At 66.7% G+C, this 56,277-nt stretch carries 53 protein-coding genes (1 of these 53 only partly in view); 42 read left to right on the top strand and 11 right to left on the bottom strand.

Features of this window, described 5'->3' with window-relative positions; translation table 11 throughout:
- From ACTJKF_RS25840 to ACTJKF_RS25800, 9 genes are all read left to right on the top strand, one after another.
- Nucleotides 1–1,737: the 3' portion of a 3-hydroxyacyl-CoA dehydrogenase NAD-binding domain-containing protein gene (locus ACTJKF_RS25840; protein ID WP_440627275.1), read on the top strand. Its footprint begins 399 nt before the window's first position; only the last 1,737 of its 2,136 coding nucleotides appear in the window; its start codon lies beyond the left edge, outside the window; its stop codon occupies nt 1,735–1,737.
- Nucleotides 1,738–1,767: 30 nt separating this feature from the next.
- Nucleotides 1,768–2,964: an acyl-CoA dehydrogenase family protein gene (locus ACTJKF_RS25835; protein ID WP_440627273.1), complete on the top strand. Its 1,197-nt coding sequence runs from the start codon at nt 1,768–1,770 to the stop codon at nt 2,962–2,964.
- A 14-nt stretch (nt 2,965–2,978) separates the two neighbouring features.
- Nucleotides 2,979–4,127, top strand: coding sequence for an acyl-CoA dehydrogenase family protein (locus tag ACTJKF_RS25830; RefSeq protein WP_440627271.1), 1,149 nt, complete (start codon nt 2,979–2,981; stop codon nt 4,125–4,127).
- 30 nt (nt 4,128–4,157) lie between these two features.
- Entirely contained in the window at nt 4,158–5,363 is a 1,206-nt protein-coding gene (locus tag ACTJKF_RS25825) for a CaiB/BaiF CoA transferase family protein (RefSeq protein ID WP_440627269.1), read from the top strand.
- Between the two features lie 223 nt (nt 5,364–5,586).
- Entirely contained in the window at nt 5,587–5,892 is a 306-nt protein-coding gene (locus ACTJKF_RS25820; RefSeq protein WP_059544695.1) for a DUF485 domain-containing protein, read from the top strand.
- A gap of 11 nt (nt 5,893–5,903) precedes the next feature.
- The gene (locus tag ACTJKF_RS25815; RefSeq protein ID WP_440627267.1) at nt 5,904–7,589 is read left to right on the top strand and encodes a cation acetate symporter; all 1,686 of its coding nucleotides are present in this window, start codon (nt 5,904–5,906) and stop codon (nt 7,587–7,589) included.
- A 354-nt stretch (nt 7,590–7,943) separates the two neighbouring features.
- On the top strand, nt 7,944–9,233 hold the full coding sequence (locus ACTJKF_RS25810) for a dicarboxylate/amino acid:cation symporter (RefSeq protein WP_440627265.1): 1,290 nt from the start codon (nt 7,944–7,946) through the stop codon (nt 9,231–9,233).
- A gap of 4 nt (nt 9,234–9,237) precedes the next feature.
- Complete coding sequence (locus tag ACTJKF_RS25805; RefSeq protein WP_440627263.1) at nt 9,238–11,265, top strand: sensor histidine kinase; 2,028 nt, start codon at nt 9,238–9,240, stop codon at nt 11,263–11,265.
- Between the two features lie 87 nt (nt 11,266–11,352).
- Entirely contained in the window at nt 11,353–12,708 is a 1,356-nt protein-coding gene (locus ACTJKF_RS25800) for a sigma-54-dependent transcriptional regulator (protein WP_440627297.1), read from the top strand.
- Nucleotides 12,709–12,789: 81 nt separating this feature from the next.
- On the opposite strand, the gene ACTJKF_RS25795 is transcribed toward ACTJKF_RS25800, so the two are convergent.
- Nucleotides 12,790–13,326 carry a peroxiredoxin family protein gene (locus tag ACTJKF_RS25795; RefSeq protein ID WP_440627261.1) on the bottom strand — a complete coding sequence of 179 codons (537 nt, stop codon included), beginning with the start codon at nt 13,324–13,326 and terminating at the stop codon, nt 12,790–12,792.
- Nucleotides 13,327–13,489: 163 nt separating this feature from the next.
- On the opposite strand from ACTJKF_RS25795, the gene ACTJKF_RS25790 reads away from it, so the two are divergent.
- On the top strand, nt 13,490–14,062 hold the full coding sequence (locus ACTJKF_RS25790; RefSeq protein ID WP_440627259.1) for a hypothetical protein: 573 nt from the start codon (nt 13,490–13,492) through the stop codon (nt 14,060–14,062).
- 333 nt (nt 14,063–14,395) lie between these two features.
- Here ACTJKF_RS25790 and ACTJKF_RS25785 read toward each other — a convergent pair whose 3' ends face one another.
- Both ACTJKF_RS25785 and ACTJKF_RS25780 read right to left on the bottom strand, forming a co-directional pair.
- Nucleotides 14,396–16,042: a YifB family Mg chelatase-like AAA ATPase gene (locus tag ACTJKF_RS25785; RefSeq protein WP_440627257.1), complete on the bottom strand. Its 1,647-nt coding sequence runs from the start codon at nt 16,040–16,042 to the stop codon at nt 14,396–14,398.
- Nucleotides 16,043–16,283: 241 nt separating this feature from the next.
- The gene (locus tag ACTJKF_RS25780) at nt 16,284–16,535 is read right to left on the bottom strand and encodes an accessory factor UbiK family protein (protein WP_006489451.1); all 252 of its coding nucleotides are present in this window, start codon (nt 16,533–16,535) and stop codon (nt 16,284–16,286) included.
- A 357-nt stretch (nt 16,536–16,892) separates the two neighbouring features.
- Here ACTJKF_RS25780 and ACTJKF_RS25775 point away from each other — a divergent pair, with 357 nt between their 5' ends.
- The 7 genes from ACTJKF_RS25775 to ptsP all read left to right on the top strand — a co-directional run bounded on the left by ACTJKF_RS25775 (nt 16,893) and on the right by ptsP (nt 24,315).
- Entirely contained in the window at nt 16,893–17,231 is a 339-nt protein-coding gene (locus ACTJKF_RS25775; protein WP_006398175.1) for a P-II family nitrogen regulator, read from the top strand.
- 33 nt (nt 17,232–17,264) lie between these two features.
- Nucleotides 17,265–18,776: an ammonium transporter gene (locus ACTJKF_RS25770; RefSeq protein ID WP_440627254.1), complete on the top strand. Its 1,512-nt coding sequence runs from the start codon at nt 17,265–17,267 to the stop codon at nt 18,774–18,776.
- A 244-nt stretch (nt 18,777–19,020) separates the two neighbouring features.
- A complete protein-coding gene (gene gshA, locus ACTJKF_RS25765; RefSeq protein WP_440627252.1) occupies nt 19,021–20,310 on the top strand; it encodes a glutamate--cysteine ligase in 1,290 nt (429 codons plus the stop codon).
- A gap of 25 nt (nt 20,311–20,335) precedes the next feature.
- Nucleotides 20,336–21,292, top strand: coding sequence for a glutathione synthase (gene gshB / locus ACTJKF_RS25760; protein ID WP_440627250.1), 957 nt, complete (start codon nt 20,336–20,338; stop codon nt 21,290–21,292).
- Between the two features lie 231 nt (nt 21,293–21,523).
- Nucleotides 21,524–21,994 (top strand): PTS sugar transporter subunit IIA, encoded by a 471-nt coding sequence (locus ACTJKF_RS25755; RefSeq protein WP_440627248.1) that lies wholly within the window; start codon nt 21,524–21,526, stop codon nt 21,992–21,994.
- Between the two features lie 77 nt (nt 21,995–22,071).
- Nucleotides 22,072–22,341, top strand: a complete 270-nt coding sequence (locus tag ACTJKF_RS25750) for an HPr family phosphocarrier protein (RefSeq protein WP_006477716.1) — start codon at nt 22,072–22,074, stop codon at nt 22,339–22,341.
- A gap of 201 nt (nt 22,342–22,542) precedes the next feature.
- Nucleotides 22,543–24,315: a phosphoenolpyruvate--protein phosphotransferase gene (gene ptsP, locus ACTJKF_RS25745; protein ID WP_440627245.1), complete on the top strand. Its 1,773-nt coding sequence runs from the start codon at nt 22,543–22,545 to the stop codon at nt 24,313–24,315.
- Between the two features lie 83 nt (nt 24,316–24,398).
- Here ptsP and ACTJKF_RS25740 read toward each other — a convergent pair whose 3' ends face one another.
- From ACTJKF_RS25740 to gpmA, 3 genes are all read right to left on the bottom strand, one after another.
- On the bottom strand, nt 24,399–25,151 hold the full coding sequence (locus ACTJKF_RS25740; RefSeq protein WP_044848228.1) for a HesA/MoeB/ThiF family protein: 753 nt from the start codon (nt 25,149–25,151) through the stop codon (nt 24,399–24,401).
- 131 nt (nt 25,152–25,282) lie between these two features.
- Nucleotides 25,283–26,824, bottom strand: a complete 1,542-nt coding sequence (locus ACTJKF_RS25735) for a S41 family peptidase (RefSeq protein ID WP_440627244.1) — start codon at nt 26,822–26,824, stop codon at nt 25,283–25,285.
- A gap of 262 nt (nt 26,825–27,086) precedes the next feature.
- Complete coding sequence (gene gpmA, locus ACTJKF_RS25730) at nt 27,087–27,833, bottom strand: 2,3-diphosphoglycerate-dependent phosphoglycerate mutase (RefSeq protein WP_121861025.1); 747 nt, start codon at nt 27,831–27,833, stop codon at nt 27,087–27,089.
- A 137-nt stretch (nt 27,834–27,970) separates the two neighbouring features.
- On the opposite strand from gpmA, the gene ACTJKF_RS25725 reads away from it, so the two are divergent.
- The 5 genes from ACTJKF_RS25725 to ACTJKF_RS25705 all read left to right on the top strand — a co-directional run bounded on the left by ACTJKF_RS25725 (nt 27,971) and on the right by ACTJKF_RS25705 (nt 30,896).
- The gene (locus ACTJKF_RS25725) at nt 27,971–28,393 is read left to right on the top strand and encodes a rhodanese-like domain-containing protein (RefSeq protein WP_440627241.1); all 423 of its coding nucleotides are present in this window, start codon (nt 27,971–27,973) and stop codon (nt 28,391–28,393) included.
- Nucleotides 28,390–28,650 (top strand): glutaredoxin 3, encoded by a 261-nt coding sequence (gene grxC, locus ACTJKF_RS25720; protein WP_440627239.1) that lies wholly within the window; start codon nt 28,390–28,392, stop codon nt 28,648–28,650. Before ACTJKF_RS25725 ends, grxC begins: the two co-directional genes overlap by 4 nt.
- A gap of 107 nt (nt 28,651–28,757) precedes the next feature.
- Nucleotides 28,758–29,240: a protein-export chaperone SecB gene (gene secB / locus ACTJKF_RS25715; RefSeq protein ID WP_017334323.1), complete on the top strand. Its 483-nt coding sequence runs from the start codon at nt 28,758–28,760 to the stop codon at nt 29,238–29,240.
- Between the two features lie 26 nt (nt 29,241–29,266).
- Entirely contained in the window at nt 29,267–30,265 is a 999-nt protein-coding gene (locus ACTJKF_RS25710; protein ID WP_440627237.1) for an NAD(P)H-dependent glycerol-3-phosphate dehydrogenase, read from the top strand.
- 106 nt (nt 30,266–30,371) lie between these two features.
- Nucleotides 30,372–30,896, top strand: coding sequence for an O-acetyl-ADP-ribose deacetylase (locus ACTJKF_RS25705; protein ID WP_440627236.1), 525 nt, complete (start codon nt 30,372–30,374; stop codon nt 30,894–30,896).
- Nucleotides 30,897–30,939: 43 nt separating this feature from the next.
- Here ACTJKF_RS25705 and trmL read toward each other — a convergent pair whose 3' ends face one another.
- A complete protein-coding gene (gene trmL, locus ACTJKF_RS25700) occupies nt 30,940–31,410 on the bottom strand; it encodes a tRNA (uridine(34)/cytosine(34)/5-carboxymethylaminomethyluridine(34)-2'-O)-methyltransferase TrmL (protein WP_440627234.1) in 471 nt (156 codons plus the stop codon).
- A gap of 114 nt (nt 31,411–31,524) precedes the next feature.
- Nucleotides 31,525–32,337 (bottom strand): ComF family protein, encoded by an 813-nt coding sequence (locus ACTJKF_RS25695; RefSeq protein WP_440627233.1) that lies wholly within the window; start codon nt 32,335–32,337, stop codon nt 31,525–31,527.
- An 83-nt stretch (nt 32,338–32,420) separates the two neighbouring features.
- Between ACTJKF_RS25695 and ACTJKF_RS25690 the strand changes: the two genes are divergently transcribed.
- From ACTJKF_RS25690 to ACTJKF_RS25655, 8 genes are all read left to right on the top strand, one after another.
- Nucleotides 32,421–33,386 carry a methyltransferase domain-containing protein gene (locus ACTJKF_RS25690; RefSeq protein WP_440627231.1) on the top strand — a complete coding sequence of 322 codons (966 nt, stop codon included), beginning with the start codon at nt 32,421–32,423 and terminating at the stop codon, nt 33,384–33,386.
- Between the two features lie 195 nt (nt 33,387–33,581).
- On the top strand, nt 33,582–34,106 hold the full coding sequence (locus ACTJKF_RS25685) for a DUF2244 domain-containing protein (RefSeq protein ID WP_440627295.1): 525 nt from the start codon (nt 33,582–33,584) through the stop codon (nt 34,104–34,106).
- 56 nt (nt 34,107–34,162) lie between these two features.
- Nucleotides 34,163–35,758: a cytochrome c oxidase subunit II gene (coxB, locus tag ACTJKF_RS25680; protein WP_440627229.1), complete on the top strand. Its 1,596-nt coding sequence runs from the start codon at nt 34,163–34,165 to the stop codon at nt 35,756–35,758.
- A gap of 43 nt (nt 35,759–35,801) precedes the next feature.
- The gene (gene ctaD / locus ACTJKF_RS25675; RefSeq protein ID WP_440627227.1) at nt 35,802–37,409 is read left to right on the top strand and encodes a cytochrome c oxidase subunit I; all 1,608 of its coding nucleotides are present in this window, start codon (nt 35,802–35,804) and stop codon (nt 37,407–37,409) included.
- A 91-nt stretch (nt 37,410–37,500) separates the two neighbouring features.
- Nucleotides 37,501–37,641: a cytochrome oxidase small assembly protein gene (locus ACTJKF_RS25670; protein ID WP_006760728.1), complete on the top strand. Its 141-nt coding sequence runs from the start codon at nt 37,501–37,503 to the stop codon at nt 37,639–37,641.
- Nucleotides 37,642–37,676: 35 nt separating this feature from the next.
- Entirely contained in the window at nt 37,677–38,285 is a 609-nt protein-coding gene (locus tag ACTJKF_RS25665; RefSeq protein ID WP_440627226.1) for a cytochrome c oxidase assembly protein, read from the top strand.
- A gap of 16 nt (nt 38,286–38,301) precedes the next feature.
- The gene (locus ACTJKF_RS25660; protein ID WP_063550509.1) at nt 38,302–38,502 is read left to right on the top strand and encodes a DUF2970 domain-containing protein; all 201 of its coding nucleotides are present in this window, start codon (nt 38,302–38,304) and stop codon (nt 38,500–38,502) included.
- Between the two features lie 121 nt (nt 38,503–38,623).
- A complete protein-coding gene (locus tag ACTJKF_RS25655) occupies nt 38,624–39,481 on the top strand; it encodes a cytochrome c oxidase subunit 3 (RefSeq protein ID WP_440627224.1) in 858 nt (285 codons plus the stop codon).
- Nucleotides 39,482–39,667: 186 nt separating this feature from the next.
- On the opposite strand, the gene ACTJKF_RS25650 is transcribed toward ACTJKF_RS25655, so the two are convergent.
- On the bottom strand, nt 39,668–39,877 hold the full coding sequence (locus ACTJKF_RS25650; protein ID WP_440627223.1) for a twin transmembrane helix small protein: 210 nt from the start codon (nt 39,875–39,877) through the stop codon (nt 39,668–39,670).
- An 84-nt stretch (nt 39,878–39,961) separates the two neighbouring features.
- Between ACTJKF_RS25650 and ACTJKF_RS25645 the strand changes: the two genes are divergently transcribed.
- The 5 genes from ACTJKF_RS25645 to ACTJKF_RS25625 are packed head-to-tail and all read left to right on the top strand — an operon-like array spanning nt 39,962 to nt 44,044.
- Nucleotides 39,962–40,672: an SURF1 family protein gene (locus ACTJKF_RS25645; protein WP_440627221.1), complete on the top strand. Its 711-nt coding sequence runs from the start codon at nt 39,962–39,964 to the stop codon at nt 40,670–40,672.
- 60 nt (nt 40,673–40,732) lie between these two features.
- A complete protein-coding gene (locus tag ACTJKF_RS25640) occupies nt 40,733–41,359 on the top strand; it encodes an SCO family protein (RefSeq protein WP_440627220.1) in 627 nt (208 codons plus the stop codon).
- 25 nt (nt 41,360–41,384) lie between these two features.
- A complete protein-coding gene (locus ACTJKF_RS25635; protein WP_440627218.1) occupies nt 41,385–42,497 on the top strand; it encodes a COX15/CtaA family protein in 1,113 nt (370 codons plus the stop codon).
- Between the two features lie 8 nt (nt 42,498–42,505).
- Complete coding sequence (cyoE, locus tag ACTJKF_RS25630; protein WP_440627216.1) at nt 42,506–43,408, top strand: heme o synthase; 903 nt, start codon at nt 42,506–42,508, stop codon at nt 43,406–43,408.
- Nucleotides 43,409–43,426: 18 nt separating this feature from the next.
- On the top strand, nt 43,427–44,044 hold the full coding sequence (locus ACTJKF_RS25625; protein ID WP_440627214.1) for an SCO family protein: 618 nt from the start codon (nt 43,427–43,429) through the stop codon (nt 44,042–44,044).
- 121 nt (nt 44,045–44,165) lie between these two features.
- Here ACTJKF_RS25625 and ACTJKF_RS25620 read toward each other — a convergent pair whose 3' ends face one another.
- The gene (locus ACTJKF_RS25620) at nt 44,166–44,456 is read right to left on the bottom strand and encodes a YciI family protein (protein WP_440627213.1); all 291 of its coding nucleotides are present in this window, start codon (nt 44,454–44,456) and stop codon (nt 44,166–44,168) included.
- A gap of 212 nt (nt 44,457–44,668) precedes the next feature.
- Here ACTJKF_RS25620 and ACTJKF_RS25615 point away from each other — a divergent pair, with 212 nt between their 5' ends.
- Together ACTJKF_RS25615 and ACTJKF_RS25610 are read left to right on the top strand one after the other, a co-directional pair.
- Nucleotides 44,669–46,234, top strand: a complete 1,566-nt coding sequence (locus ACTJKF_RS25615) for a methyl-accepting chemotaxis protein (protein ID WP_440627211.1) — start codon at nt 44,669–44,671, stop codon at nt 46,232–46,234.
- Nucleotides 46,235–46,409: 175 nt separating this feature from the next.
- Nucleotides 46,410–47,225: a MetQ/NlpA family ABC transporter substrate-binding protein gene (locus tag ACTJKF_RS25610; RefSeq protein WP_440627209.1), complete on the top strand. Its 816-nt coding sequence runs from the start codon at nt 46,410–46,412 to the stop codon at nt 47,223–47,225.
- A 114-nt stretch (nt 47,226–47,339) separates the two neighbouring features.
- Here the strand turns inward: ACTJKF_RS25610 and ACTJKF_RS25605 are convergent, their stop codons facing one another.
- Nucleotides 47,340–47,648, bottom strand: coding sequence for a VF_A0006 family four-cysteine protein (locus tag ACTJKF_RS25605; protein WP_440627207.1), 309 nt, complete (start codon nt 47,646–47,648; stop codon nt 47,340–47,342).
- A gap of 555 nt (nt 47,649–48,203) precedes the next feature.
- On the opposite strand from ACTJKF_RS25605, the gene ACTJKF_RS25600 reads away from it, so the two are divergent.
- The 5 genes from ACTJKF_RS25600 (at nt 48,204) to ltrA (ending at nt 56,115) form a co-directional block, all read left to right on the top strand.
- Nucleotides 48,204–48,794 carry a fimbrial protein gene (locus ACTJKF_RS25600; RefSeq protein WP_124493756.1) on the top strand — a complete coding sequence of 197 codons (591 nt, stop codon included), beginning with the start codon at nt 48,204–48,206 and terminating at the stop codon, nt 48,792–48,794.
- Between the two features lie 112 nt (nt 48,795–48,906).
- Entirely contained in the window at nt 48,907–49,650 is a 744-nt protein-coding gene (locus ACTJKF_RS25595; RefSeq protein WP_440627205.1) for a fimbrial biogenesis chaperone, read from the top strand.
- A gap of 269 nt (nt 49,651–49,919) precedes the next feature.
- A complete protein-coding gene (locus tag ACTJKF_RS25590; RefSeq protein WP_440627203.1) occupies nt 49,920–52,502 on the top strand; it encodes a fimbria/pilus outer membrane usher protein in 2,583 nt (860 codons plus the stop codon).
- 388 nt (nt 52,503–52,890) lie between these two features.
- Nucleotides 52,891–53,712: a fimbrial protein gene (locus ACTJKF_RS25585; protein WP_440627201.1), complete on the top strand. Its 822-nt coding sequence runs from the start codon at nt 52,891–52,893 to the stop codon at nt 53,710–53,712.
- 879 nt (nt 53,713–54,591) lie between these two features.
- The gene (gene ltrA, locus ACTJKF_RS25580) at nt 54,592–56,115 is read left to right on the top strand and encodes a group II intron reverse transcriptase/maturase (protein WP_440621833.1); all 1,524 of its coding nucleotides are present in this window, start codon (nt 54,592–54,594) and stop codon (nt 56,113–56,115) included.
- Nucleotides 56,116–56,277 lie beyond the last annotated feature (162 nt).

Below are 56,277 nucleotides of genomic sequence, written 5' to 3'. Positions count from 1 at the left end.
CCCGAAGTCACGCTCGGCCTGCTGCCCGGCGCGGGCGGCACGCAGCGTGCGCCGCGCCTGATCGGCGCGAAGGCCGCGCTCGACCTGATGCTGACGGGACGTCACGCGAGCGCCGACGAAGCGCTTGCGCTCGGCCTCGTCGATCGCGTCGCGCATAGCGACGACACGCTCGCCGAAGGGCTGGCTTATGCGCAGGAGCTCGTGTCGCTCGGCGCACCGGCGCGCCGTACGCGCGATGCGCAGGGGCTGGCCGAGCGCGCGGCTGCGCAGGCCGCGATCGACGCCGCGCGTGCCGAGTTGCCGAAGAAGTCGCGCGGATTGTTCTCGCCGGCGAAGATCGTCGACGCGGTCGAGGCCGCGCTCACGCTGTCGTTCGACGCGGGGATGAAGCTCGAACGCAGCTTGTTCCTGCAATGCATCGACAGCCCGCAGCGCGCGGGTCTCGTGCACGCGTTCTTCGCCGAACGCGAAGCCGCGAAGGCGCCCGAGGCGCGCCGCGCGAGCGCGCGTCCGGTCGAGCGGATCGGCGTGGTCGGCGGCGGCACGATGGGGGCGGGGATCGCGGTCGCGGCGCTCGATGCCGGGCTGCCGGTGACGATGATCGAGTGCGACAAAGCGTCGCTCGCGCGCGGCCGCGCGCATGTGGAGAAGGTGTACGACGGGCTCGTCGCGAAAGGCCGGATGACGCCGGCCGCGCACGCGGCGCGGCTCGCGCGCTTCAAGGGCAGTACGTCGTACGATGCGCTCGCGCAGGCCGACGTCGTGATCGAGGCCGTGTTCGAGGACATGGCCGTGAAGAAGGCGGTGTTCGCCGAACTCGCGCGCGTGTGCAAGCCGGGCGCGGTGCTCGCGACCAACACGTCGTATCTCGACATCGACGAGCTGGCGGCGAGCATCGACCGGCCGGCCGACGTGATCGGCCTGCACTTCTTCTCGCCGGCCAACGTGATGAAGCTGCTCGAGATCGTCGTGCCGGCGCGCGTCGCCGCGGACGTCGTCGCGACCGCGTTCGCGCTCGCGAAGCAACTGAAGAAGACGCCGGTGCGCGCCGGCGTGTGCGACGGCTTCATCGGCAACCGGATTCTCGCGGTCTACCGCACCGCGGCCGACTACCTGATGGAAGACGGCGCGTCGCCGTACCAGATCGATCGCGCGGTGCGCGAATTCGGTTTCCCGATGGGGCCGTTCCAGGTCGTCGACCTCGCTGGCGGCGACATCGGCTGGGCGACCCGCAAGCGCCGCGCGGCGACGCGCGATCCGCGCGCGCGCTATGTGGAGATTTCCGACCGGCTGTGCGAGCGCGGCTGGTTCGGGCAGAAGACCGCGCGCGGCTACTACCTGTATCCGGACGGCGCGCGCGTCGGCTCGCCGGACCCGGACGTCGAGGCGATCGTTGCAGATGAGCGAGCGAAGAAGGGCGTCACGCCGCGCGCGTTCACCGACGACGAAATCCTGCGCCGCTACCTCGCCGCGATGATCAACGAAGGCGCGAACGTCGTGCACGAGAAGATCGCGCTGCGCCCGCTCGACGTCGATGCGGTGTTCCTGTACGGCTACGGCTTCCCGCGCTATCGCGGCGGCCCGATGCATTACGCGGACACGGTCGGCCTCGCGAACCTGCTGGCCGACATCCGCGCGTTCGCGCAGGAGGATCCGCTGTTCTGGAAACCGTCGCCGCTGCTCGTCGAGCTGGTCGAGCGCGGCGCGGATTTCGCGAGCCTGAACCGCGCCGACTGAGCGCCTACCCGCATTGGCAACGGATATACGATGGACCTCGATTTCACGCCCGAAGAGGAAGCGTTTCGCGCCGAAGTGCAGCGCTTCCTGGCCGCCGAACTGCCCGAGCGCACCGCGCGCAAGGTGCGAGGCGGCCTGCACCTGACGCGCGACGACATGCGCGAATGGCACGCCATCCTGAATGCGCGCGGCTGGCTCGCGAGCCACTGGCCGCGCGAGTACGGCGGCCCCGGCTGGAGCGTCGCGCAGAAGTTCCTGTTCGACAACGAATGCGCGCTCGCCGGTGCGCCGCGCATCGTGCCGTTCGGCCTGAACATGCTGGGCCCCGTGCTGATCAAGTACGGCAGCGAAGCGCAGAAGCGTCACTGGCTGCCGCGCATTCTCGACGGCACCGACTGGTGGTGCCAGGGCTATTCGGAGCCGGGCGCCGGGTCCGATCTCGCGTCGGTGAAGACGAGCGCGGTGCGCGATGGCGATCACTACATCGTGAACGGCCAGAAGACGTGGACCACGCTCGGCCACTACGCGAACATGATCTTCTGTCTCGTGCGCACCGCGACCGATGTGCGCAAGCAGGAGGGCATCAGCTTCCTGCTGGTCGACATGAACACGCCGGGCGTTGAAGTGCGCCCGATCATCACGCTCGACGGCGAGCACGAGGTGAACGAGGTGTTCTTCACCGACGTGCGCGTGCCGGTGGAGAACCGGGTTGGCGACGAGAACCGCGGCTGGACCTACGCGAAATACCTGCTCACGTACGAGCGCACGAACATCGCCGGGATCGGCTTTTCGACCGCCGCGCTCGACCGGCTGCGCGCGGTCGCCGCGAAGGTCAGGAAGAACGGCCGGCCGCTCGCGGACGATCCGTTTTTCGCGGCACGCGTCGCGCGCGTCGAGATCGAGCTCGAGAACATGCGCACGACCAACCTGCGCGTGCTGGCCGCGGTCGCGGGCGGCGGCGTGCCGGGCGCGGAAAGCTCGATGCTGAAGATTCGCGGCACGCAGATCCGCCAGGAGATCACCGCGCTGATGCGTCGCGCGATGGGCCCATATGCACTGCCGTTCGTCGACGACGCGCTCGACGCCGGCTACGACGGCGGGCCGGTCGGCCCGGAAGAAGCCGCGAGCGCCGCGCAGCAGTACTTCAACAATCGCAAGCTGTCGATCTTCGGCGGCTCGAACGAGATCCAGAAGAACATCATCGCGAAGATGATGCTCGGGCTGTAAAGAGGGACGCGACGATGGATTTCCAGCACACAGAAGACCGCCGGATGCTGGCGGACACGTTGAACCGCTTCATCGCCGAACAGTACGCGTTCCCGGTGCGCGACCGCATCGCGCAGTCGGCCGAAGGCTTCGATCGCACGATGTGGCAGCGCTTCGCCGAACTCGGTGCGGTGGGCGCGCTGTTTCCCGAAGCCGACGGCGGCTTCGGCGGCGCGGGTTTCGACATTGCGGTGGTGTTCGAATGTCTCGGTCGCGGGCTCGTCGTCGAGCCGTTCCTCGGCGCGCTGCTCGCGGGCCGCGCGCTGTCGCTCGGCGGCGGCGCCGCGCATCGCGACAAGCTCGCCGCGCTGATCGACGGCAGCGCGAGCGCCGCGTTCGCGCACGACGAGCCGGGCTCGCATTACGAGCTGACGACAGTGCGCACGCGCGCCGAGCGTTCCGGCGGCGGCTGGGTGCTCACGGGCGAGAAAGGCGTCGTCGACCAGGCCGCGCAGGCGGCGTTCTTCGTCGTCAGCGCGCGCGTGTCCGGCCATGACGACGACGCGGCCGGCATCGGCCTGTTCGTCGTGCCGTCCGATGCGCCGGGCGTGTCGCTGCGCGATTACCGGAAGATCGACGGCGGCCGCGCGGCCGAAGTGCGCTTCGCACGCGTCACGCTGCCGGCCGATGCCGCGCTCGGCGCGCCGGATGGCGCGCAAGACGGCGAAGCGGGCGCGGCACTGCTCGAACGCGTGCTCGGCTACGGGCTGCTCGCGCTGTCGGCGGAAGCACTCGGCGCAATGGACGTCGCGAAGGCGGCGACGCTCGACTACCTGCGCACGCGCAAGCAGTTCGGGCTGCCGATCGGCAGCTTCCAGGCGCTGCAGCACCGGATGGCCGACCTGCTGCTCGAAGTCGAGCAGGCGCGCTCGGCGGTGATCAACGCGGCCGCGCAGCTCGAGGCACCGCGCGTGGTGCGCGAGCGCGCGCTCGCGGCAGCCAAATTCAGTATCGGCCGGATCGGCACGCTGGTCGCCGAAGAGAGCATCCAGCTGCACGGCGGGATCGGGATGACGTGGGAGCTGCCGCTGTCGCATTACGCGAAGCGGCTCGTGATGATCGATCACCAGCTCGGCGACGAGGATCACCATCTCGCGCGCTATATCGCGCTGTCGAAACAGTAAGGGCGCACGACGCGAATGGAGGAGACAACGATGACGAACGAGGCGCGCGCGCTGCCGCTGGCCGGCGTGAAGGTACTCGATTTCTCGCGCGTGCTCGCGGGCCCGTGGAGCGCGATGGTGCTCGCCGATTTCGGCGCGGAAGTGATCAAGGTCGAGCATCCGGCGCGCGGCGACGACACGCGCGACTGGGGGCTGCGGATCGGCAACACCGAGACGACCTACTTCAACAGCGTGAACCGCAGCAAGCGGTCGATCTGCGTCGACCTGCAGACGGAAGCCGGGCAGCGCATCGCGCGCGAGCTGGCCGCGCAGGCCGACGTGCTGATCCACAACTTCAAGTGCGGCGGCGCGGAACGGCTCGGGCTCGGCTACGACGCGCTGGCCGAGCTGAATCCGCGGCTCGTGCATTGCGCGATCTCGGGCTACGACCGCTCGGGGCCGGAGGCCGCGCGGCCCGGCTACGACCTCGTCGTGCAGGGCGAGGCCGGCCTGATGGCGCTGAACGGCGAGGCCGGCCAGCCGCCGCTGAAATTTGGCGTCGCGGCGGTCGACCTGTTCACCGGCATGTATTCGGCGCAGGCGATCCTCGCCGCGCTATACGAGCGCCACGCGACCGGGCGCGGCCGGCGCATCGAGATGGCGCTGTTCGACTGCGGGCTGATGATCACCGCTTACTACGGGCTCGACGCGCTGCTGACGGGCGAGGATCCGCCGCGCTACGGCAACGCGCATCCGTCGATCGTGCCGTACGGCGTGTTCGATGCGGCCGATGGCCCGATCGTGATCACGGTCGGCAACAACACGCAGTTCGCGCGCTTCTGCGACGCGATCGAGCGGCCCGATCTCGCCGCGGACGAACGCTACAAGACCAACCTCGGCCGCTCGGAGCATCGCGCCGCGTTGCTGCCCGAGCTGCGCGGCGAACTCGCGCGCCGGCCGCGCGCGATGCTGCTCGCGGCACTCGCCGAGGCGGGCATTCCGTGCGGCGAAGTGCTCGGCCTGCATGACGCGCTGACCTCCGAGCGCGCGACTCGCGCGGGACTCGTCACGCGGCAGCGGCATCCGGTCGCCGGCGGCGTCGACGTGCTTGCGCCGCCGTATCGCTTCGACGGCGCGCGCCTGCCGGTGCGCGGTGCGCCGCCGGTGCTCGGCGCCGATACGGACGACGTGCTCGGCGGCTGGCTCGGGTTGTCGGCGGACGAGCTGGCGCGGCTGCGTGCGGACCGCATCGTGTAACGCGTTTCATGACTTGCCGCCGCGGCGCGGGCGGTGCCGCTCACGCGCCGATCATCCACCAGACCCCCCTCGCAAAGACGAGGTGGTTGCCCTGCGGGGCCGGAGTAAGTGCTGAAGCACTAACACCGGCCGACATAAGCGCTAAAGCGCCAACTCTGGTCGACCGCGAAGCATGGGACCAGAGTAAGCGCTAAAGCGCCAACTCTGGTCGACAGGAGACACCATGGAGCTTTCCGTCATCGAATCGGTCACGGCGCGCCGTGACTACCAGCAACTCGTGCGGGCGCGGCGCCGCTTCAGCTTCACGCTGACGGCGCTGATGATCGCCACCTACTACGGCTTCATCCTGCTCGTCGCGCTCGCACCGCACGTGCTGGCCGCGCCGCTGTACCGCGGCGCGACGACCACGGTCGGGATCGTCGCGGGCGTCGCGATCATCCTGGTCGCGATCGGCCTGACCGCGTGCTACGTGCTGCGCGCGAACCGTGCGTTCGACCGCCGCGTCGACGCGATCCTGCAGCGTTCGTGACGGAGGCCGACATGCGACGCATTTCGAGCGCGCTCGGCGCGCTGGCCGTTCTCGTTGCTTCCGCCGCCCATGCGACCGGCGTCGCGGGCCCGATGCCCGACAAGGTCGAGCTGAACCCGGTGGCGATCGCGATGTTCTTCGCGTTCGTGTTCGCGACGCTCGCGCTCACGCGCTGGGCCGCGCGCCGCACGCGTTCGACGCGCGACTTCTACACGGCGGGCGGTGGCATCACCGGGCTGCAGAACGGGCTCGCGATCGCGGGCGACTACATGTCGGCCGCGTCGTTCCTCGGGCTGTCGGGGATGGTGTTCATGTTCGGCTTCGACGGGCTGATCTACTCGATCGGCTTCCTGGTCGGCTGGCCGTTCGTGATGTTCCTGATCGCCGAGCCGCTGCGCAACCTTGGCAAGTTCACGTTCGTCGACGTCGTCGCGTACCGCTTCGCGCAGCGGCCGATCCGGCTCCTGACGTCCGCGAACGCGCTGACGATCGTCGTGCTGTATCTGGTCGTGCAGATGGTCGGCGCGGGCAAGCTGATCCAGCTGCTGTTCGGGCTGTCGTACGGCACGGCCGAGCTGATCGTCGGCGTGCTGATGGTCGTCTACGTATTTTTCGGCGGGATGACCGCGACCACCTGGGTGCAGGTGATCAAGGCCGTGCTGCTGCTGTGCGGCGCGACGGTGCTCGCGTTGCTTGCGCTCGGCGAATTCGGCTTCAGCGTCGACGCAATGTTCCGCCGCGCGGTGGCCGTGCATCCGGGCGCGTTGTCGATCATGGGGCCCGGCAAGCTGATCCGCGATCCGGCCAATGCGCTGTCGCTCGGCATCGCGCTGATGTTCGGCACGGCCGGCTTCCCGCACATCCTGATGCGCTTCTTCACGGTGCCGAACGCCAAGGAGGCGCGCAAGTCGGTGCTCTATGCGACCGGCTTCATTGGCTACTTCTATTTGCTGACCTTCGTGATCGGCTTCTCGGCGATCGTGCTGCTCGCGCAGCATCCGGAGTTCTTCCGGCTCGACGCGAACGGCACCTTCAACCTGACGCACGACCTGCTCGGCGGCTCGAACATGGTCGCGGTGAAGCTCGCGCAGGCGGTCGGCGGAAACTGGTTCTACGGGTTCATCGCGGCCGTCACGTTCGCGACGATCCTCGCGGTGGTCGCCGGGCTCACGCTCGCCGGCGCGACCACGATCTCGCACGACCTGTACGCGCAGATGTGGGCGCGCGGCAAGCCCGACGAGCGGCTGGAAATGCGCATCTCGCGCGCGTCGACGATCGGGCTGTCGGCCATCGCGATCGCGCTGTCGATCCTGTTCGAGCACGTGAACGTCGCGTTCATGGTCGGGCTCGTCGCGGCGGTGGCCGCCAGCGCGAATTTCCCGGTGCTCGCGATGTCGATCTTCTGGCGCGGGATGACGACGCGCGGCGCGGTGCTCGGCGGCGGCCTCGGCCTCGCGTCGGCGGTCGCGCTCACGGTGCTGTCGAAGTCGGTGTGGGTCGACGTGCTGCACCACGCGCATGCGCCGGTGTTCCTCGACAATCCGGCGCTCGTGTCGGTGCCGCTCGCGTTCGTCGGGATCGTCGTCGGCTCGCTCGCGGATCGTAGCGAGCGCGCGCGGCGCGAGCGCGACGCGTTCGCTCACCAGGAGTTCTACGCGCAGACGGGCGTGCGGGCCAGCGGCGCCGTGCAGCATTGATTCATCGGATGAAAGCGCCCATCCGTCCGGATCGCCGGACGGATATTTTCCGGAAATCCGGAATCCCGGATTTTCTTGCCTGCCGCATTGTGAGAAATGCAATAAAAACAATGACTTGAGGCGTTTCGGAACGCTGGCATCGACCTTGCAATATAAAAGGCACGGCCATCCCCCGGCCCGACTATTAAATCAAGGAGACAATCGATGACCACTGCCTTCCATCCCCTCCGGACGTCTTGAGGCATCGCTTGTTGCGGCACGGCAGCCGCGCGGGCGAGTGAATCTTCCCCTGTGACATTCGTCCGCGCGCGTGACGCCGTTTCCACCGGCTCATCTACTTCAGCAGGAACCATCGTGAAGAAGAAACCCTTCTACAAAGTGCTCTATGTGCAGGTGATCTTCGCCATCATCGTCGGCGTGATCCTCGGCCACCTCTATCCGGCGCTCGCCACCGACATGAAGCCGCTCGGCGACGGCTTCATCAAATTGATCAAGATGGTGATCGGCCCGATCATCTTCTGTACGGTCGTCACCGGCATCGCCGGCATGGAGGACATGAAGAAGGTCGGCCGCGTCGGCGGCAAGGCGCTGCTGTACTTCGAGATCGTGTCGACCTTCGCGCTGCTGCTGGGCCTCGCGGCCACGCACATCCTGCGTCCGGGCGTCGGCTTCAACATCGATCCGGCAACGCTCGACGGCAAGGCCGTCGCGTCGTACGCGGCGAAGGCGCACGGGCAGTCGACGGTCGACTTCCTGATGCACATCATCCCGAACACGATGGTCGATGCGTTCGCGCAGGGCGAAATCCTGCAGATCCTGCTGGTCGCGATGCTGTTCGGCAGCGTGCTCGCGCACCTCGGCGAGCGCGGCAAGGTCGTCACCGATTTCATCGACGGCCTCACGCGCGTGCTGTTCGGCATCGTGCACATCGTCACGAAGCTGGCGCCGATCGGCGCGTTCGGCGCGATGGCGTTCACGATCGGCAAGTACGGCGTCGGCTCGCTCGTGCCTTTGCTGAAGCTGATCGGCACGTTCTACCTGACGTCGGTCGTGTTCGTGCTGGTCGTGCTCGGCACGATCGCGCGCGCCACGGGCTTCTCGATCATCCGCTTCGTGTCGTACATCAAGGAAGAGATGCTGATCGTGCTCGGCACGAGCTCGTCGGAAGCCGCGCTGCCGCAGCTGATGGAAAAGCTCGAGAAGGCCGGCTGCTCGCGTTCGGTCGTCGGCCTCGTGGTGCCGACCGGGTACTCGTTCAACCTCGACGGCACCAACATCTACATGACGATGGCCGTACTGTTCATCGCGCAGGCGACCAACATCGAACTGACGTGGATGCAGCAGCTCACGCTGCTCGCGGTCGCGATGCTGACCTCGAAGGGCGCGAGCGGTGTCACGGGCGCGGGCTTCATCACGCTCGCCGCGACGCTCGCCGTCGTGCCGACGATCCCGCTGTCGGGCATGGTGCTGATCCTCGGCATCGACCGCTTCATGAGCGAATGCCGTGCGCTGACCAACATCGTCGGCAACGGCGTCGCCACCGTTGTCGTGTCGGCGTGGGAGAAGGAGCTCGACCGCAACAAGCTGCGCCAGGCGCTGACGGGCGGTGGCGAGGTCAAGACGACCGAGACGGCCGGCGTCTGATGCCATGAACGAGCAGGCGGCGGCACCGCCCGCAGGCGGCGCGCCGCGCGATGGCCAGGACGGCCGAGGCGGCCTGGGTGGCGATGCGGAGCCCTATGACACAATAGGTGATCCGCATCGCCAGGAAGTCACGTCCGTGAAGCGCCGCCTGTTCATCCTCGTCATGCTTGCCGCCGCGCTCGCGGCGGCGTGCGCGCTGACGTGGACCATCACGTGGCAGCGCGGCGTCGCCGAGCTGCAGCGCAACGCCGCGGTACGCGTCGACCGCACCACCAACGCGCTCAAGAGCACGCTCGACCGCTACGAATCGCTGCCTTATCTGCTCGGCAGCCATCCGTACGTACAGGACCTGCTCGCCGAGCCGAAGCGCGCCGATTTCACCGCGCGCGCGAACCGCTATCTCGAAGACCTCAACGAACACGCGCACGCGACCGTCACCTACGTGATCGACGCGGACGGCCTGTGCGTCGCCGCCAGCAACTGGCGCGCGCCCGACAGCTTCGTCGGGATCGGATACCAGTTCCGTCCGTATTTCATCGACGCGATGAACGGCCGGGTCGGCCGCTTCTTCGGAATCGGCACGATCTCGCGCGATCCTGGCTACTACATCTCGCAACCGGTGTGGCGCGACGGCAAGATCGCGGGTGTCGTCGTCGTGAAGCTCAATCTCGAATGGTTCCAGGGCGCCGATGCGTCCGAGCCGCTCGTCGTCGCGGACGATCACGGCGTCGTGTTCCTGTCGTCCGTGCCCGCGTGGAAATATCACACGCTGCATCCGTTGACGGGGCCCGTCGCCGCGTCGATCTACGAGACGCGCCAGTACGCGCAGCAGCCGGTCACGCCGCTGCCGCTGCGCGTCGAGCAGGTGCTCGGCGCCGACGCGGAAATCGTGCGCCTTGGTCCCGGTCGGCGCGCGCCGCGCTTTCTCGCCAGCAAGCGGCGGATCGGCGAACCCGACTGGCTGCTCGTCACGCTCGCGCCGATCGCACCGATCGACGCCGACGCGCGCAACGCGACGATCGTCACCGGTTTCGGCTTCGTGTCGGTGGCCCTGCTCGCGTTCTACTGGCGGATGCGCCGTGCGCGCGTGCGCGAGATGATCCGCGGCCGCGCGCTGCTGCAGCAGGCGTATGCGGAGTTGAACCGGCGCGTCGAGGAACGCACGGCCGACCTGTCGGAAGCGAACGCGCAGTTGCAGAAGGAGGTTGGCGACCGGATCCATGCGGAACAGGAATTGCGCGCCGCGCACGACGAACTGATCCAGGCGAGCAAGCTCGCCGCGCTGGGCCAGATGGCGGCCGGCATCACGCATGAACTGAACCAGCCGCTCGCGGCGTTGCGCAGCTTTTCGGACAACACGCGCGTGCTGCTCGATCGCGGCGAGCAGGCGGCCGCGCGCGAGAACCTGGAAGCGATCGCCGCGCTGACCGAGCGGATGGGCAAGATCACCAACCAGCTGAAACTGTTCGTCGGCCGCGCGAAGCCGCGCAACGAACAGGCGCTCGTCGTGCGCGCGCTGCGCAGCGTGCTGTCGCTGCTCGGCGACCGGCTGCGCGGCGTGGCGCTCACGCTGACGCTGCAGGACGCGACCGTGTCGCCCGCGCGCGATGTGCCGCTCGACCTCGCACGCGACTATCCGGAACTCGTCGCCCGCTGCGAGGACCTGCGCCTCGAACAGGTGCTGATCAACCTGCTCGGCAACGCGCTCGACGCGGTCGCGGGTGTCGCGGCGCCGGCGATCGAAGTGACGATCGCGGTGTCGGTCGCGACGCTCGCGGTCGAGGTGCGCGACAACGGGTCCGGCATCGCGCCCGACCTGCTGCCGCGGCTGTTCGAACCGTTCTTCACGACCAAGGAAATGGGGCGCGGGCTCGGGCTCGGTCTCGCGATCTCGTCGTCGATCGCGAGCGACGCGGGCGGCGCGCTGACCGCGCGCAATGCACCGTCAGGCGGCGCGCTGTTCGTCTTGACGCTGCGGCGCGCGCGCACGCATCATCCGGACTCCGTGTCCGAGCAGGCGGGCTCGCGCTAGGGCGCGCCAGCCGTTCGCCGCACGGCCGGCATCAACGAGAGCCGCGCGCATCCGCGCCGCGCGGCCTGTCAGGAGCAAGTGACTACGATGGCCAACCGGCTGCAAGTGATCTATATCGAAGACGATGCGCTCGTTCGCCGGGCGGGCGTGCAGAGCCTCCAGCTCGCGGGGTTCGACGTCGTCGGGTTCGAATCGGCCGAAGCGGCCGACAAGGCGATCGTCGCGGAAAACGCCGGCGTGATCGTCAGCGACATCCGGCTGCCCGGCGCGAGCGGCCTCGACCTGCTCGCGCAGTGTCGCGAGCGCGTGCCCGACGTGCCGGTGATCCTCGTCACCGGCCACGGCGACATCTCGATGGCCGTGCAGGCGATGCGCGACGGCGCGTACGACTTCATCGAAAAGCCGTTCGCGGCCGAGCGGCTGATCGAGACGGTGCGCCGCGCGCTCGAGCGGCGCGAGCTCGTGCTCGAGAACCATGCGCTGCGGCGCGAGCTGGCCGGGCAGAACATCGTCGCGCCGCGCATCATCGGCCGCAGCCCGGCGATCGAACAGGTGCGCAAGCTGATCGCGAACGTGGCGCCCACCGACGCGTCGGTGCTGATCAACGGCGACACGGGTGCCGGCAAGGAGCTGATCGCGCGCAGCCTGCACGAGTTGTCGCCGCGTCGCGACAAGCCGTTCATCGCGGTGAACTGCGGGGCGCTGCCCGAGCCGATGTTCGAGTCGGAGATGTTCGGCTACGAACCCGGCGCGTTCACCGGTGCCGCGAAGCGCCGCGTCGGCAAGCTCGAATATGCGTCGGGCGGCACGCTGTTCCTCGACGAAATCGAAAGCATGCCGCTCGCGCTGCAGGTGAAGCTGTTGCGCGTGCTGCAGGACGGCGTGCTCGAGCGGCTCGGCTCGAACCAGCCGATCCGCGTGAATTGCCGCGTCGTCGCGGCCGCGAAGGGCGACATGAGCGAGCTCGTCGCGGCCGGCACGTTCCGGCGCGACCTGCTGTACCGGCTCAACGTCGTGACGATCGCGCTGCCGCCGCTCGCCGAGCGCCGCGAGGACATCGTGCCGCTGTTCGAGCACTTCATGCTCGACGCGGCCGTGCGCTATGGGCGCCCAGCCCCCGTGCTGACCGACCGGCAGCGTGCGAGCCTGATGCAGCGCGACTGGCCCGGCAACGTGCGCGAGCTGCGCAACGCGGCCGACCGCTTCGTGCTCGGCGTCGCCGACATGCCGCAGGAAGGCGTGGCGAGCGGCGACGAGGCGGAAAACGACCAGACGCTGAAGGAGCGCATCGAGCAGTTCGAGCGCGCGGTGATTGCCGAGGCGTTGAACCAGACGGGCGGCGCGGTTGCCGCGACCGCCGACCGGCTGCACGTCGGCAAGGCGACGCTGTACGAGAAGATGAAGCGCTACGGGCTGTCGGCGAAAGGCGAAACCGAGCGCTGAAAAACGAACGGACCGCAGGGCGGTCCGTTTTGCCGGGAAGGGCGGCGTGCGCCCATCGAGCGGGGTATCGCGCGGCGGCGCTCAGGCCGCGTTGCTGTCGAGCGCCTTCTTGAGCAGCGCGTCGAGTTCCGCGAATTGCGGTGCGCCGACGTAGCGCTTCAGGATCTTGCCGTCCTTGCCGACGACGAAGGTCGTCGGCGTCAGCTGCACGTTGCCGAACTGCTTCGCGACGCTGCCGTCGTCGAGCGCGACCTTGAACGGCAGCTGGCGCGTCTGCGTGTAGTTCGCGACGTACATCGGCGAATCGTAGTTCATCGCGACCGCGACGAATTCCAGCCCCTGGCCCTTGAAGCGGTTATAGGTATCGACCATCTGCGGCATTTCCTGCATGCAGGTCGCGCAGCTGGTTGCCCAGAAGTTCACGAGATAGACCTTGCCCTTCAGGTCGCCGGCCGTCGACACCTTCTGGCCCGACAGCAGCGTGAACGTGGCGTCCGGCACGGTGGACTTGCCGTTGAACGCGAAGAAGCCGGCAACGGCGATGGCCGCGACGATGACGGCCGCGACGATATAGCGGGCGGGGCCGGTGCGGCGCTGGGCGGGAGGCGTGGTGTTCATCTGCGGGGCTCTCGGAGTCGGTCGATGACGCGGGTCGATGCAAGGGACGTCGAAATTCGGCAGTCATTTTAGCGCGAATGCGACGCGCGCACCGGCCGCCGCCACGCATCCCGACTGCCAGCTTCGGCGGATAATGGGCGTTTTGCCTGTCCCCATCACTGCCATGCCGAAGGAAGTCATCGATTCGTTGCGTCCCCTTTTCCGCTCGCTGCGACACTTCGCCGCGCTCGCGTGCATGAGCGCGGCGCTGGCTGCGTGCTCGCCGTCCTATGACTGGCGTACGCTGCACAACGACGCCGGCTACACGATCGACCTGCCGGCGAAGCCGACGGTCGAGAATCAGCCGGTGGCGGTCGGTGGTGCGTCGATGCCGATGCGGATGCAGGCCGCACACGTCGATGGCGCGGTGTTCGCGGTCGGCACGCTGACGCTGCCCGACGACCGCGACGATACGCGTCGTGTCGCGCTCGAGTTTCTCCGCTCCGGGCTGTCGCGCAATCTCGAAGGCGCGCCGCAGACGGCGTCGGTGCCGGTGCCGCTCGCGGCCGGCGGCGCGGTGAACGGGCTCGAGCTGCGCGTCGCGGGCGCGGCCAGCGGTGGCGACCATGCGCACAAGACGATCGTCGCGCGGCTCGTGGCGCGCGGCCGCCACGCATACCAGGCCGTCGTGATCGCCGACGGACCGCTCGCGCAGGAACAGCTCGATCAGTTTTTCGGCTCGTTCAAACTCGACTGACCTCGGCCGGCGAGGGCGCTCAGACACTCTGTGACAACTGAAAGTTCATTCGCAGCTTTCGGCGCTAATCGCCGGATTTTGCGGGAGTTTTTCGGCTATCCACAGCGCATGTGGATAACTTTGTTGAAAAGTAGCCCGAATCTCCCGCAAAGCCGCGCCGGACGGCCTTCCGGTACATTTGACAGCTCCCGCTCTCCTTGCTAAAGATCAATAAAAACAAGGGGATACCGATTTTGCGATAAAAGGGCGCGCGAGCGCGATGAGCGGGGGGCGGATTCGCGAAATTGTGCATAAGTCAAGTCTTGACAGTCGGATTTTGTCCTTCTGGAGCGCTCACAGCATCGTGAGCGCGCGCCGGTAGCGGATCGCCTCGGCGATCTGCGCGGCCGTCGGCAACGGGTCGCCGGCCAGGTCGGCGATCGTCCGCGCGACCTTCAGCACGCGGAAATACGCGCGCGCCGACCAGCCGAAGCGCTCGCCGGCCTCGCGCAGCAGCCGCTCGCCGTCGTCGGTCGGCCGGCACAGGTCGTCGGTCTCCCGGCCGCTCAGCATGTGATTCGTCTTGCCCTGCCGGTGGAGCTGCAGCGCGCGCGCCTGCGCGACCCGCGCGGCGACCGCGGCGCTCGGCTCGCCGGGCGCCGTCGCGCGCGACGCGAGTTCGGCCGGCGACAGCGCGGGCAGGTCGATCTGGATGTCGATACGGTCGAGCAGCGGCCCCGACAGCTTGCGCAGGTAGCGTGTGGCGACGTCGGGCGTGCAGCGGCAGCGCCCGGACGGATCGCCATGCCAGCCGCACGGGCACGGATTCATCGCGGCGATCAGCTGGCACGCGGCGGGGAAGTCGGCCTGCTGCGCCGCGCGCGAGATCGTGATGCGGCCGGCTTCCAGCGGCTCGCGCAGCATCTCCAGCACGTGCCGGTCGAATTCCGGCAGCTCGTCGAGAAACAGCACGCCGAGGTGCGCGAGCGTGATCTCGCCCGGCTGCGGCGGGTTGCGGCCGCCGACCAGCGCGGCGGCGCTCGACGAATGATGCGGCGAGCGGAACGGGCGGCGGCGCCACTGCGCGGGCGAGAAGCCGATGCGGCTCGCGGACAGGAGCGCGGCCGACGTCAGCGCTTCGTCGTCGGTCAGCGGCGGCAGGAGGCCCGGCAGCCGTGCGGCCAGCATCGACTTGCCGGCGCCGGGCGGCCCGACCATCAGCATGTGGTGGCCGCCCGCGGCGGCCACTTCGAGCGCGCGCCGGGCGCCGCGCTGGCCGACGACGTCCGCGAGATCGGGGCCGGCCGGCGCCGGCATGGCGTCGAGGCAGGGCGCCGCGACCGGCGCGAGCCGCGCGTCCGGCGCACCGGCAAGGTGCGCGCACAGTGCGGGCAGATCGGGCGCGCCGAACACGGTGACACCCGGCACGAGCGCGGCCTCGGCGGCGCTGTCGAGCGGCAGGTACAGCTCCGGCGGGCGCGGCAGGGCTGTCGTGTCGGATATCGCACCGCAATCGGGGCTGGAACGAAGGCCGGACCCGAGGCCGGACCCGCGACCGGAATCCGGACCGGAGCCGAAGCCCGCGCCGGCGTCACCCGCGCGCCAGTCGCGTGCCGCGCCGCACGCCATCGCGAACGCGCCGCGCATCGGCCGCAGCGCGCCGGTCAGCGACAGCTCGCCTGCGAATTCGCGGCCGGCCAGAGCGTCGGCCGGAATCTGGCCGTTCGCCGCGAGGATGCCGAGCGCGATCGGCAGGTCGAAGCGGCCTGACTCCTTGGGCAGATCGGCCGGCGCGAGATTGACGGTAATGCGCCTGACGGGGAATTCGAAGCCGCAGTTCTGCAGCGCGGCGCGTACGCGCTCGCGGCTTTCGCGGACTTCGAGATCGGGCAGGCCGACGATCGAGAACGACGGCAACCCGTTGGCAAGATGGACTTCGACGGTGACGTCCGGCGCGCGGCCGGCCGCCGGCGCGCGACTGCGCACCACGGCGAGCGACATGGCGAGGCTCCTGTAAATGAATCGGACGGGCAATGGCCGTTCGGGGCACATGCCGCGGGGATCGGAGGAATCGGTGCGCGCTTGCCGGCGTGGCGCGGGGAAAGAACGAGGAACTGCGGAACGACGAAGAGCGAGGGACAGCGAAGAGCGACGGAACAGCTGACTGAATGACTGGCTGACTGGCCAACTTCAGGGTGACGGGCGCGGGNCCCGCGCCCGGACCTGTCGGTCGGGTGGGGCGTCAGGCCTGGGGTGCCGCGAGCTTCTGCTCGAGTTCCGCGACGCGCTTCTCGAGTTCCTCGAGACGCACGCGGGTGCGGGCGAGCACCTGGGCCTGCGTGTCGAACTCCTCGCGCGTGACGAGATCGAGCTTCGAGAAGCCTTGCGACAGCATGGCCTTCACGTTGCGCTCGACATCCTTGGCCGGCGAGTTTTTCAGCAGGTCGCTGACGCGCGACTGCAGATCGTTGAAAACGTCGCTGGGTTGCTTCATGTGATTCCCCTTCCTTGCACAAAAAATGTGCATCTTCCGTTGCGTACGTGCCCATGAAGCACGCATGACCGGAAATGGTGCGCCGGGGGCGCGAATTCCGGGCATGGCGCCCGCATGGGTGAATGGCCCGGCGAGCCGGGACGTGCGTGCACTCTAGCAACGATCCTTTCGCCGCGCCAGCAAACCGCGCCCACGTTGGCCATTCGGCCGGGCTTCCACACCTTTCAGCGCACGATGCGACCCCGTTTCAGGGCCCCTCGAGACGGTGCTCGCGCAAACATGGCATGCGAGTTGCTGAGAAGAGAACCGTTACAACAATCCAACCAATTCGACGGGACCACCCAGCGAGAGGACTTCATGAAACTGATTACCGCAATCATCAAGCCGTTCAAGCTCGATGAGACGCGCGAAGCGCTCTCCGCGCTCGGCGTCTCGGGCATCACGGTGACGGAGGTGAAAGGGTTCGGGCGCCAGAAGGGGCATACCGAGCTGTACCGGGGCGCCGAATACGTGGTCGATTTCCTGCCGAAGATGAAGATCGAGGCGGCCGTGTCCGACGATCTCGTCGATCAGGCGGTCGAGGCGATCGAGCGGGCCGCACGCACCGGCAAGATCGGCGACGGGAAGATCTTCGTCACGCCGATCGAGCAGGTGATCCGGATCCGGACCGGGGAGACAGGCGCGGACGCGCTGTAACACACAAAGACAAGCGACAAGAGGAAACCCGAGATGCGCAAACTTCTGATGTCCCTGCTGATGGCAGGCTCGCTGATCGCGGCCGGCGTCGGCCCCGCGCTCGCCGACGACGCGGCTTCCGCCGCGGCTGCGTCCGCGCCCGCCGCCACGGCGTCCGATGCAACGGCCGCCGCGCCGGCCGCTTCGGCGCCGGCCGCCACGGACGCTTCGGCACCGGCCGCTGCCGCCGCCCCCGCTTCGGGCGCCACGGACGCCTCGGCTGCCGCCGCCGCCTCGGCGCCGGCCGCGCCCGCCGCACCGACCGCGCCGTTCTCCGTCGATTCGTCGAAGATCAGCGCCGGCGACACCGCGTGGATGCTGACGTCCACCGCGCTCGTGCTGTTCATGACGATCCCCGGTCTCGCGCTGTTCTACGCGGGCATGGTCCGCAAGAAGAACGTGCTCGCGACCGTGATGCAGAGCTTCGCGATCACCGCGGTGATCACGGTGCTGTGGACGGTGATCGGCTACAGCCTCGCGTTCACGCCGGGCAACGGCTTCGTCGGCGGCCTGTCGCGCGTGTTCCTGCACGGGATGAACTACATCCACGGCGACAAGGCGACGACGCTGACCGTCAGCCACCTGGCGCCGACGATTCCCGAATCGGTCTACTTCGTCTACCAGATGACGTTCGCGATCATCACGCCGGCGCTGATCTGCGGCGCGTTCGCCGACCGGATGAAGTTCTCGGCGATGCTCGTGTTCATGACGCTCTGGTCGCTGATCGTCTACGTGCCGATCGCGCACATGGTGTGGGAGCCGACCGGCTGGCTGTCGTCGGACGGCGTGCTCGACTTCGCGGGCGGCACGGTGGTGCACATCAACGCCGGTATCGCGGGCCTCGTGTCGTGCCTGATGCTCGGCAAGCGCGTCGGCTTCGGCCGTGAATCGATGGCGCCGCACAACCTGGTGCTGACGATGATCGGCGGCTCGATGCTGTGGGTCGGCTGGTTCGGCTTCAACGCGGGTTCCGCGGTCGCGGCCGACGGCCGTGCCGGCTTCGCGATGCTGACGACGCAGGTCGCAACCGCCTGCGCGGCGCTCGGCTGGATGTTCGCGGAGTGGATCGCGCACGGCAAGCCGTCGGTGCTCGGCATCGTGTCGGGTGCGGTCGCGGGTCTCGTCGCGATCACGCCGGCGGCCGGCTTCGTTGGCGTGACGGGTGCGCTTGCGATCGGCATCGCGGCCGGCGTCGTGTGCTTCTGGTCCGCGACGTGGCTCAAGTCGAAGCTCGGCTACGACGATTCGCTCGACGCGTTCGGCGTGCACGGCGTGGGCGGGATTCTCGGCGCACTGCTGACCGGCGTGTTCGCGGTCAAGGACATCGGCGGCGCCGACGGCAGCCTGCTGCTGCAGGCGAAGGGCGTGCTGATCACGCTGGTGTACAGCGGCGTGCTGAGCTTCGTGCTGCTGAAGCTGATCGACCTGACGATCGGCCTGCGCGTGACCGAAGAGCAGGAGCGCGAAGGCCTCGACGTGGTGCTGCACGGCGAGCACGTCGAATAAGCCGCAAGGATGCACGGCGGGCCGCCGCGGCGACGGCGCCCGCCCTCGAATGAGCGCAGCGATTTCGGCCCGCCTATCCGGCGGGCTTTTTTTCTCCCGTCCCCGGGTACCGCAGCGCATAACCCTTCGCTCTATCGGGTCAATAGCCGAAAACTTCCTCCAAATCCTTGTGAAGCCGGGAACAATCCCCAAATGGGCAAGGCAATTGCTCTACAATCTTCATTCTCCCGCTCGCGAGTGATTCATGGTTCCCCACCTCGTTACCGCGTTGAACGGTCCGCTGCTCGAACTCGAGCAGAAGATCCTCGACGCGACGCCTGCAATCGAACGCTGGTTCAGGCTCGAATGGCAGGAACACACGCCGCCGTTCTATTGTTCGGTGGACCTGCGCAACGCCGGCTTCAAGCTGGCGCCCGTCGACGCGAACCTGTTCCCCGGCGCATTCAATAATCTGCCGTCCGAAGTGCTGCCGCTCGCCGTCCAGGCCGCGATGGCCGCGATCGAGAAGATCTGCCCGGACGCGAAGAACCTGCTCGTGATTCCCGAGCTGCCGACCCGCAACGCGTTCTATCTGGAAAACGTCGCGCGGCTCGCGACGATCATGCGCCAGGCCGGCCTGAACGTGCGCTTCGGCTCGCTCGACCCGAGCATCACCGACATGACCCCGATCACGCTGGCCGACGGCCAGAAGATCGTGCTCGAACCGCTCGACCGTTCGCAGCGCCGTCTCGGCCTGAAGAATTTCGATCCGTGCTCGATCCTGCTGAACAACGACCTGTCGGCCGGGATTCCCGCCGTGCTGGAAAACCTGCACGAGCAGTACCTGCTGCCGCCGCTGCACGCGGGCTGGGCCGTGCGCCGCAAGTCGACGCACTTCGCGTGCTACGACGACGTCGCGAAGAAGTTCGCGAAGATGGTCGGCGTCGATCCGTGGATGGTGAATCCGTATTTCGCGCACGTCGAAGGCGTCGACTGGCAGGCGCATGAAGGCGAGCAGGCGCTCGCCGATGCAATCGACGGCGTGCTGAAGAAGATCGCGCGCAAGTACCGCGAATACGGCATCAGCGAAAAGCCGTACGTCGTCGTGAAGGCCGACGCCGGCACCGCCGGGCGCGGCGTGATGACGGTGCACGACGCGGCCGAGATCGGCCGCCTGTCGAAGGCCGAGCGCGCGCAGATGGCCGAGTCGAAGGCCGGCCTCGCGGTGCGCGACGTGATCGTGCAGGAAGGCGTCTATACGTTCGAGCGCGTCGGCGACGAAGTCGCGGAGCCCGTCGTGTACATGATCGACCGCTACGTGGTCGGCGGTTTCTACCGCACGCACGGCGGCCGCGAGCGCGACCAGAACCTGAACGCGCCCGGCATGCACTACGTGCCGCTCGGCTTCGAGCACACCGCGCTGCCGGATGCCGGCGCGAAGCCGGGTGCCGCGCCGCCGAACCGTTTCTACATGTATGGCGTCGTCGCGCGCCTGTCGCTGATCGCGTCGTCGATCGAACTGGAAAAGACCGATCCGGAAGCCATCCAGGTGTAACGGCTTCGCTACGTACAGGACCCGCATGGACATTCTCTTTATCGCCGACCCGCTCGAGCGCTTCAAGATCTACAAGGATTCGACCTACGCGATGATGGCGGAAGCCGCGCGGCGCGGGCATGCGGTGTACGCATGCGAGCCGCGCGATCTCGCGTGGACGGGTTCCGCCGTCGAGGCCGACGTGCGGCGCATCACGATCGTCGGCGAGCTGGACGACCTGCATCGCGACACCTGGTTCGACGCGGGTTCCGTCGATGCGCGCCGCCTCGAATCGTTCGACGCGGTGCTGATGCGCAAGGATCCGCCGTTCGACATGGAGTACGTGACGTCGACCTGGCTGCTCGAGCTGGCCGAGCGCGCGGGCGCGCGCGTGTTCAACAAGGCGCAGGCGATCCGCGATCACTCGGAGAAGCTCGCGATCGGCGAGTTTCCGCAGTTCGTCGCGCCGACCCTCGTCACGCGCGACGCGAAACGGCTGCGCGCGTTCCACGCCGAGCATGGCGACGTGATCCTGAAGCCGCTCGACGGGATGGGCGGGATGGGCGTGTTCCGCGTGAAGCCGGACGGGATGAATCTCGGCTCGATCGTCGAAATGCTGAGCCACGACGGCACGCGTTCGGTGATGGCGCAGAAATTCATTCCCGAGATCAAGGCCGGCGACAAGCGCATCCTGCTGATCGGCGGCGAGCCGGTGCCGTATTCGCTCGCGCGGATTCCGCAGGGCAGCGAGGTGCGCGGCAATCTCGCCGCGGGCGGGCTGGGCGTCGCGCAGCCGCTGACGCCGCGCGATCGCGAGATCGCCGAGACGCTCGGGCCGGTGCTCGCCGCGCGCGGGCTGCTGCTGGTCGGGCTCGACGCGATCGGCGACTGGCTGACCGAGGTGAACGTGACGAGCCCGACGTGCTTCCGCGAAATCATGGAGCAGACGGGTTTCGACGTCGCCGCGATGTTCATCGACGCGCTGGAGCGGGCGGCCGCGTAGCCCGCGTCGCGCTCAACCCCGGCGGCGGCCGCGCAGGTCCCCCGTCGCCGAAGCCGTTCGACCGGCCTGCTACAATGCCCGCTTGCCCGGTGCCGCGACCAGCGCGCCGAAGGCCCGGCGATCGGGCCGAAACCGTTGCAAGGCTGAACATGAAACGCATCCCACACTCGCTATGCTCGTTGCCCCGCCACGGGGCGTCGGCCCGCCAGGGGCGGCCGGAGGCAGTCTGACATGGCCGGGATTCTGATCATCGCGCACGCTCCGCTCGCCACCGCGCTGCGGGACTGCATTGCGCACATCTATGGCGGCGTGCCCGCGCGCATCGGCTGTATCGACGTGCTGGCGGACAGCGACCCGACCCAGGTGATGGCGTTCGCACACGCGGAGCTCGCGCGGCTCAGGGAAGAGAACGGCGTCGTCGTGCTGACCGACATGTACGGCGCGACACCCGCGAACATCGCGGGCCAGCTCGCGAAGCTCGACAACGTGCGCGTGCTGGCGGGCGTGAATCTGCCGATGCTGGTGCGGGCCGTCTGCTACCGCACCGTGCCGCTCGACAAGCTCGTCGACAAGGCGCTGTCCGGCGGCGCGAAGGGCGTTCATGAGGTGTCGGCCGGCACGCCGCCGCCGCCGACGGAAACCGGCTGCGGCCAGTGCGCACCGATCCCGCCGGAACCGCAGCCGCGCACCGAATCGCACTGACCGTCCCGTTTTTCCCGTTTTAGCCCGACCCTGCCGACGCCCGTCGCCGGCGGCCTCGACCGACCCGACCGAGAATCATGCTTCAACAAGAAACCACCATCGTCAACAAATTGGGGCTCCATGCACGCGCTTCGGCCAAGCTTACGCAACTGGCCGGCAACTTCCAGTCGGAAGTCTGGATGACGCGCAACGGACGCAAGATCAACGCGAAGAGCATCATGGGCGTGATGATGCTCGCGGCCGGCATCGGCAGCACCGTGACGATCGAGACCGAAGGTCCCGACGAGCGGGAAGCGATGGACGCACTGCTCAAGCTGATCGCGGACAAGTTCGGCGAAGGTCAGTGATCCCCGTGCGGGATCGTTGCCGTTTCGAATCGGAATGCCGCGTTTTTCGCGGCATTTTTTTCGTCCGGCGCATTGATGCAGAGCGCGCAATGCTGCGCTGCATGCAGTCAGCACGGACGCGCGGAATTTATAATCGCTAACCGGGGTCATAAGCGCATCGCAGCAGTGTGCCGCGGCTTTACTTGTACAGAGGAGGTGCGCGTGTCCTTCACGCTGCATGGCATTCCCGTCTCACGTGGTATCGCGATCGGGCGAGCGTATCTGATCGCGCCGGCGGCGCTCGACGTCGCCCATTACCTCGTCGAGGCAAACCAGATCGACGCCGAGGTCGAGCGTTTCGGCACGGCGCGCGAGGTCGTGCATCGCGAACTCGAGGCGCTGCGTGCCGACCTGACCGACGATACCCCGACCGAAGTGGGCGCGTTCATCGACGTCCACGCGATGATCCTGAGCGACGCGATGCTCGTCCAGGAAACCATCGACCTGATCCGCACGCGCCGCTACAACGTCGAATGGGCGCTGACCGAACAGCTCGAGCTGCTCACGCGCCACTTCGACGACATCGAGGATGAATACCTGCGCGAGCGCAAGGCCGACATCGAGCAGGTGGTCGAGCGCGTGCTGAAGGCGCTCGCCGGCGCGCCGTCCGCGTCGCAGGCGCTCGATCGCGCGGCCGCGCGCGGCCAGAACGAGATGATCGTCGTCGCGCACGACATCGCGCCGGCCGACATGATGCAGTTCAAGTCGCAGTCGTTCCAGGCGTTCGTCACCGATCTCGGCGGGCGCACGTCGCACACCGCGATCGTCGCGCGCAGCCTCGGCATTCCGGCCGCGGTCGGCGTCCAGCATGCGAGTGCGCTAATCCGCCAGGACGACCTGATCATCGTCGACGGCGACCAGGGAATCGTGATCGTCGATCCGGCGCCGATCGTCCTCGAGGAATATTCGTACCGCCAGTCCGAGAAGTTGCTCGAGCAACGCAAGCTGCAGCGCCTGAAGTTCTCGCCGACGCAAACGATGTGCGGCACCAAGATCGAGCTGTACGCGAACATCGAGCTGCCCGACGACGCGAAGGCGGCGGTCGAGGCCGGCGCGGTCGGCGTCGGGCTGTTCCGCTCCGAGTTCCTGTTCATGCATCAGAAGGAGATGCCCGAGGAGGAGGAACAGTTCGCCGCGTACAAGCGCGCGGTCGAGTGGATGAAGGGCATGCCGGTGACGATCCGCACGATCGACGTCGGCGCGGACAAGCCGCTCGAGGCGCTCGACGAAGGCTACGAGACGGCGCCGAACCCGGCGCTCGGGCTGCGCGCGATCCGCTGGAGCCTGTCCGAGCCGCAGATGTTCCTCACGCAGTTGCGTGCGATCCTGCGCGCGTCCGCGTTCGGGCAGGTGAAGATCCTGATCCCGATGCTCGCGCACGCGCAGGAGATCGACCAGACGCTCGACCTGATCCGCGAGGCGAAGCGCCAGCTCGACGACGCGGGGCTCGCGTACGATCCGAACGTGCGCCTCGGCGCGATGATCGAGATTCCGGCCGCGGCGATCGCCTTGCCGCTGTTCCTGAAGCGCTTCGATTTCCTGTCGATCGGCACGAACGACCTGATCCAGTACACGCTCGCGATCGACCGCGCGGACAACGCGGTCGCGCACCTGTACGACCCGCTGCATCCGGCCGTGCTGCACCTGATCGCCTATACGCTGCGCGAGGCGAAGCGGGCGGGCGTGTCGGTGTCGGTGTGCGGGGAGATGGCGGGCGATCCGGCGCTCACGCGCCTGTTGCTCGGGATGGGGCTCACCGAGTTCTCGATGCACCCGAGCCAGCTGCTGGTCGTGAAGCAGGAGATCCTGCGCGCGCATCTGAAGTCGCTCGAGAAGCCGACGGCCGACGTGCTGGCCGCGTTCGAGCCGGAGGAAGTGCAGGCGGCGCTCAAGCGCCTGTCGGTCGCGGAACCGCGCGCGGACGCGGCCGCTTAGGCGCCGCAAGCCGCGTCGCGAACCGCGCGCGAACGTCGCAAAACGTCACGCATGCGCCGCTCGGCGCATGCATCCCGCGCGTGTCAGTGCCGGCCCTGGCACACGGGGCAGTCGGCCTGGCGCGCGATCTTCATCGTCGTCCATTCCATCCGCAGCGAATCGAGCATCATCAGCCGGCCGTTGAGCGTCGTGCCGATCGCGCCGATCACGCGCAGCGCCTCGGCGGCCTGCATCGCGCCGATGATCCCGACCGTCGGCGCGAACACGCCCATCGTCGCGCACGCGACTTCCTCGAACGGCTGGTCTTCCGGAAACACGCACGCATAGCAGGGCGCGGCCGGGTCGCGGAAGTCGAACGTGCTGATCTGGCCGTCGAAGCGCAGCGCGGCGCCCGACACGAGCGGCACGCCGTGCGCGACGCACGCGCGGTTGATCGCATGGCGGGTCGCGAAGTTGTCGGTGCAGTCGAGCACGACGGTGGCCTGCGGCACGTGTGCGTCGAGCCACGCATCGTCGACGCGCGCCGCGACCGCATGCACCGTCACTTCCGGGTTCAGCTGCGCGAGCGCGTCGCGCCCCGATTCGACCTTGCTGCGGCCGACAGAGGCCGTCACGTGCAGGATCTGCCGCTGCAGGTTCGTGAGGTCGACCGTGTCGGCGTCGACCAGCGTGATCGTGCCGACCCCGGACGCCGCGAGATACATCGCGGCCGGCGAGCCGAGGCCGCCGGCGCCGACGACGATCGCATGCGCGTCGAGGAAGCGCTGCTGGGCCTCGATGCCGATTTCGTCGACGAGAATGTGGCGGGAGTAGCGGAGGAGTTGATCGTCGTTCATGGGAAAGTCGGGCGACGCATACCGCCGGCGGCGGCGCGGACGCCTCTGCGTCTGTCTGCGTATTCTAGGCGCACATGAAAAACGGGCCATCGCGGTCTTCCCGCGATGGCCCGTCGGATGCCGGCCGGCGCTTACTTCGGTGCCGACGCCGGTTTCGGTGCGGCGGCCTTCGCGCCCGACGCCTTCGCGGCGGACGCGGCCTTGGCTGCCGGGCTCTTCGCCGTGCTTTCGGCGAGCAGCGACTTCGATTCCTGCACCGGCTTGCCTTCGAGCTTGTTGAGCGCCTGCTGCATCATGAAGTCGTCGGCGCTGCCGAACTCGATCGGCTTGCGATCGCGGTCTTTCTGGCGCTGCTCCGGCGTCTTCTTGTCGTTCTGCTCTTCGAGCACGCGCAGTTGATCCATCCGGCGCTGTTCGCGCTCTTCCTGTTCCTTCTTCTCGTTCGGATCCTGCGTGTTCGCGAGGTGGTTCGTGTAGTCGACCTCGCGCGTCACGAGCACGTCGTCCGGATCGCCGTCCGCGTACTGATCGACCGGCACGTCGGGCGTGATCCCCTTGTTCTGGATCGAACGGCCGCTCGGCGTGTAGTAGTAGGCGGTCGTCAGGCGCAGCGCGGTGTCGGCCGTCATCGGGCGAACCGTCTGCACCGAACCCTTGCCGAACGTCGTCTTGCCCATGATCTGCGCGCGCTTCGAATCCTGCAGCGCGCCGGCGACGATTTCCGACGCGGACGCCGAGTACGCGTTCGTCAGCACGATCATCGGCACGGTCTTGAAGACCGGCGGCAGATTCTTCAGCGGATCGCCGTCGAAGGACGGCAGGCGGTAGTTGTCGTAGGTGTCGCGGTAGACCTGCTTCGAATCCGGGATCTGGCCGTTGGTCGACACGACGACGGAGTCGGGCGGCAGGAACGCGCCGGCGACGCCGACCGCGCTCTGCAGCAGGCCGCCGCCGTTGTTGCGTAGGTCGACGATCAGGCCCTTCAGGTTCGGCTGCTGGCGTGCGATGTCCTGCAGCTTCGCGGCGAGATCGGGCGTCGTGCGCTCCTGGAAGCTCGTGATCCGGATGTAGGCATAGCCCGGGTCGAGCATCTTCATCTTCACGCTCTGGACCTTGATGATCGCGCGCGTGACCGTGACCGGGAACGTGCGGTCGTCGCTCTTGCGGAAGATGGTCAGCGTGACCTTGGTGCCCGGCTCGCCGCGCATCTGCTTGACGGCCTTGTCGAGCGTCATGCCGCGCACCGGCTTGTCGTTGATGCGCGTGATCAGGTCGCCCGGACGGATGCCGGCGCGGAACGCGGGGGTGTCTTCGATCGGCGAGATCACCTTGACGAGGCCGTCTTCCTGCGAGATCTCGATGCCGAGACCCGCGAAGCGGCCCTTGGTCTGCTCCTGCAGCTCGTCATAGTCGGTCTTGTCGAGGAACGACGAGTGCGGGTCGAGGCTCGACACCATGCCCTTGATCGCCGCCGTCAGCAGCTTCTTGTCGTCGACCGGCTCGACGTACTCGCGCTTGATCTGGCCGAACACTTCCGCGAACAGGCGGAGCTGGTCGAGGGGAAGCGGCGCCGTGGCGGTTTGCTCGGCCGACGCGGAAACCTGCAGCGTGGCGAATACGCCCGTGGCAAGGCCCGCGGCAATCAGGCCGATGTTCTTCAATTTCATTCGCATAGAGAGTCTGGTGCGGTCGGGAAGCGCGTGGCGGTAGCGGGGATGTAGCGGACAAGTATAACTGTTCGTCCGATGACTCAGTGGAACGGTGCGAAAAGGGGCGGAGGTCCCGCGGTCCCGGGGCCCGGCGGGGTGCCGCCGGCCGCGCAGCGGATTCGAAAGCGGATTCGACAGCACCGGGGCCGCGAAGGTTCGCGCCGCGCGCCGGGACGGGCGAGCCGGGCAGGCCGCGTTCGCCGCGGCGTGCCCGGCGGGGCGGGCGTCAGCCCGCCTTGCCCTGCTTCGCGACGGCGGCCTGCGCCTTCGCGATCGCGTCCTGGTCGCCCAGGTAGTAGTGCGTGATCGGCTTCAGGTTCTCGTCGAGTTCATACACGAGCGGCACGCCGTTCGGGATGTTCAGGCCGACGATGTCGCTGTCCGAGATGCCGTCGAGGTACTTGATCAGCGCGCGCAGCGAGTTGCCGTGCGCGGCGATCAGCACCTGCTTGCCGGCGCGGACCGCCGGCGCGATCGACTCGTTCCACAGCGGCAGCACGCGTGCGACCGTATCCTTCAGGCACTCGGTCAGCGGCAGCTGCTCGCGCGGCACCTTCGCGTAGCGCGGATCGTTGAACGGCGCGCGTTCGTCGGTCGGCTCGAGCGCCGGCGGCGGCGTGTCGTAGCTGCGGCGCCACACGAGCACCTGGTCGTCGCCGAACTTGGCGGCCGTTTCCGCCTTGTTCAGGCCCGACAGCGCGCCGTAGTGGCGCTCGTTCAGGCGCCACGAGTGGACGACCGGCAGGTACATCAGGTCCATCTTGTCCTGCACGTGCCACAGGGTGCGGATCGCGCGCTTGAGCACCGAGGTGTAGGCGATGTCGAACGTGTAGCCGGCCTCCTTGAGCAATTCGCCGGCCTGGTAGGCCTCGTTGCGACCCTGTTCGGTCAGGTCGACGTCGACCCAGCCGGTGAAGCGGTTTTCCTTGTTCCACGTCGATTCGCCGTGGCGGATGAGAACGAGTTTGTACATGGATCTTGCGGTCGGTAGTGATAGGGAAGCGGGGCGCGTCGCGCGGCACCCGGACCGGGCCCGCCATCGCGCAAGACGGTTATTTTATAATGGCTGGATTGCCCTCATCCGATTTCTCTTTTTTCCGGCGGAATTCCGTGACGTTCTTTACCAATTACACCAACCTGGCCCTGATCGCGATCCTGGTGGTTTCCGGCGGCCTGCTCGCATGGCCGGCCCTGCGCCGCGGCCGCGGTGGCCTGTCGGCCGCGGAGGCGACGCAGCTCATCAATCGCCGCAACGCGATCGTGATCGACGTGCGTGCCGCGTCCGAGTTTGCCGCCGGCCACCTGCCGTCGGCACGCCAGGTCGCCGCCGGCGAGATCGGCGCGAAGATTGCGCAGGTTGCGAAAAACAAGAGCACCCCCGTGCTGCTCGTCTGCCAGAACGGCCAGCAGTCGCAGAAGGCGGCGCGCGAGGTCGAGGCGGCAGGCTATGCCGAGGTACACGTGCTCGAGGGCGGCGTCGCCGCCTGGCAGCAGGCCGGGATGCCGGTCGTCAAACAAGGAGTGGCGAAGTGAGCAAGGTTTTGATGTACAGCACGCAGGTGTGTCCGTATTGCATTCAGGCCGAGCGCCTGCTGAAGCTGCGCGGTGTCGAGCAGATCGAAAAGGTGCTGATCGACCGCGATCCGGCCCGCCGTGAGGAAATGATGTCGCGCACGGGCCGTCGCACGGTGCCGCAGATCTATATCGGCGACACGCACGTCGGCGGTTACGACGATCTGTCGAAGCTCGACCGCGAAGGCGGGCTCTTGCCGCTTCTGCAAGTGGCCTGATTAGGGCAGAATGGCCGCCGGCCGCGCCGCGGCTTGGGCGCACAGGATCCAACCGGGGTGGCCGGCGTGAAGCCGGGCCGCCCCGTCACCACTTTTAGGGAAACACCATGTCCGACGTCGAAAACCAACCGTTCTTCAACATCCAGCGCGTCTACCTGAAGGACATGTCGCTCGAGCAGCCGAATTCGCCGGCGATCTTCCTCGAGCAGGACATGCCGTCGGTCGAAGTCGAAGTCGACGTCAAGGCCGAGCGCCTGGCGGAAAGCGTGTTCGAAGTCGTCGTGTCGGGCACGGTCACCGCGAAGGTCAAGGACAAGGTTGCGTTCCTGATCGAGGCGAAGCAGGCCGGCATTTTCGACATTCGCAACATTCCCGACGAACAGCTCGACCCGCTCGTCGGCATCGCCTGCCCGACGATCCTGTTCCCGTACCTGCGCTCGAACATCGCCGACGCGATCACGCGTGCGGGCTTCCCGCCGATCCACCTGGCGGAAATCAACTTCCAGGCGCTGTACGAGCAGCGTCTCGCGCAGCTTCAGCAGCAGCAGGCCGGCGCAGCGGGCGCGCCGAACGGCTCGACGCTGAACTGACGTTCCACTCCGGACCGGTGCTGGGTATGAAAGTAGCCGTTCTCGGCGCCGGTGCCTGGGGCACCGCGCTCGCGGGCCATCTGGCCGCGCGGCACGATACGCTTCTCTGGGCGCGCGACGCCGCGCTGATCGCCGGGCTGCAGGCCCGGCACGAAAATTCCCGCTATCTGGACGGCATCGCGCTGCCCGATGCGCTGCGCTACGACGCCGATCTCGACGCCGCGCTCGCGCACGGCGCCGCGGACGACGCGCTGTGCGTGATCGCCGCGCCCGTGGCCGGGCTGCGCACGCTGTTCGGCGCGATGCGCGACGCGGGCTGCGTGCCCGCGCACGTCGTGTGGGTCTGCAAGGGTTTCGAGGCCGACACGCATCTGCTGCCGCACCAGGTGATCGCGGCCGAGCTGCCCGGGCAGCACAGCAACGGCGTGCTGTCGGGGCCGAGCTTCGCCCGCGAGGTCGGGCTCGCGCTACCCGTCGCGCTGACGGTCGCGAGCGCATCCGCCGAGTGCCGCGAGCGCACGCTCGCCGCGTTCCATCACGGCGCGATGCGGATCTATACGGGCGACGACGTGGTCGGCGTCGAGGTCGGCGGCGCGGTGAAGAACGTGCTGGCGATCGCGACCGGCATCGCCGACGGGCTCGGGCTCGGGCTGAACGCCCGTGCCGCGCTGGTCACGCGCGGCCTTGCCGAAATGTCGCGCCTTGGCGTCGCGCTCGGCGGCCGGGCCGAAACCTTTACGGGGCTCACGGGCCTCGGCGACCTGATCCTCACCGCGACAGGCGACCTGTCGCGCAATCGCACGGTCGGCCTGCAACTGGCTGCCGGCCGCTCGCTGAACGACATCCTCGGTGCACTCGGCCATGTGGCCGAAGGCGTGCGCTGCGCACAGGCCGTGCTCGCGCTCGCGCGTGCGCAGTCGATCGAAATGCCGATCACCGAAGCCGTGTGCGGCGTGCTGTTCGACGGTGTCGCGCCGCGCGATGCGGTCAGCGGCTTGCTGCGGCGCGACGCGCGCGCCGAATAACGCAGACCAATCGCCGCCGATTTTTGCGGCCAGACGCCCTCGCGCAAAGCAAGGGGTGCCAAAGCGCACTACGCTTGAACAGTCTCCGGCGTTTCGGGAGGGTGTCATGCTGCAGATCGGTTCCACCACGCTCGCCGCGCAACACGTCGACATCACGACACTCGATGTCGACGCGATCGTCAACGCCGCGAACGGTTCGCTGCTCGGCGGCGGCGGGGTCGACGGCGCGATTCATCGCGCGGCCGGTCCGGGCCTGCTGGCCGAGTGCCGCACGCTCGGCGGCTGCGACACCGGCGACGCGAAGCTCACGCGCGGCCACGGGCTGCCGGCGCGGTACGTGATTCATGCGGTTGGCCCGGTGTGGTACGGCGGCGGACGCGGCGAGCCCGACCTGCTCGCGGCGTGCTACCGGCGCGCGATCGAGCTGGCCGAGGAAGTGGCGGCGACGTCGATTGCATTCCCGGCGATCAGCTGCGGTGTGTACCGCTATCCGGCCGACGAGGCCGTCGACATCGCGGTCGGCACGGTCGTCGAAATGCTGCCGCAGGCGCCGAACCTCGCACGCGTGGTATTCGCGTGCTTTTCATCCGACATGTACGACCTGTATCGCGCGCGGCTCGCGCGCATCTAGCGCGCCGGGCCGCACGGCGCGAGCCGGGCAGCGCGGGCGGGTGTCACGCGCCGCCTTCGAAGCCGGCCTGGCGCCACGCCTCGAATACGACCACGGCGACCGTGTTCGACAGGTTCAGGCTGCGATTGCCCGGCCGCATCGGCAGGCGCACGCGCTGTTCGTTCGGGAAGCGTTCGAGCACGCCGGCCGGCAAGCCACGCGTTTCCGAGCCGAACACAAACCAGTCGCCCGGTACGAATGCGTGGTCGTGGAAGCGGCCCGAGCCGCGGGTCGTGAACGCGAACATTCGCGCGGGATCGGGCGTTTCGGCCGCGACGAACGCGTCCCAGTCGCGGTGCACGCGCATTTCCGCATATTCGTGATAGTCGAGGCCCGCGCGGCGCATCTTCGCGTCGTCGAGCGGAAAGCCGAGCGGCTCGATCAGGTGCAGGCGCGCGCCGGTGTTGGCGCACAGGCGGATCACGTTGCCGGTGTTCGGCGGAATTTCGGGGGCGACGAGGACGACGTTGAACATGGTTGGGTCTGGCTGGGCCGGCCGGGGCGGAGCAACCTGCATTCCGTCCCGGCCGGCCGGTTCGTGACGGCCGCCGCCGCATGCGGGCGGCCGGCTTCTCTAATCTCTATCTAATTAATCCCTGGCGGTGCGCAGCGCAACCAGATTCGTCACGCGCGCGGCACCGGCCGCCTTCAATGCGTGCGCGGCGGCCGCGAGCGTCGCGCCCGACGTCATCACGTCGTCGACGAGCGCCACGTGGCGGCCGGCGAGGTTGCGCGTCACCGCGAACGCTGCCATCACGTTGTCGCGCCGCGCGCGCCGGTCGAGCCGCGACTGCGGCGCGGTTTCGGTCACGCGGGCGAGCAGCGCGGCGTCGGCGTGCACACCGAGCCGGCGCGCGAGCGGCCGCGCGATTGCCCACGCCTGGTTGTAGCCGCGCGCGACGAGCCGTCCGTGCGACAGCGGCACCGGCGCGATCAGGTCGAAGCCGCCGGCAGTGCGCATCGCGTCCGTGTCGTCGATCCGCTGCGCGAGCCGGGCCGCGAATTCCGCGCCGAGCGCGAGCCGCGCATGAAACTTCAGGCCGCGCGCGAGCCCGTCGAGCGGCGCGCGGTAATCGGCGAGCGCGAGCGTCGCGTCGAACGGCGGCGGGTTCGCGCGGCACGCATCGCACCGGTACGCGGACGCGGGGCCCGCGCCATCGTGCCGGCCGGCGGCGCCGTGTGAACGCGGCCGCCCGACGCCCAGCGGCACCGCGCAGACGCCGCAGCGCAGCCGTGCTTCATTCCAGTACGCGGCGTCGCAGGCACCGCAAATCACCGTGTGTGACAAATTGCCGCACAGCGCGCACCGATTCGGCAACGCGACCGTGACGACGCGCACGGCGAGTGCACGAAGCTGCGACAAAACGACGCGCATCGGGCGCGGGGCGGAACGGCGATCCATCGCGAACACTCCTGATGGCCCCGCCTCGCTGAAGGCCGCGAGGCGAGCGAGTATACTTCGGGCTCTTCGCCAGTGTGCCCGACATGTCCCCAGCTTCGACTTCAACCGGCCGTCCGGCCAATGACGCCCGGCGTTTGCGGCGGATCTTCGATCGCCGCGCCGACGCGTTCGACGCGGTTGCGTTCCTGCCGCGCGAGATCGCGCAGCGGATGAACGAGCGCCTCGAATACATCAAGGTGAGCCCCGCGGCCGTGCTCGACGCGGGCTGCGGCCCGGGCGACGACCTGCCGGCGCTGCGCGCGCGCTTTCCCGAGGCCCCGGTGTTCGGCGTCGACCTGTCCGGCGCGATGCTCGCGCGGGCAGGGCAGCGCGAGGTCGAGCAGACGAGCTGGCGCCGCTGGCTGCCTGCGTCGCTCGGCCGGGCGCTGGGCTCGCGCGGCCCGCGCGTCGCGCAGGCCGACTTCTCCGAATTGCCGTTCGCCGCGGGCGCGTTCGACCTGATCTGGTCGAATCTCGCGCTGCACTGGCATTCGCGTCCCGATACGGTGTTCCCTGAATGGCAGCGCGTGCTGCGCGTGAACGGCCTGCTGATGTTCAGCACGCTCGGCCCCGACACGCTGCGCGAGCTGCGCGCGGCCTGCGCGGACGCCGAGGCGGTGCTCGGCATCGCGCCGCACGCCGCGCGCGTGATCGATTTCGTCGACATGCACGACCTCGGCGACATGCTCGTCGAGAGCGGTTTCGAGATTCCGGTGATGGACCAGGAAGTGCTGACCGTCACGTACAAGACCCCCGATTCCCTGCTGGCCGACGTGCGCCGCTGGGGCGCCTATCCGTTCGACCGCGCCATCCCGCGGCACGCGGCGCGGCGCTTTCGCGCGGCGCTCGGCGACGCGCTGGAAGCGCGCCGGCGCGCGGACGGCACGATTGCCCTGACCTTCGAGGTGATCTACGGCCACGCGTGGAAGGCCGTGCCGCGTACGACCGCCGAGGGGCACGGGATCGTGCGCATCGAAGATATCGGCAAGGGGCGTCCGAAGAATCGGTAAAGCGGTAAAGAGGGGTTTTGTTATGTCTGAAATTAGCGGCGCAAAGCGGGGTCGAATTGGCGGCAAAAACGGCCGGGAAGCTTGTGGCGCTTGGCTCGCGGGCCGATAGCCGCTTGCTTGTGGATGCCATTGAACCCGCCTATAATGCGTCAGCTTGTCGTCCCGGGGTCCCCGCAATACGGTCCGACGAGTCCGATGCAGGCATGCATCGCATGCCATTCGCGTGAGGCGGCGATGGAAGCAGCGAGGGTTTTGGCGGAGACGACGAACGGCGAACCGGTCCTCGCGGACTGGCTGATGAAACGCAACTGTTCGGTGTCGCCGCGCCAGTTCGTGCTGTTTTACGCGTCGCTCGCGGGCTTCTCGCTGGTGATCGCGGCATTGCTGATGTGGCGGGGGGCCTGGCTCGTCATGCCCTTTACCGGAATCGAATTGCTGGTGGTCGGTATTGCATTTGCGATCCATGCCCGTCACGCAGTCGATTACGAGCGCATCAGGCTGTTCCCGCATCGGCTCGTGATCGAGCGGATGGATGCGGAGCGGCTCACGCAGATCGAATTCAACCCGCGCTGGGTGCGGGTCGAGCCGGGAGCGACGCCACGCGATCCGATTCGACTGGTATCGCGCGGGCAGACCGTCGTAATCGGGCAGCATCTCGCGCAGTACAAGCGTGCGCAGTTCGCCGACGAGCTGCGCGTGTCGCTCAGGCGCTGCGGCTGACGAGGCGCGGACACCGGCCGGAACAGGCCGGCGTCTTGCGACGGGGGAGGGTTTGAATGGAAATTTTGGGTAAGGATGCTATGAAAACAATCAAGCGAGCCCTCACGGGCGTGCTGGCATGCAGCGGATTGCTCTTTGCCGGCGCTGCTCTGGCGGTCGGTGATAGCCCGGGCGGCCCCCGCGTCAACGAGATCAACTTTCAGCCGCCGGTCACGAAAATCGCCGAGGAGCTCTACGATCTCCACACGATGATGCTGATCCTGTGTACGGTGATCTTCGTCGGCGTGTTCGGCGTGATGTTCTATTCGATCTTCGCGCACCGCAAATCCAAAGGCCACAAGGCCGCCAATTTCCATGAAAGCACGACCGTCGAAATCATCTGGACGATCGTGCCGTTCATCATCGTCGTGCTGATGGCGCTGCCGGCCACGAAGGCCGTCGTCGCGATGAAGGACACGACCAACGCCGATCTCACGATCAAGGTCACCGGCTACCAGTGGAAGTGGGGCTACGACTACGTGAAGGGTCCGGGCGAGGGCATCAGCTTCCTGTCGACGCTCAGCACCCCGCGTGACGAAGTGATGGGCAAGAAGCCGATCACCGACACCTATCTGCAGGAAGTCGACAACCCGCTCGTCGTGCCGGTCAACAAGAAGATCCGCATCATCACGACCGCGAACGACGTCGTCCACTCGTGGTACGTGCCCGCGTTCGGCGTGAAGCAGGATGCGATCCCCGGCTTCGTGCGCGATACGTGGTTCAAGGCCGACAAGGTCGGCACGTTCCGCGGCTTCTGTACCGAGCTGTGCGGCAAGGAACACGCGTTCATGCCGGTCGTGGTCGAAGTGCTGTCGGATGACGACTACGCGAAGTGGGTGACCGCGCAGAAGGCCAAGCTGGCCAGCGCAGCGGTCGATCCGAACAAGGTCTACACGATGGCCGAACTCGTCGCGCACGGCGAGGACGTCTACAAGGCGAACTGCGCGGCTTGCCACCAGGTGAACGGCAAGGGCCTCGGCGCCTTCCCGGCGATGGACGGCAGCCCGATCGCGAACGGCCCGATCGCCGGCCATGTCGAGCGCGTGCTGCACGGCAAGGGCGCGATGCCGTCGTGGGCGTCGCTGTCGGACCTCGACATCGCATCGGTCATCACGTACGAGCGCAATTCGTGGGGCAACCACAAGAACGACCTGCTGCAGCCGAAGCAAGTGGCTGACGCGCGCAACGGCAAGATGCCGGAAGACACCGCAGGCGCGGCAGCGCCGGCCGAAGCGGCCTCGGCACCGGCGCAAGCCGCGTCGGGCGCAGCCGAGCAGCCGGCGGCAGCGTCGGCATCGGCCGCGCTGTCGACGATCTACTTCGAGACGGGCAAGAGCGTGCTGCCGGCCGACGCGAAGGCGGCAATCGCCACGGCGGCCGACTATGCGAAGGCACATCCGGACGCGAAGCTCGCGCTGTCGGGTTTCACCGACAAGACGGGCTCGGCCGACGCGAACGCAGAACTCGCCAAGCATCGTGCGCAAGCCGTGCGCGACGCACTGAAGGCAGCAGGCGTGGCGGAAGACCACATTATTCTCAAGAAGCCGGAAACGATCACGGGCGGGGCTGACGCGAAGGAAGCCCGGCGGGTCGAGATCGGGCCGGCGGCTTGACGTGTCGCTGAGTTAGTCGACGTATTCGCATTAGGAGATTCTCATGTCTAGCATCGGGCACGACGTAGCCGCGGGCCACGCGCACGACGACCACGCGCACGAAATGCCGCACGGCTGGCGTCGCTGGCTGTTGGCCACCAACCACAAGGACATCGGTACGCTGTACCTGCTGTTCTCGTTCATCATGTTCCTGTCGGGCGGCGTGATGGCGCTCGGCATCCGTGCCGAGCTGTTCGAGCCGGGCCTGCAGATCATGCGTCCGGAGTTCTTCAACGAACTCACGACGATGCACGGCCTGATCATGGTGTTCGGCGCGATCATGCCGGCGTTCGTCGGCTTCGCGAACTGGATGATTCCGCTGCAGATCGGCGCATCCGACATGGCGTTCGCGCGGATGAACAACTTCAGCTTCTGGCTGCTGCCGGTCGCGGCCGTGCTGCTGGTCGGTTCGTTCTTCGCGCCGGGCGGCGCGACGGCGGCCGGCTGGACGCTGTACGCACCGCTGTCGACGCAGATGGGCCCGGGCATGGACTTCGCGATCTTCGCGGTCCACCTGATGGGTGCATCGTCGATCATGGGCGGGATCAACATCGTCGTGACGATCCTGAACATGCGCGCACCGGGCATGACGCTGATGAAGATGCCGATGTTCGCATGGACCTGGCTGATCACCGCGTACCTGCTGATCGCCGTGATGCCGGTTCTGGCAGGCGCGATCACGATGGTGCTGTTCGACCGCCACTTCGGCACGTCGTTCTTCAACGCGGCAGGCGGCGGCGACCCGGTGATGTACCAGCACATCTTCTGGTTCTTCGGGCACCCCGAGGTGTACATCATGATTCTGCCGGCGTTCGGGATCGTGTCGCAGGTGATCCCGGCGTTCGCACGCAAGACGCTGTTCGGCTATAGCTCGATGGTGTACGCGACCGCTTCGATCGCGATCCTGTCGTTCATGGTCTGGGCGCACCACATGTTCGCCACGGGCATGCCGGTCACCGGTCAGCTGTTCTTCATGTACGCGACGATGCTGATCGCGGTGCCGACGGGCGTGAAGGTGTTCAACTGGCTCGCGACGATGTGGCGCGGCTCGATGACGTTCGAAACCCCGATGCTGTTCGCGATCGGCTTCCTGTTCGTGTTCACGTTCGGCGGCCTGACGGGCCTGATGCTGGCCATGGCGCCGCTCGACATCCAGTACCACGGCACTTACTTCGTGGTCGCGCACTTCCACTACGTGCTGGTGGCCGGGTCACTGTTCGCGCTGTTCGCGGGCTGGTACTACTGGGCACCGAAGTGGACGGGCTGGATGTACAACGAGACGCGCGGCAAGATCCACTTCTGGGCGTCGATGATCTTCTTCAACCTGACGTTCTTCCCGATGCACTTCGTCGGTCTCGCGGGCATGCCGCGCCGCTATGCGGACTACCCGGCGCAGTTCACGGACTTCAACCAGATCGCGACGATCGGCGCATTCGGCTTCGGCCTCGCACAGGTGTACTTCCTGTTCGCGGTCGCGCTGCCGGCCTACCGTGGTGGCGGCGAGCTGGAAAAGGCGTCGGACAAGCCGTGGGATGGCGCGACGGGCCTCGAGTGGACGGTGCCGAGCCCGGCTCCCTTCCACACGTTCGAGCAACCGCCGCACGTCGAATAAGTTTCACCTGACGTTCCGCCGCTGCCTGCCGTGCAGGCAGGCGCGGCGGGCGCGGAATCGATGTTTCAGCGAAGTTTCAGCGACGTTTCAGATGAACCGGAATCCACAAGAAAGACGAACGCCCGAACAGATTCGCGCGGGCAACAAGCGGCTCGGCCTCATCCTGCTCGTCATCGCCGCCGTTTTTTTTGTGGGTGTCGTGATCAAGCAGTGGTGGCTGTCCACTCACTGATGCAGTAACTGACGCAGTAGCGAGGAAGTAGTCGTATGTCGAAGCCGGAAGAGGGCGCCGTCGATCGCGCGTTCAATCGTTCGATGCTGGTGAAGCTCTTCGTCGTGGCCGGACTGATGTTCGGCTTCGGCTTCGCGCTGATCCCGATGTATCGCGCGATTTGCCAGGTCACCGGCATCAACAACCTGGTGCAGCGGGATGTCAGCGAACGCGAGGCGAAGAACTCGCAGGTCGACTACAGCCGCACGGTGTCGGTCGAGTTCGATGCGAATGCGCGCGGGCCGCTCGGTTTCAAGCCGGAGCACAACAGCCTCGACGTGCATCCGGGCGAGCTGACGACGATCGTGTACGACGTGACCAACGGGCAGGGCCGGCCGGTGGTCGCGCAGGCGATTCCGAGCTACGCGCCGAAGCAGGCGACGGAATTCTTCAAGAAGATCGAGTGTTTTTGCTTCACGCAGCAGACGCTGGCCGCGAACGAGTCGCGCAAGATGCCGGTGGTGTTCGTGATCGATCCGAAACTGCCGAAGGACGTGAAGACGATCACGCTGTCGTACACGTTCTTCGAGCTGAATACGCCGGCCGCACCGGCGCCGGCACCGCGCAAGACCGCGGCGCAGGGCGCGGCGAAGCCGGACGCATGACGACGGGGGCGAAGCGATGACGGAGACCAAGCGGAGCGGATCGTTCGGCCAGGCGTTGCGAGCGGTGTTGTGGTCGTTCTTCGGGGTGCGCAAGCGGCGCGACCTGGAGGCCGACGCGACGCAGCTGAATCCGCTGCACGTGCTGATCGTCGCGTTGATCGCGGCCGGCATGTTCATCGGCGTGCTGATCCTGATCGTACGTGCGGTCGTGGGCTGAGGCGCGCGGCTAGCGGCTCGCGGCCACAAAGGAATGCAGTGCGCGGCGCCCCGGTGCTGCGCAAGAAATAAAGCCGGAGCGGTTTCCGGTACACAAATTGGACTGAAGTGGAGAATCAAGCATGAGCGGTCAAAACCAGACCCCGTACTATTTCGTGCCGCATCCGTCGCACCATCCGATCAGTGCGGCCATCGGCTTGCTGGTCATGCTCGGGTCGGCGGCGCTGTGGATCAACGGTCTCGACTGGGCGCCGTTTACGGCGCTGCTCGGCCTGCTGTGGTTGCTCTTCACGCTGTATCACTGGTTCGGCGACGCGATCGCCGAGTCGGAAGGCGGTCATTACGGCAAGAACGTCGACAAGTCGTACCGCTGGAGCATGAGCTGGTTCATCTTCTCCGAAGTGATGTTCTTCGGCGCCTTCTTCGGCGCGCTGTTCTATGCGCGTGAAATCGCGCTGCACCAGCTCGGCAGCCTCGACTACAAGCTGATCTGGCCGGATTTCTCCGCCGTGTGGCCGAACGAAGGCCCCGCCGCGCTCGCCGGTCACTTCAAGACGATGGGCCCGTGGCCGATCCCGACGCTGAACACGGCATTCCTGCTGTCGTCGGGCGTGACGCTGACGATCTCGCACCACGCGCTGCGTGACGATCATCGCAGGAAGGCGATCGCCTGGCTGGCCGCGACGCTCGTGTTCGGTATCTGCTTCCTGTTCCTGCAGGGCTTCGAGTACTACCACGCGTACAACGAACTGAACCTGACGCTGAACTCGGGCGTGTACGGTTCGACGTTCTTCCTGCTGACCGGCTTCCACGGTTTCCACGTGTTCCTCGGCGGCACGATGCTCGCGGTGGTGCTGGTGCGGATGATTCGCGGCCACTTCACGCCGGATCACCACTTCGCATTCGAAGGCGCCGCGTGGTACTGGCACTTCGTCGACGTCGTCTGGCTCGGCCTGTACGTCGTCGTCTACTGGCTGTAAATGGAACAACGGCCCACGCAGCGATGCGCGGGCCGTTTTCATTGGCGGGGACGGGGCAGCGGCTGGCTGCTTGCGCCCAACGCCACCCCGGCGCCGCCGCGACTCAGTCAGGCGGCGCTTTTGCTTGGTGGCGCCGCCGTGCGGCGAAATGTCACAGCGGCCACGGCGGCCGCGGCAATGAATGCATCAACGCCCGATGGGCAGCCCGGTCGAGTGAATCCAGCCCATCCAGTTCGCGAACAGGATGAACAGGAACAGCGAGACCGACAGTCCGACGCGGGTGGCGAGCGACCAGGCCATGCGTTTCGTATGGCCGCGGTCGTGCATCATGAAGTAGAGCGCCGAGCCCATGCTGGCGATGATGAGGACGAAGGCGATGGGAACGAAGATGTGCATGACACGAACCGGACGATGGCAATTCGAAAGGAAGAGGATAATTATCGCACTTCACTTTCGCGTATGCGCCTGGCGGGTGGCCCGATGAAGATTCGCTGGCTGCCTGCGCTGCTGATTCTCATCGTCGTCGCGGTCACGATCCGCCTCGGTTTCTGGCAGCGCGACCGCGCGCACCAGAAGGAAGCGCTCCAGGCGAACATCGAGCAGTACGAGCACGCGGCGCCCGTCGACGTCGGCGCGCAGCGGATTCCGCTTGCGTCGATCGAGTTCCACCGCGTGCGGGCCAAGGGCCGCTTCCTGCCGGAGCAGGCGGTGTTCCTCGACAATCGGCCGTATAACGACCAGCCGGGTTTTTACGTCGTGATGCCGTTTAAACTCACGGGCGGCGGCGTCGTGCTGGTGAACCGCGGCTGGTTGCCGCGCAACATCGCCGATCGCACGGCGATCGAGCCGTTCCCGACGCCGGACGGCGACATCGAGGTCGAAGGCATCGCGCGCGCGGACGCCTCGCGCGCGTTCGAGCTCGGCGAGGGCGGCTCGGCCGCGCACCAGAAGATCCGGCAGAACCTGGACGTCGCCGCGTATGCGAAGGAAACGGGGTTGCCGCTGCAGCCGTTCGTGATCCAGCAGACGAGCGACGACGGCGACAAGCTCGTGCGTGACTGGCCGGCGGCGACGCTCGGCGTCGAGCGCAATTACGGTTACATGTTTCAGTGGTGGGGCATGGCGGCGGCCGCGCTCGGTTTCGGCCTGTACGCCGCGCGGCGTGCGGCGAAGAAGTCGGCCGACGCGTGAATGCCATGCCCGCACGCGGCGCCCGCGCCGCGGATTCGTTTCGAGAGGTCTGATTTGTCCATGCAATCTTCCCGTCAGGGTTCGGCCGCTGCGCCGGTTTCGCCGGCGGCCCGCAAGCGCGCCCGCTGGATGCTCGTGCTGCTCGGGCTCGTGTGCGCGGCGCCGATACTCGCGTCGTACTTCACCTATTACGTGATCAAGCCGAAGGGCGGCTCGACCAACTACGGCACGCTGATCGAGCCGCAGCGGCCGATCCCGGCCGATCTGCAGGTCACCGACGAAACCGGCAAGACGGTGCCGCTGTCGTCGCTGCGCGGCGTGTGGCTGTTCGTGATGACCGATCCCAGCGCGTGCAATGACGCATGCGCCGAAAAGCTCTATTTCATGCGCCAGATCCGCGTCACGCAGGCGGGCGAGCGGCACCGGATCACGATGGTGTGGCTGCGCAGCGATGCGGGCGCGATTCCGCAGAAGGTGCTGGACGCGTACCCCGACACGCGCCGTCTGGTCGCCGATCCGGCCGCGGTTGCCGCATGGCTGCCGGTCGACGCCGGCACGAAGGACAGCGACCACATCTACTTGGTCGATCCGAACGGCAACCTGATGATGCGTTTCCCGAAGAACCCGAACCCCAGCAAGATCAAGACGGACGTCACGAAGCTGCTGAAGTGGTCGAGCATCGGTTAAGGCGAGACCACGAGGCACACATTCGATGACGTATCTACTGCAACTCGGCCTGATCGGCTTCTGCATCGCGCTGCTGCCGCTGTCGTACGTATGGGTGAAGGCCGATGACAACAAGTTCCGCAAGCTGGTGTGGATCACCACCTTCCTGACCCTCGACCTGGTGATGTTCGGCGGCTTCACGCGGCTGACCGATTCGGGCCTCGGTTGCCCGGACTGGCCCGGCTGCTACGGCACGTCGTCGCCGTTCATCGCGCATGCAGCGATCACGGCCGCGCACCAGGCGATGCCGACCGGCCCGGTCAGCATGTCGAAGGCATGGATCGAGATGATCCACCGCTATTTCGCGATGGCGATCGGCGTGCTGATCATCGCGCAGGTCGTGATCGCATGGACCGCGCGGCTGCGCCGCCGCCCGCTGCACGTGTCGCCGTGGTGGCCGACGGGCCTCTTGCTGCTGATCGTCGTGCAGGGCGTGTTCGGCGCGTGGACGGTGACGATGAAGCTGCAGCCGGTGATCGTCACGACCCATCTGCTGCTCGGCCTCACGCTGCTCGGCACGCTCGGCTGGCTCGCGGCGCGGCAGACGCCGCTGCCGTCGCATGACCCGGAGGCCGGCCGCTACCGCGCGGCCGCGCTCGCGGCGCTGGTGCTGCTGGTCGTGCAGATCGCGCTCGGCGGCTGGGTGAGCACCAATTACGCGGTGCTCGCGTGTACCGACTTCCCGACCTGCAACGGCCAGTGGATCCCGCCGATGAATTTCGCGCAGGGCTTCCATCTGTGGCGCGCGCTCGGGATGACGCAGGACGGCGACGCGATCACGCAGGACGCGCTGGTCGCGATCCACTGGACCCACCGCACGTTCGCGTTCGTCGTCGTCGCGTATCTGGCCGGGTTCGCGCTGAAGATGCGCCGATTCGCGTCGCTGCGGCGGCCCGCGAACGGCGTGCTGCTGGTCGTCCTGCTGCAGTTCCTGACGGGCCTGACCAACATCGTGCTGCAGTGGCCGCTGCCGGTCGCCGTCGCCCACAACGGCGGCGCCGCGATCCTGCTGCTGCTCGTCGTCATGTTAAACTTTCGCATCCTTTCAAGCCGCCCCGGCCGTGTCGTGCAGCCTGCGCGCGACGCCGCCCCGGCGTGACCGTCCCCATGCAAAGCACCCTTTCCCAATCGCCCGGTAGCCGGTTTTCGCAGTACATGGCGCTGACGAAGCCGCGTGTCACGCAGCTCGCCGTGTTCTGCGCGGTGATCGGCATGTTTCTCGCGACGCCGGGCATGGTGCCGTGGCATGTGCTGATCGGCGGCACGGTCGGCATCTGGCTGCTGGCCGGCGCCGCGTTCGCGATCAACTGCCTCGTCGAGCAGAAGATCGACGCGATGATGCGCCGCACCGCGTGGCGCCCGTCCGCGCGCGGCGAGATCACGACGCCGCAGATCCTGCTGTTCTCGGCCGCGCTCGGCAGCCTCGGCGCCTGGACGCTCTATACGTTCACGAATCCGCTGACGATGTGGCTGACGATCGCGACGTTCGTCGGCTATGCGGTGATCTACACGCTGCTGCTCAAGCCGATGACGCCGCAGAACATCGTGATCGGCGGCGCGTCGGGCGCGATGCCGCCGGCGCTCGGCTGGGCCGCGGTCACCGGCGCGGTGCCCGGCGATGCGTGGATCCTCGTGCTGATCATCTTCGTCTGGACGCCTCCGCATTTCTGGGTGCTCGCGCTGTATCGCCGCAAGGACTACGAAAACGCGGGCCTGCCGATGCTGCCCGTCACGCACGGCGAGAAGTTCACGCGGCTGCACATCCTGCTGTACACGGTGATCCTGTTCGCGGTCACGCTGATGCCGTTCATTTCCGGGATGAGCGGCGCCGTCTACCTGGTGAGCGCGGTGCTGCTCGGCGCGGTGTTCCTCGCGTACGCGTGGAAGATCTACCGCGACTATTCGGACGAACTCGCCCGCAAGGCCTTCCGCTACTCGATCGTCTACCTGTCGCTGCTGTTCGCCGCGCTGCTCGTCGATCACTATGCACGCCCGCTGCTCGGCGTGTAACCGCACGGTTTGAACGCAATGCTCCATTCACGGTTCGGGCGCCGCGCGCGCCAAGGCTGGATGCTCGCGTGCGCATTCGCGGCAGCCATGCTGCTCGCCGGCTGCGACAACGCGCCGAAATTCCAGAATCTCGACATCACCGGCAACACGCAGTTCGGCTCCGATTTCTCGCTGCCCGATACCACCGGCAAGGTGCGTACGCTCGCCGACTTCAAGGGCCGTGCCGTCGTGATGTTTTTCGGCTACACGCACTGCCCGGACGTGTGCCCGACGACGATGGCCGAACTGTCGGAAGCGCTGAAGCAGCTCGGGCCCGATGCCGCGAAGCGCGTGCAGGTGCTGTTCGTCACCGTCGATCCGGAGCGCGACACGCCGGCGCTGCTCGGCCAGTACGTGCCGGCGTTCGATCCGTCGTTCATCGGCCTGCGGCCGGCCGACGAAGCGGCGCTCAAGAAGGTCACGAAGGATTTCCGCGTGTACTACGCGAAGGTGCCCGGCAAGACGCCCGGCAGCTACACGATGGATCACACCGCCGCGAGCTACGTGTTCGATCGCGACGGCAAGCTGCGCCTGTTCGTGCGCGACGGCCAGGGCCCCGGCCCGTGGGTCCACGACCTGAAGCTGCTGGTCGACTGAGCGGCGTGCGCCGCATGATCGCCCGGGCGCTCGCCCGGCGATACGCGTGACGGCCGCGACGCGCCGTCACGCATTGTCCTGCTTCCCCTCGATTTGCCATGCGCGTGCATGCGCGCTCGCGTTACGGCAGCGCCGGCACGTTGAAGCCCTGCGCGGCACGCGTGATCCTGAATTCGGTGACCCGATACGTCGCGAGCCCTTCGGTCACGAACGGATCGGTGTCGAGGATCGCGTCCAGTTCGTCGCGGTCGATGCGGGCCGCGAGGATCACGCCGCCCTCGCGCGGCACCTTCGGCCCCGCCGCGATGAAGATGCCACGCTCGAACAGCGGCTGCAAATAGGCACGGTGGCGTTCGAGCGCATCGTCGATGTGTTCGAGCGACGCGTTGTAATGGATGTCGATGACGTACATGGATGGCCCTGGAATGTCGCCGGCACATGGCGCGCCGGCCAGCCGGTCTTTGTAGCACAGCGGCCGTGCCGTGTCGTGCCGGCCGTCGTGCGGCACAAGACGCGTGTATTCAAGTTGTAATTCTCGATGCCGTAATTACGGGGGCAACCGTTTGCGCGCGACCGGCCGTTCGCGCGCGACGCGGGCATGGATTTCGACAACAAGGCACGCAGATGAGCAGAATGAGTTTGAACCGCAAGCTGTGGCTCGCGCTTGCGCTGGTATGGATCGGTCTACTCGGCGTCGGCGCATGGAGCGCGTACGAGACGCGCGCGACGATGCTCGCCGAACGCAAGGAAGGCATCGCCAACCTCGTCGACTCGGCCGCCGGTATCGTGAAGGCGTATTACGCGCTCGCGCAGGGCGGCACGCTGCCCGAGGCCGACGCGAAGCGCGACGCGCTCGCGAGCCTGGCCGCGATGCGCTACGGCGATTCGGGTTACGTGTTCGTGATGGATTCGAAACCCGTCGTGCTGATGCACCCGACGCTGCCGAAGCTGGTCGGCACGCAGGTCGGCGACTATCTCGATCCGGACGGCAAGCCGCTGTTCGTCGCCATCCTGAACGCCGCGAAGGCGACCGGCAGCGGCTTCGCCGAGTATCGCGGGCGGTTGCCGCACAGCGAGACCGCGGTGCCGAAGATCAGCTACGTCACGCGCTTCGCGCCGTGGGACTGGAACATCTCGAGCGGCGTATTCCTGAAGGACATCGATACCCTCTACTACCGGACGCTGTTCGGGCACCTCGCGGTTGTGCTCGTGATCGGCTTCGTGATCAGCGCGGCGATGCTCGTGATCATCCGCAACGTGCGCGGCAGCCTCGGCGGCGAGCCGGACGAAGCGGCGTCGCTGGCGACCCGCATCGCGCAGGGCGACCTGACGCGGCCGGTGGCGGTGCGCGCGGGCGACAGCACCAGCATGATGGCGGCGATGCGCGACATGCAGGCGCGCCTGCAGGCGACGATCGGCGGGATCCGCCAGTCGGCCGAGTCGATCGCGTCGGCGAGCCGCGAGATCGCATCCGGCAACGACGACCTGTCGCAGCGCACCGAGGAGCAGGCCGCGTCGCTCGAGGAAACGGCCGCGAGCATGGAGCAGCTGACCGCAACCGTGAAGCAGAACGCCGACAATGCTCGGCAGGCGAGCGGGCTCGCGAACAACGCATCGGAGATCGCGCGGGCGGGCAACGACGTCGTGAACCGCGTGATCGGCACGATGGGCGAGATCGACGACAGCTCGCGCAAGATCGCCGACATCATCGGCGTGATCGAGGGCATTGCGTTCCAGACCAACATCCTCGCGCTGAACGCGGCGGTCGAGGCCGCGCGGGCCGGCGAGCAGGGTCGCGGCTTCGCGGTGGTCGCGGGCGAGGTGCGTTCGCTCGCGCAGCGCAGCGCGACGGCCGCGAAGGAAATCCGCGCGCTGATCGTCGATTCGGTCGAGCGCGTGCGCAACGGCTCGACGCTGGTCGGCCAGGCCGGCACGACGATGGGCGAGATCCTGCAGGCGGTCGCGCGCGTGACCGACATCATGGGCGAGATCGCGGCCGCGTCCGAGGAGCAGGCGAGCGGCATCACGCAGGTCGGGCGTGCGGTCACCCAGATGGACCAGGTCACGCAGCAGAACGCGGCGCTCGTCGAGGAGGCTGCGGCGGCTGCCGCGTCGCTGCAGGAGCAGGCCGGGCGACTGCGCGGCGCAGTCGGCGCATTCCAGGTCGACGATGCAGGCGGCCTTCGCTGAAATGCAACTAACGGCCTAGTCGTTCATCCTCGTCGAGCACCATCGCGGGGCATACCCATATGAGCGGGATGTATTTCACTTCCGGCCGATCCTGTGACACCATTTGCCCCTTCCTGCGAGTCGGGGCATACCCGTATCGCGCCCCTATTTCAGTTAGCAAGAAAGCGAGAAACAGATGAAGCGTCGCAGTCTCCTGAAGGTATTTTCCGTGCTGGCCACCGGTGCCGCGCTGACGCTGTCGGCGGGCGCGCACGCCGAAGACAAGGTCATCAAGGTCGGCACGGTGGCCGGCCCGGATTCGGAAGTGTGGCAGGTCGTGCAGAAGGTCGCGAAGGAGAAGGAAGGCCTGAACGTGAAGGTCATCGAGTTCAACGACTACGTGCAGCCGAACGCGGCGCTCGATGCGGGCGACCTCGACGCGAACAGCTTCCAGCACCAGCCCTACCTCGACAGCCAGGTGAAGCAGCGGGGCTACAAGCTGGTCACCGCGGGCCTGACCTACATCTCGCCGATGGGCGTGTACTCGAAGAAGTTCAAGTCGCTGAAGGACCTGCCGCAAGGCGCGAAGCTCGCGGTGCCGAACGATCCGTCGAACGAGAACCGCGCGCTGCTGCTGCTGCAGACGCAAGGCGTGATCAAGCTGAAGGCCGGCGCCGGCACGGGCGGCAACAACGCGACGGTGCTCGACATCGCCGAGAACCCGAAGAAGCTGAAGATCTCCGAGCTCGACGCCGCACAACTGCCGCGCGTGCTGTCGGACGTCGACGCCGCCGTGGTCAACACGAACTACGCGCTCGCCGCGAACCTGCAGCCGACCAAGGACGCGATCGCGCTCGAATCGCTGACGAGCCCGTACGCGAACGTGATCGCCGTGCGCGCGAAGGACAAGGACCAGCCGTGGGTGAAGAAGCTGGTCAAGGCGTACCAGTCGCCGGAAGTGAAGGAATTCATCAAGAAGCAGTTCAAGGGCTCGATGGTCGCGTCGTTCTGAACGCCGCATACCAGTCGGACCGTTGAAACGAAAGGGCCTGCATCGCGCAGGCCCTTTTTTCATTGGCGCGGTCGCCACGCAACGGTGCGACGGCGCCCGGCGTTCGGCGCCGGCTCACATCTCGCCGCGCCGCGAGCAGATCGACATGATCTGCTGGATCGCGTAGTTGTCGCGCACGCCCGGCAGCGACTGCACGACGCACTCGTGAAAGCGTCGCTCGCGCGGCAGCAGCATCGCGTTGTTGCGGTATAGCGCGTCACACGAGCGCTGGATCAGCTGGGCCGCCGCGCCGTTGCGGCTCTCGCGCAGCGCATTGAGCATGCAGTCGTCGTATTGCGCATAGCCGTCGGTCAGCGCGAATGCCGCGCCCGGCAGCGCCAGTGCGACGGCCGCGCATGCGATCGCACGGATTCCCCGGTTCATGTGCCCTCCGATGGTGTAGATCGGGTCGGCGGACAGCATAACGTAAAGCGGCAAGGGCGGCTGGCGCGTTGCGCCGATGGTGGCGCATGTCGCTGGCCCGCCGAATGTGTCTTTCCCGGCGCAGCGGCGCGCAAGAGGCGCCGACTCTCGTCGCAGCCATTTCGTCGGTGCGAAAGAAGGACTGAAGTGGAATATCGCGCGCCGATCGAAGAAAAATAAAGTTATTTAAAGAATTTTCAGATGGCGAGGCGATATATCGACATGCCATCGTCATGTGTCTGGCGGGCGCGATTGCGCTTCCATGCTGCCTTTCCCGTGCCGCCGGCTTCAAGCCGGATGGTTGTTTATTGGTATGAACAATGACGCATCTTGGTAAACCTAGTTTAGTACTTGTCCTATTATTTTGAGCCCCGCTTTCATGTTTTGTCAGATAGTGCGCCGTCATGGAAAAATAAATAATGAGACATGAACCGCGCCCCGTCAATTTAAATACAAGCTTCGGAAATGATGAATGCGCGTTTCATATCGTCAATAACCGTTTTTGAGATCAACATAATGAAACTCGCAACTAGCACCAAAGTCATTTCGACACTGCTGGCCGTGGCTGGCCTGGGTCTGATGTCGACCGCCCACGCGGCAGACGGCACGATCACGTTTACCGGCAACGTGACCGCGGCAACCTGCAAGATCGACGGTGCCGCAGCAGGCACCACGTCGAACAAGGCAGTGGCCCTGCCGACGGTCAGTACCGGCGCGCTGAACGCGGCCGGCTCGGTAGCTGGCCGCACCGCCTTCGGTTTCAAGCTGACGGGTTGCGCGGTGGACACCGCGGAGTCCAAGGGCAACCCCACCAAGGTCCAGGTTACGTTCGAGAACGCCACGAACGTGACGGCCGACGGCAAGCTGTCGCTCGACAAGGGCACGGCCGAAGCGCCCGCGGCGACGAACGTCGTGCTGCAGATCCTCAACGACCAGCAGAACGTGATCAAGGTCGGCGCGAACGCACCGGACCAGAACTCGCAGGTCGTCTCGATCGGCTCGGACGGTTCCGCCCAACTGAACTTCTTTGCCGAGTACCTGGCGACGGGCGCGGCAGTCGGCGGTTCGGCGAATTCGAAGGTTCAGTACACGGTCGCCTACGAGTAAGTCTTGCGCTTACCCGAAGGCCCGCCAGCCGGCGGGCCTGGCGGCGGGCTTCGCACGCCGCCGCTCCGAACCGCCAGTCGGCCACAACGATTAGAAATCCGCCCGAGTCATCATGAATGCCATCATCAAATCGCTGCAGGCCATCGCACTGGCCACCGTCCTGATCGCTTCGCAAGCCAGCGCGAGCGTCGTGATTTCCGCGACCCGCGTCATCTTTCCGGGCGGCGAGCGCGAGGTGACGATCAAGCTGTCGAACGAAGGTTCGGCGCCGGCGTTGGTCCAGGCCTGGATCGACAAGGGCGACGCGAACGCATCGCCTGACACCATCGACGCGCCGTTCGTGCTCACGCCCGCGATGTTCCGCCTGGAGCCGAACAAGGGGCAAACCCTGCGGTTGATGTATACGAACGAGCCGCTTCCCGCCGACAAGGAATCGCTTTTCTGGCTCAACGTGCTGGAAATTCCGCCGAAGGTTGCGGCAAGCGACGCTCACAACCAGCTTCAGGTCGCGTTCCGGACGCGCATCAAGATCATGTTTCGCCCGCAAGGTCTGCCGGGCAAGGCACACGACGCGCCGGCGCAGATTCGCTGGCAGATCGAGCGCGGCCAGGCGGGCCGCTATACGTTGAAGGCGACCAACCCGACGCCTTACGTCGTCAATATCGGCAGCGTCCAGCTCCAATCGGGCGCACATCAATACGACGCCGGTGCGGGCTATATCCTGCCCGGCGGCACGCACGAATTTCCCGTTGCGGATCTCAAGGCCTCGCCGGCGCCGGACGCGAAAGTCCGGTTCGGCAGTATCAACGACTGGGGTGCGTCGACCAACAACGAGCTACCCGTTGCGATGCGGTAGTGCCGGTCGGGCTGCGGCCTGCCAGGGCCGTTGGCCAGCCGGCTGACGCGGCATTCACGTCCACGTACGTGCGCCGATTCAACGGCAGCCTGCGTCGATTCAACGTCAGATTTCACCTCCGGATCGACACCGCTTGCCGCGTGTGCCGAGCGGTAGCGCCAATGCTCTCGCATTCGAATCCAGTTCACCATCAATAGGAATCCTGCGGAATGACCCCGTCGATCCGACATCCTCGCCCGGACGTAACCTGCCTGCCTCGGCTCAAACCGATGTGCATGCTGGTGCTGTCCTGCCTCGCCGCGTGGTCGGCTGACGGCCGCGCGGACGCCGGCAATTCCGCGCCTGCCGATTCGATGACGATGCAGGTCGCGCAGGTCGACCTCGCGCAGACGCAGTTCGCGCAGGTTCAGTTCGACCCGGATTTCGTGAACAATGGCAACGGCCGTGCGATCGACATCAAGCACTTCGAGCGCGGCAACTTCACCGCGCCGGGCACGTATGGCGTCGACCTCGTCGTCGGCCAGGACTGGGTAGGTCGTTACGACATCGCGTTCAAGGTCGCGCCGGACACGCCGGAAGCCCAACCCTGCTTCGACGAGAAGGTCTTGCGCCGTATCGGCGTCGACTTCGCCAGGGTGTCGGCGGAAATCGCGGAGGCGATCACGGTGAGGGGCGAATGTCGGCGTATCGGCCAGATCGTGCCCGAGGCCAGCGCGTCGTTCGACTTCGGCGAACAGCGCCTGACGCTCAGCATCCCGCAGGCGTCGCTGGTGCGCCGCGCGCGCGGCTACGTCAGCCCCGATCAATGGAGCGACGGCGTACCCGTCGGCATGCTCGACTACAACCTGAACGTCTACAGCGCGAAGGTCAAGGGCAGCAGCGCGGACACGCAGGGCTATCTCGGGCTGAACGGCGGCGTCAACGTCGGCAACTGGCATTTCCGCCACAACGGTTCGTACTCGTGGTCCGAGCGCGGCGGTGGCCACTATGAGGATATCGCGACCTACCTGCAGCGGGATCTGCCGGCGCTGTCGTCGCAGCTCGTGATCGGCGAGACGTTCACGTCCGGCGAGTTGTTCGATTCGACGCAGTTCCGTGGGGTGCGGCTGTCGAGCGACGACCGGATGCTGCCCGACTCGCTGCGCGGTTATGCGCCGGTCGTGCGCGGCGTCGCGAACTCGAACGCCAAGGTGACGATTCGCCAGAACGGCGTGACGCTGTACGAAACGACCGTTTCGCCAGGGCCGTTCGAGATCAGTGACCTGTATCCGACCGGCTATGGCGGCGACCTGCACGTGTCCGTCACCGAGGCGGATGGGTCGGTGCACACGTTTTCCGTGCCCTATGCGTCGGTCCCGCTGTCGCTGCGTCCCGGCATTCAGCGCTACAGCTTCGTCGCGGGTGCGCTGCGCAGCCAGCAGAACACCAGCAACCCGCTGTTCGCGCAGCTCACCTACCAGCGCGGCCTGACGAACCTGCTGACCGCGTATGGCGGCCTCACGGTCGCGGCGGGCTACGCGTCGGCCATGGCGGGCGGCGCGTTCAATACGCGATTCGGCGCGGTCGGCGTCGACTTCACGCAGGCCACCACGTCGATTCCCGGCGTGAAACGCTTCAGCGGCTCGAGCCTGCGGGTCAGCTATTCGAAGTCCGTCGCACCGACCGGCACCGACGTGTCGATCGCCGCGTATCGCTATTCGACGAACGGCTATTTCAACCTCAACGACGCGATGAGCGCGCGCGATGCGGTCCGCATGGGCTATTCCGTGGATACCGTCGGGCGGCAGCGCAATCGCGCGTCGCTGATGGTCAGTCAGCGTCTCGGCGAGAAGGGCGGGCAGCTGAGCGTGACCGCGTCGGCGTCGAACTACTGGAATCGCGCGGGCTCGGACGTCAACTACTCCGTCGGGTACAACAACTCGTTCAGGAACGTGTCGTACAGCCTGTCGGCGACACGCCAGCGCGGTCAGGGCAACCAGGCGAGCACGCTGTACTACGCGAGCGTGTCGATTCCGCTCGGCAAGTCCAGTCCGATGATGCTGACGGGCAACGTGACGCGCGATACGGAAGGCCGCACACAGCTGCAATCGATGCTGTCGGGCTCGCTCGGCGTGGACAACGACCTGTCGTACAGCGTCGCCGCGAACCACACGAACGGGCAGGGCAACGCGAGCACCGACGGCAGCGGCAGCCTCACGTACCGTGCGCGCTTCGCCGAACTCAATCTCAGCGCCGGCGGCAGTTCGACCTATCAGCAGGGCTCGATCGGCATTCGCGGCGCGGTGGTCGCCCACCCGGGCGGCATCACGCTGTCGCAGCCGCTGTCGGAAACCTTCGGCATCATCGAGGCGAAAGGCGCGGAAGGCGCGCGCGTCACGAACGCGTCCGGCGCACGGGTCGACAGCCGCGGCTATGCGATCGTGCCTTACCTCACGCCGTACAACATGAATACCGTCGAGCTCGACCCGAAGGGTATCTCGATGGACGTCGAATTGAAGGAAACCAGTCAGCAGGTCGCGCCGCGCGCCGGCGCCGTACCGCTGCTCAAGTTCGACACCGACACCGGGCGCGCGGCCGTGATCCAGGCGACTCGGTCCGACGGCACGCCGCTGCCGTTCGGTGCGGCGGTCAGCGACGAAACGGGCAAGAGCCTCGGTGTCGTCGGGCAGGCGAGCAGGATCTTCGCACGCGGCCTGAAGGACAAGGGCGAACTCACGGTGAAGTGGGGCGACGACGGCGTGTCGGGCTGCCGCATCGCGTATGACCTGCCGGTCCGGCAAGGGCGCAACAAGGCCCGGGCCTTCGAGCAGTTCAAGGGTGTTTGTGCGGCGAAGACGAGCGCGGCGCTTTGATGCCGTCGAGACGCGCCGCTATCCATTGATCGGACCGGGCCGGCTTCATGGCTCGCCGGAAGTCGATGCACCGGCAGTTGGTCAAAACCAGACAGGAACGTATATGAAGTGGACAAATGCAGGCGCCGACGGCGCCACGCGACGGTCGTCGAGGCGTGCCACGGCGGCGGCGAGGTTTGCGCGCCTTTTGATGCTGTGCCCGCTGCTCTGGTCCGGGTATGCCTTTGCCACTTGCGAACTGAGCAGCCATGCGTCAAGCATTTCGCCGTCACTCCCGGCTACGCTCAGCGTGGCACAGGACGGAACGCTTCTCGGCACTCAATTTCCATCGTCCACGATTGGGCTAGCGCTGGTTGCACGGGTCTCCAACAGCGTAGGTACAGCATGCATGTATGACGAGTACGTCGTCAGCCCGGCCGGTGTGCTCATCCCGAATGTGACATACAAAACGAGCACCGGCGCAGTCGCTGCCGTTTTCGAATCGGGAATACCTGGCGTGGGATACGCAGTGGAGGTTGCGGACTATTCAGGCGGGGCATGGGTTGCGATCGGCGCGGACGCTACGTCGGTACCGATCCCTCCAATCGATAAAAGCCTGCTGAACGCAAAGGTGACGTATGTTTCTGTCGGGCCTCTCGCGACGGGCTCCTATACATCCAGAAGGCAGGTGCTCTTCAATTTCCGCTTGAAGTACAAGGGGAATTTGCTGCCGGGCAGCAGTGCGTCGACGCCGCTGAGCGCGGCGAACATGAGCGTCACGGCCAGAACGTGCAAGATCACGTCCGGCACGTCCAGAACGGTGACGCTGCCTAGCCTCTATTCCGGCAGCCTGAAAGCGGTCGGCGATGTCGCTACGGCGAAGTCGGCGCCATTCTCGTTCGATCTGCGGTGCGATGCGGACCTGAGCATTTACGCGACCCTGAGCGACGTGACGAATCCCGCGAATACGAGCAACGTGCTGAGCCTTGGCCGTGGGTCGGGGGCTTCGGGCATCGGGATTCAGATCCTGAAAAAAGGGTCCGATACGCCGTTGCGTTTTGGTCCCGACTCGTCGGCCAGGGGCAATACGAACCAGTGGCTGGTCGGACGCTCCACCACGGCCAACACGATGATCCAGGTGCCGTTCGAGGCGAGATATGTCAAGACGGCCGAGAAGATTACGCCGGGCATCGTGGAAGCACTCGGCACGATCACGTTCTCTTATCAGTAGCGCGGAATCGGTCGCCTCGGCACGCCGAGCCGGTTGGCTGGTCGGCTCGGCCCACCCAGCCGACCAGCCCGGTTGCGCGATTCGGTTCGCATGCGCCGCAGCGACGCCTGGCGCGGGGCGGGCGTCCGGGCCGTGTGCGCCGGTGATGCCGGGGGCGACGCGCCGTCATATGTCGGACCCGTCGGCTTGTTACCGGTCTTTCGTCTGATTAAATACCGGTTTCGTACCAGTACTGTGCGGCGTGGACGCATTGCCATATACTGTATATCCATACAGGCGCGACCTGCAAAGTCGCTATCACAACTGTCTCGCCAATAGCAATTGGACGGGACCTGCTGTTCTGCCAGCAGTAGCCTACTCGATCGTGCGTCGCTGGTAACGGCGGGGTGCGGAGCATCGAGGACAACGACTGGGGCCGCAAGGCCTAGCCCGAGCCGCGAGGCGAAGGCGACACCTGCAAGCATCGACGCGGGAGCCGGAAGGGCTCGGGTGGCACGGTTAACGGAAGTGAATTCTCGCAAGCGTCGTGATTACAGTCCAGCCAAAGATGCTGACAGGCTGAGGGCAAAAGCTACGCGACCGGGTGCATTCAGTCTGTGGTGAATGCACGCAGACCACGGTGTCGCCGGCGTAAAGAGGAAACCGTCGTCATCCCGTTGCGACAGCGGAACAGGGTAAGCCCATCTCGTCGCCCCCAGGGGCAGGCCAACCGCGAGGGAGGCTGCGGGCGGAGCGGGTAAAGGAGGTTGGAGAAAGCGAACGCCAGGCCGTAATGGCCGGGATACGAGCTGAAACATCGCTCGACACGAAAGTGGGCAGACTTCCAACTGGTCTCTCATCACGAGATAACTTGCGTAATCTTTGAAGGCGAGAAAGCAAATGAACGGGCTGTCAACGTGTGCACTGGCCGACCAAGGTACGTCGTGGCACAGCATCGACTGGGACGCGGCCCACGCCATGGTCAAAAGAATGCAAGCGCGTATCGTGAAGGCGACACAGGCCGGTCGCTGGAACAGGGTCAAGGCTCTGCAACGGCTACTGACCACCTCGTTCTACGGCAAAGCGTTAGCCGTTAAACGAGTGACGGAAAACCAAGGCAAACGTACACCGGGCGTTGACAAAGTGCTTTGGTCGACCCCGGATGCCAAATACATGGCAATAGGCTCGCTGACGCGGTGTGGGTATCAACCGCTGCCGCTGAAGCGTATCTATATACCCAAGAGTACCGGCAAGCTGCGCCCGCTGAGCATCCCCACGATGCGAGATCGGGCGATGCAGGCCCTTCACCTGCTCGCCCTCGACCCCGTATCCGAAACGATCTCTGATGGACAATCCTATGGATTCCGAAAAGAGCGATCTACCCATGACGCGATAGCGCAATGCTTCATGAACGCCCGATACCACGGCAACCCAAAAGACCGGGGCGCACGGGTCTCGGCGCAGTGGATTCTCGAAGCGGACATCCGCGGCTGCTTCGACAACATCGACCATGCGTGGCTCTTAAAGCACGTGCCGACGGACAAGGCCGTGTTGGCGAAATGGCTGAGGGCCGGTTACTTGAAGGACGGTGTATTCGCGAGGACGACCGAAGGGACGCCACAGGGCGGCATCATCAGCCCTGTGCTCGCCAACTTTGCGCTGAACGGGCTGGACAAGGTTTTATCGTCCGTTTTCAAATATCCGTCACATCGCGTAGCTCACAAGGTCAATCTCGTGCGATACGCCGACGACTTCGTCATCACTGGAGTGAGTCGGGAAGTGTTGCAGGACACAGTCACCCCGGCAGTCACCACGTTTCTTGCATCTCGAGGACTGGAACTCGCCCCGGAGAAGACGAAGATCACCCACCTGACGGAAGGCTATGATTTCCTTGGCCAGAACGTCCGGCGATACGGCAAGAAACTGCTTATCAAGCCGGCGCGGAAGAACGTGCAGTCCTTCCTGCAAAAGGTTCGAGACATCATCCGAAGGCTAAGACCAGCACCGCAGGACGTGCTGATCGACGCCCTCAATCCTGTGATCACCGGCTGGGCAATGTACCACCGTCACGTCGTTGCACAGGAAGCCTTCACCCGCGTGGACAGCCATATCTGGTACGCAATATGGCAATGGGCCAAGCGACGCCATCCCAAGAAGCCTGCGGAATGGGTGCGGCAACGTTACTTTCATCGGATTGGGCTAAGGCAATGGGTATTTGCCGTCGCCACTGATCATGTGGACGATAACGGACGCCCTATCCTCCGGTCTCTCCGGACAGCGGCGAGTACACCCATCGAACGACATCCGAAAGTCCAATCGGACGCCAATCCCTACGATCGTGAGTGGTACACCTACTTTGCGCAGCGCGCTGCGATTCGAAGTCGGATCTCCCGGGCACGTCGCAAGGGCAACGGCCGCAGCTAGTCTGCACGCTGCCATGAAGCAGGTACATAGGCCGGTCGGTACGTGGTGCCGCCGGGTTGGTTTAATCACTGGCCTTATAGAGGCTTGAGCCGTATGCGGGGAAACTCGCACGTACGGTTCTTAGGGGGCGGCGGCGCAGCAATGCGTCGCTGCTACCCGACT

Origin of the sequence: Burkholderia sp. 22313 (genome assembly GCF_052045245.1) — a bacterium.
Taxonomy (GTDB): domain Bacteria; phylum Pseudomonadota; class Gammaproteobacteria; order Burkholderiales; family Burkholderiaceae; genus Burkholderia.
Note: the sequence above shows the minus strand (reverse complement) of the source record. Positions and strands in the feature narration are given on the sequence as shown.

Excerpts from the sequence above, each read along its gene's own strand:
- ACTJKF_RS25835 (WP_440627273.1), top strand. The coding sequence starts at position 1,768 with ATGGACCTCGATTTCACGCCCGAAGAGGAAGCGTTTCGCGCCGAAGTG.
- ACTJKF_RS25830 (WP_440627271.1), top strand. The coding sequence starts at position 2,979 with ATGGATTTCCAGCACACAGAAGACCGCCGGATGCTGGCGGACACGTTG.
- ACTJKF_RS25825 (WP_440627269.1), top strand. The coding sequence starts at position 4,158 with ATGACGAACGAGGCGCGCGCGCTGCCGCTGGCCGGCGTGAAGGTACTC.
- ACTJKF_RS25820 (WP_059544695.1), top strand. The coding sequence starts at position 5,587 with ATGGAGCTTTCCGTCATCGAATCGGTCACGGCGCGCCGTGACTACCAG.
- ACTJKF_RS25815 (WP_440627267.1), top strand. The coding sequence starts at position 5,904 with ATGCGACGCATTTCGAGCGCGCTCGGCGCGCTGGCCGTTCTCGTTGCT.
- ACTJKF_RS25805 (WP_440627263.1), top strand. The coding sequence starts at position 9,238 with ATGAACGAGCAGGCGGCGGCACCGCCCGCAGGCGGCGCGCCGCGCGAT.
- ACTJKF_RS25800 (WP_440627297.1), top strand. The coding sequence starts at position 11,353 with ATGGCCAACCGGCTGCAAGTGATCTATATCGAAGACGATGCGCTCGTT.
- ACTJKF_RS25795 (WP_440627261.1), bottom strand. The coding sequence starts at position 13,326 with ATGAACACCACGCCTCCCGCCCAGCGCCGCACCGGCCCCGCCCGCTAT.
- ACTJKF_RS25790 (WP_440627259.1), top strand. The coding sequence starts at position 13,490 with ATGCCGAAGGAAGTCATCGATTCGTTGCGTCCCCTTTTCCGCTCGCTG.
- ACTJKF_RS25785 (WP_440627257.1), bottom strand. The coding sequence starts at position 16,042 with ATGTCGCTCGCCGTGGTGCGCAGTCGCGCGCCGGCGGCCGGCCGCGCG.
- ACTJKF_RS25780 (WP_006489451.1), bottom strand. The coding sequence starts at position 16,535 with ATGAAGCAACCCAGCGACGTTTTCAACGATCTGCAGTCGCGCGTCAGC.
- ACTJKF_RS25775 (WP_006398175.1), top strand. The coding sequence starts at position 16,893 with ATGAAACTGATTACCGCAATCATCAAGCCGTTCAAGCTCGATGAGACG.
- ACTJKF_RS25770 (WP_440627254.1), top strand. The coding sequence starts at position 17,265 with ATGCGCAAACTTCTGATGTCCCTGCTGATGGCAGGCTCGCTGATCGCG.
- gshA (WP_440627252.1), top strand. The coding sequence starts at position 19,021 with ATGGTTCCCCACCTCGTTACCGCGTTGAACGGTCCGCTGCTCGAACTC.
- gshB (WP_440627250.1), top strand. The coding sequence starts at position 20,336 with ATGGACATTCTCTTTATCGCCGACCCGCTCGAGCGCTTCAAGATCTAC.
- ACTJKF_RS25755 (WP_440627248.1), top strand. The coding sequence starts at position 21,524 with ATGGCCGGGATTCTGATCATCGCGCACGCTCCGCTCGCCACCGCGCTG.
- ACTJKF_RS25750 (WP_006477716.1), top strand. The coding sequence starts at position 22,072 with ATGCTTCAACAAGAAACCACCATCGTCAACAAATTGGGGCTCCATGCA.
- ACTJKF_RS25740 (WP_044848228.1), bottom strand. The coding sequence starts at position 25,151 with ATGAACGACGATCAACTCCTCCGCTACTCCCGCCACATTCTCGTCGAC.
- ACTJKF_RS25735 (WP_440627244.1), bottom strand. The coding sequence starts at position 26,824 with ATGCGAATGAAATTGAAGAACATCGGCCTGATTGCCGCGGGCCTTGCC.
- gpmA (WP_121861025.1), bottom strand. The coding sequence starts at position 27,833 with ATGTACAAACTCGTTCTCATCCGCCACGGCGAATCGACGTGGAACAAG.
- secB (WP_017334323.1), top strand. The coding sequence starts at position 28,758 with ATGTCCGACGTCGAAAACCAACCGTTCTTCAACATCCAGCGCGTCTAC.
- ACTJKF_RS25710 (WP_440627237.1), top strand. The coding sequence starts at position 29,267 with ATGAAAGTAGCCGTTCTCGGCGCCGGTGCCTGGGGCACCGCGCTCGCG.
- ACTJKF_RS25705 (WP_440627236.1), top strand. The coding sequence starts at position 30,372 with ATGCTGCAGATCGGTTCCACCACGCTCGCCGCGCAACACGTCGACATC.
- trmL (WP_440627234.1), bottom strand. The coding sequence starts at position 31,410 with ATGTTCAACGTCGTCCTCGTCGCCCCCGAAATTCCGCCGAACACCGGC.
- ACTJKF_RS25695 (WP_440627233.1), bottom strand. The coding sequence starts at position 32,337 with ATGGATCGCCGTTCCGCCCCGCGCCCGATGCGCGTCGTTTTGTCGCAG.
- ACTJKF_RS25690 (WP_440627231.1), top strand. The coding sequence starts at position 32,421 with ATGTCCCCAGCTTCGACTTCAACCGGCCGTCCGGCCAATGACGCCCGG.
- ACTJKF_RS25685 (WP_440627295.1), top strand. The coding sequence starts at position 33,582 with ATGCAGGCATGCATCGCATGCCATTCGCGTGAGGCGGCGATGGAAGCA.
- coxB (WP_440627229.1), top strand. The coding sequence starts at position 34,163 with ATGGAAATTTTGGGTAAGGATGCTATGAAAACAATCAAGCGAGCCCTC.
- ctaD (WP_440627227.1), top strand. The coding sequence starts at position 35,802 with ATGTCTAGCATCGGGCACGACGTAGCCGCGGGCCACGCGCACGACGAC.
- ACTJKF_RS25670 (WP_006760728.1), top strand. The coding sequence starts at position 37,501 with ATGAACCGGAATCCACAAGAAAGACGAACGCCCGAACAGATTCGCGCG.
- ACTJKF_RS25665 (WP_440627226.1), top strand. The coding sequence starts at position 37,677 with ATGTCGAAGCCGGAAGAGGGCGCCGTCGATCGCGCGTTCAATCGTTCG.
- ACTJKF_RS25660 (WP_063550509.1), top strand. The coding sequence starts at position 38,302 with ATGACGGAGACCAAGCGGAGCGGATCGTTCGGCCAGGCGTTGCGAGCG.
- ACTJKF_RS25655 (WP_440627224.1), top strand. The coding sequence starts at position 38,624 with ATGAGCGGTCAAAACCAGACCCCGTACTATTTCGTGCCGCATCCGTCG.
- ACTJKF_RS25650 (WP_440627223.1), bottom strand. The coding sequence starts at position 39,877 with ATGCACATCTTCGTTCCCATCGCCTTCGTCCTCATCATCGCCAGCATG.
- ACTJKF_RS25645 (WP_440627221.1), top strand. The coding sequence starts at position 39,962 with ATGAAGATTCGCTGGCTGCCTGCGCTGCTGATTCTCATCGTCGTCGCG.
- ACTJKF_RS25640 (WP_440627220.1), top strand. The coding sequence starts at position 40,733 with ATGCAATCTTCCCGTCAGGGTTCGGCCGCTGCGCCGGTTTCGCCGGCG.
- ACTJKF_RS25635 (WP_440627218.1), top strand. The coding sequence starts at position 41,385 with ATGACGTATCTACTGCAACTCGGCCTGATCGGCTTCTGCATCGCGCTG.
- cyoE (WP_440627216.1), top strand. The coding sequence starts at position 42,506 with ATGCAAAGCACCCTTTCCCAATCGCCCGGTAGCCGGTTTTCGCAGTAC.
- ACTJKF_RS25625 (WP_440627214.1), top strand. The coding sequence starts at position 43,427 with ATGCTCCATTCACGGTTCGGGCGCCGCGCGCGCCAAGGCTGGATGCTC.
- ACTJKF_RS25620 (WP_440627213.1), bottom strand. The coding sequence starts at position 44,456 with ATGTACGTCATCGACATCCATTACAACGCGTCGCTCGAACACATCGAC.
- ACTJKF_RS25615 (WP_440627211.1), top strand. The coding sequence starts at position 44,669 with ATGAGCAGAATGAGTTTGAACCGCAAGCTGTGGCTCGCGCTTGCGCTG.
- ACTJKF_RS25610 (WP_440627209.1), top strand. The coding sequence starts at position 46,410 with ATGAAGCGTCGCAGTCTCCTGAAGGTATTTTCCGTGCTGGCCACCGGT.
- ACTJKF_RS25605 (WP_440627207.1), bottom strand. The coding sequence starts at position 47,648 with ATGAACCGGGGAATCCGTGCGATCGCATGCGCGGCCGTCGCACTGGCG.
- ACTJKF_RS25600 (WP_124493756.1), top strand. The coding sequence starts at position 48,204 with ATGAAACTCGCAACTAGCACCAAAGTCATTTCGACACTGCTGGCCGTG.
- ACTJKF_RS25595 (WP_440627205.1), top strand. The coding sequence starts at position 48,907 with ATGAATGCCATCATCAAATCGCTGCAGGCCATCGCACTGGCCACCGTC.
- ACTJKF_RS25590 (WP_440627203.1), top strand. The coding sequence starts at position 49,920 with ATGTGCATGCTGGTGCTGTCCTGCCTCGCCGCGTGGTCGGCTGACGGC.
- ACTJKF_RS25585 (WP_440627201.1), top strand. The coding sequence starts at position 52,891 with ATGTATGACGAGTACGTCGTCAGCCCGGCCGGTGTGCTCATCCCGAAT.
- ltrA (WP_440621833.1), top strand. The coding sequence starts at position 54,592 with ATGAACGGGCTGTCAACGTGTGCACTGGCCGACCAAGGTACGTCGTGG.